At 72.3% G+C, this 57,671-nt stretch carries 40 protein-coding genes and 1 pseudogene (2 of these 41 cut by a window edge); 10 read left to right on the top strand and 31 right to left on the bottom strand.

Annotated elements, in window-relative coordinates:
- Nucleotides 1-142 carry the final stretch of an FAD-dependent oxidoreductase gene (locus KUM03_RS22595; protein ID WP_217251101.1) on the top strand. Its footprint begins 1,382 nt before the window's first position, so only the last 142 of its 1,524 coding nucleotides appear in the window; its start codon lies off the left edge, out of view; the stop codon is at nt 140-142.
- A 7-nt stretch (nt 143-149) separates the two neighbouring features.
- On the opposite strand, the gene KUM03_RS22600 is transcribed toward KUM03_RS22595, so the two are convergent.
- The 5 genes from KUM03_RS22600 to KUM03_RS22620 all read right to left on the bottom strand — a co-directional run bounded on the left by KUM03_RS22600 (nt 150) and on the right by KUM03_RS22620 (nt 6,704).
- Complete coding sequence (locus tag KUM03_RS22600; RefSeq protein WP_217251102.1) at nt 150-971, bottom strand: siderophore-interacting protein; 822 nt, start codon at nt 969-971, stop codon at nt 150-152.
- 23 nt (nt 972-994) lie between these two features.
- Nucleotides 995-2,554 (bottom strand): APC family permease, encoded by a 1,560-nt coding sequence (locus KUM03_RS22605; protein ID WP_217251103.1) that lies wholly within the window; start codon nt 2,552-2,554, stop codon nt 995-997.
- Nucleotides 2,555-2,784: 230 nt separating this feature from the next.
- Nucleotides 2,785-3,786: an MASE1 domain-containing protein gene (locus KUM03_RS22610; RefSeq protein ID WP_217251104.1), complete on the bottom strand. Its 1,002-nt coding sequence runs from the start codon at nt 3,784-3,786 to the stop codon at nt 2,785-2,787.
- A gap of 52 nt (nt 3,787-3,838) precedes the next feature.
- Entirely contained in the window at nt 3,839-4,669 is an 831-nt protein-coding gene (locus tag KUM03_RS22615) for a PP2C family protein-serine/threonine phosphatase (RefSeq protein ID WP_217251105.1), read from the bottom strand.
- 202 nt (nt 4,670-4,871) lie between these two features.
- Entirely contained in the window at nt 4,872-6,704 is a 1,833-nt protein-coding gene (locus KUM03_RS22620; protein WP_217251106.1) for a glycoside hydrolase family 35 protein, read from the bottom strand.
- A 204-nt stretch (nt 6,705-6,908) separates the two neighbouring features.
- Between KUM03_RS22620 and KUM03_RS22625 the strand changes: the two genes are divergently transcribed.
- Nucleotides 6,909-7,949 carry a LacI family DNA-binding transcriptional regulator gene (locus KUM03_RS22625; RefSeq protein ID WP_217251107.1) on the top strand — a complete coding sequence of 347 codons (1,041 nt, stop codon included), beginning with the start codon at nt 6,909-6,911 and terminating at the stop codon, nt 7,947-7,949.
- Between the two features lie 25 nt (nt 7,950-7,974).
- Here the strand turns inward: KUM03_RS22625 and KUM03_RS22630 are convergent, their stop codons facing one another.
- Complete coding sequence (locus KUM03_RS22630) at nt 7,975-11,970, bottom strand: endo-alpha-N-acetylgalactosaminidase family protein (RefSeq protein ID WP_254399717.1); 3,996 nt, start codon at nt 11,968-11,970, stop codon at nt 7,975-7,977.
- Between the two features lie 248 nt (nt 11,971-12,218).
- Between KUM03_RS22630 and KUM03_RS22635 the strand changes: the two genes are divergently transcribed.
- A complete protein-coding gene (locus KUM03_RS22635; RefSeq protein WP_217251108.1) occupies nt 12,219-12,833 on the top strand; it encodes a dihydrofolate reductase family protein in 615 nt (204 codons plus the stop codon).
- Nucleotides 12,834-12,854: 21 nt separating this feature from the next.
- Here KUM03_RS22635 and mgrA read toward each other — a convergent pair whose 3' ends face one another.
- Complete coding sequence (gene mgrA, locus KUM03_RS22640; protein WP_217251109.1) at nt 12,855-13,901, bottom strand: L-glyceraldehyde 3-phosphate reductase; 1,047 nt, start codon at nt 13,899-13,901, stop codon at nt 12,855-12,857.
- Between the two features lie 223 nt (nt 13,902-14,124).
- On the opposite strand from mgrA, the gene KUM03_RS22645 reads away from it, so the two are divergent.
- On the top strand, nt 14,125-15,006 hold the full coding sequence (locus KUM03_RS22645) for an SDR family oxidoreductase (protein WP_217251110.1): 882 nt from the start codon (nt 14,125-14,127) through the stop codon (nt 15,004-15,006).
- 37 nt (nt 15,007-15,043) lie between these two features.
- On the opposite strand, the gene KUM03_RS22650 is transcribed toward KUM03_RS22645, so the two are convergent.
- The 3 genes from KUM03_RS22650 to KUM03_RS22660 form a co-directional block, all read right to left on the bottom strand.
- Nucleotides 15,044-15,706 carry a phosphoribosyltransferase gene (locus tag KUM03_RS22650; protein WP_217251111.1) on the bottom strand — a complete coding sequence of 221 codons (663 nt, stop codon included), beginning with the start codon at nt 15,704-15,706 and terminating at the stop codon, nt 15,044-15,046.
- Between the two features lie 37 nt (nt 15,707-15,743).
- Entirely contained in the window at nt 15,744-16,442 is a 699-nt protein-coding gene (locus KUM03_RS22655) for a dienelactone hydrolase family protein (protein ID WP_217251112.1), read from the bottom strand.
- Nucleotides 16,443-16,592: 150 nt separating this feature from the next.
- The gene (locus KUM03_RS22660) at nt 16,593-17,306 is read right to left on the bottom strand and encodes a lytic polysaccharide monooxygenase (protein WP_217251113.1); all 714 of its coding nucleotides are present in this window, start codon (nt 17,304-17,306) and stop codon (nt 16,593-16,595) included.
- Nucleotides 17,307-17,564: 258 nt separating this feature from the next.
- On the opposite strand from KUM03_RS22660, the gene KUM03_RS22665 reads away from it, so the two are divergent.
- Nucleotides 17,565-19,202, top strand: a complete 1,638-nt coding sequence (locus KUM03_RS22665; RefSeq protein WP_217251114.1) for an amidase — start codon at nt 17,565-17,567, stop codon at nt 19,200-19,202.
- Here KUM03_RS22665 and pcaD read toward each other — a convergent pair.
- Nucleotides 19,186-19,992: a 3-oxoadipate enol-lactonase gene (pcaD, locus tag KUM03_RS22670; protein ID WP_217251115.1), complete on the bottom strand. Its 807-nt coding sequence runs from the start codon at nt 19,990-19,992 to the stop codon at nt 19,186-19,188. The genes KUM03_RS22665 and pcaD overlap by 17 nt on opposite strands.
- A 99-nt stretch (nt 19,993-20,091) precedes the next feature.
- Between pcaD and KUM03_RS22675 the strand changes: the two genes are divergently transcribed.
- Nucleotides 20,092-21,027: a LysR family transcriptional regulator gene (locus KUM03_RS22675; protein WP_217251116.1), complete on the top strand. Its 936-nt coding sequence runs from the start codon at nt 20,092-20,094 to the stop codon at nt 21,025-21,027.
- A 73-nt stretch (nt 21,028-21,100) separates the two neighbouring features.
- Here the strand turns inward: KUM03_RS22675 and KUM03_RS22680 are convergent, their stop codons facing one another.
- Together KUM03_RS22680 and KUM03_RS22685 are read right to left on the bottom strand one after the other, a co-directional pair.
- On the bottom strand, nt 21,101-22,039 hold the full coding sequence (locus tag KUM03_RS22680) for a pirin family protein (RefSeq protein ID WP_254399758.1): 939 nt from the start codon (nt 22,037-22,039) through the stop codon (nt 21,101-21,103).
- 45 nt (nt 22,040-22,084) lie between these two features.
- The gene (locus tag KUM03_RS22685) at nt 22,085-22,915 is read right to left on the bottom strand and encodes an alpha/beta fold hydrolase (protein WP_217251118.1); all 831 of its coding nucleotides are present in this window, start codon (nt 22,913-22,915) and stop codon (nt 22,085-22,087) included.
- A 103-nt stretch (nt 22,916-23,018) separates the two neighbouring features.
- Here KUM03_RS22685 and KUM03_RS22690 point away from each other — a divergent pair, with 103 nt between their 5' ends.
- Entirely contained in the window at nt 23,019-24,011 is a 993-nt protein-coding gene (locus KUM03_RS22690; protein WP_217251119.1) for a GlxA family transcriptional regulator, read from the top strand.
- 123 nt (nt 24,012-24,134) lie between these two features.
- Nucleotides 24,135-24,773: an HD domain-containing protein gene (locus KUM03_RS22695; RefSeq protein ID WP_217251120.1), complete on the top strand. Its 639-nt coding sequence runs from the start codon at nt 24,135-24,137 to the stop codon at nt 24,771-24,773.
- A 38-nt stretch (nt 24,774-24,811) separates the two neighbouring features.
- Here the strand turns inward: KUM03_RS22695 and KUM03_RS22700 are convergent, their stop codons facing one another.
- From KUM03_RS22700 to KUM03_RS22725, 6 genes are all read right to left on the bottom strand, one after another.
- Nucleotides 24,812-27,403 (bottom strand): MXAN_6230/SCO0854 family RING domain-containing protein, encoded by a 2,592-nt coding sequence (locus KUM03_RS22700; RefSeq protein ID WP_217251121.1) that lies wholly within the window; start codon nt 27,401-27,403, stop codon nt 24,812-24,814.
- A gap of 185 nt (nt 27,404-27,588) precedes the next feature.
- Nucleotides 27,589-28,281, bottom strand: a complete 693-nt coding sequence (locus KUM03_RS22705; RefSeq protein ID WP_217251122.1) for a DUF4328 domain-containing protein — start codon at nt 28,279-28,281, stop codon at nt 27,589-27,591.
- Nucleotides 28,282-28,771: 490 nt separating this feature from the next.
- A complete protein-coding gene (locus KUM03_RS39305; protein WP_374225368.1) occupies nt 28,772-29,122 on the bottom strand; it encodes a hypothetical protein in 351 nt (116 codons plus the stop codon).
- A gap of 283 nt (nt 29,123-29,405) precedes the next feature.
- A complete protein-coding gene (locus KUM03_RS22715; RefSeq protein ID WP_217251123.1) occupies nt 29,406-30,302 on the bottom strand; it encodes an aminoglycoside phosphotransferase family protein in 897 nt (298 codons plus the stop codon).
- A 119-nt stretch (nt 30,303-30,421) separates the two neighbouring features.
- Entirely contained in the window at nt 30,422-31,999 is a 1,578-nt protein-coding gene (locus tag KUM03_RS22720) for an amidohydrolase (protein WP_217251124.1), read from the bottom strand.
- A gap of 6 nt (nt 32,000-32,005) precedes the next feature.
- Nucleotides 32,006-32,218 carry an MbtH family protein gene (locus KUM03_RS22725; protein ID WP_217251125.1) on the bottom strand — a complete coding sequence of 71 codons (213 nt, stop codon included), beginning with the start codon at nt 32,216-32,218 and terminating at the stop codon, nt 32,006-32,008.
- An 88-nt stretch (nt 32,219-32,306) separates the two neighbouring features.
- On the opposite strand from KUM03_RS22725, the gene KUM03_RS22730 reads away from it, so the two are divergent.
- A complete protein-coding gene (locus KUM03_RS22730; RefSeq protein ID WP_217251126.1) occupies nt 32,307-33,413 on the top strand; it encodes an alpha/beta fold hydrolase in 1,107 nt (368 codons plus the stop codon).
- A gap of 83 nt (nt 33,414-33,496) precedes the next feature.
- Here the strand turns inward: KUM03_RS22730 and KUM03_RS39310 are convergent, their stop codons facing one another.
- The 9 genes from KUM03_RS39310 to KUM03_RS22770 all read right to left on the bottom strand — a co-directional run bounded on the left by KUM03_RS39310 (nt 33,497) and on the right by KUM03_RS22770 (nt 53,762).
- Entirely contained in the window at nt 33,497-33,574 is a 78-nt protein-coding gene (locus tag KUM03_RS39310; RefSeq protein WP_370443954.1) for a 50S ribosomal protein bL37, read from the bottom strand.
- A 142-nt stretch (nt 33,575-33,716) separates the two neighbouring features.
- On the bottom strand, nt 33,717-35,417 hold the full coding sequence (locus KUM03_RS22735; RefSeq protein WP_217251127.1) for an ABC transporter ATP-binding protein: 1,701 nt from the start codon (nt 35,415-35,417) through the stop codon (nt 33,717-33,719).
- Nucleotides 35,404-46,347, bottom strand: coding sequence for a non-ribosomal peptide synthetase (locus tag KUM03_RS22740; protein ID WP_217251128.1), 10,944 nt, complete (start codon nt 46,345-46,347; stop codon nt 35,404-35,406). Before KUM03_RS22740 ends, KUM03_RS22735 begins: the two co-directional genes overlap by 14 nt.
- A 61-nt stretch (nt 46,348-46,408) precedes the next feature.
- On the bottom strand, nt 46,409-48,202 hold the full coding sequence (locus KUM03_RS22745; RefSeq protein ID WP_217251129.1) for an ABC transporter ATP-binding protein: 1,794 nt from the start codon (nt 48,200-48,202) through the stop codon (nt 46,409-46,411).
- Nucleotides 48,199-49,260, bottom strand: coding sequence for an iron-siderophore ABC transporter substrate-binding protein (locus tag KUM03_RS22750; protein WP_217251130.1), 1,062 nt, complete (start codon nt 49,258-49,260; stop codon nt 48,199-48,201). The genes KUM03_RS22745 and KUM03_RS22750 overlap by 4 nt, the downstream gene beginning before the upstream one ends.
- A 109-nt stretch (nt 49,261-49,369) precedes the next feature.
- The gene (locus KUM03_RS22755) at nt 49,370-50,218 is read right to left on the bottom strand and encodes an ABC transporter ATP-binding protein (RefSeq protein WP_217251131.1); all 849 of its coding nucleotides are present in this window, start codon (nt 50,216-50,218) and stop codon (nt 49,370-49,372) included.
- Between the two features lie 39 nt (nt 50,219-50,257).
- Entirely contained in the window at nt 50,258-51,325 is a 1,068-nt protein-coding gene (locus tag KUM03_RS22760) for an iron chelate uptake ABC transporter family permease subunit (protein WP_217251132.1), read from the bottom strand.
- Nucleotides 51,326-51,336: 11 nt separating this feature from the next.
- Nucleotides 51,337-52,395, bottom strand: coding sequence for an iron ABC transporter permease (locus KUM03_RS22765; protein ID WP_217251133.1), 1,059 nt, complete (start codon nt 52,393-52,395; stop codon nt 51,337-51,339).
- A gap of 11 nt (nt 52,396-52,406) precedes the next feature.
- Nucleotides 52,407-53,762, bottom strand: a complete 1,356-nt coding sequence (locus tag KUM03_RS22770; RefSeq protein WP_217251134.1) for a lysine N(6)-hydroxylase/L-ornithine N(5)-oxygenase family protein — start codon at nt 53,760-53,762, stop codon at nt 52,407-52,409.
- Nucleotides 53,763-53,940: 178 nt separating this feature from the next.
- Here KUM03_RS22770 and KUM03_RS22775 point away from each other — a divergent pair, with 178 nt between their 5' ends.
- Nucleotides 53,941-54,888, top strand: a complete 948-nt coding sequence (locus tag KUM03_RS22775) for a methionyl-tRNA formyltransferase (protein WP_217251135.1) — start codon at nt 53,941-53,943, stop codon at nt 54,886-54,888.
- 30 nt (nt 54,889-54,918) lie between these two features.
- Here the strand turns inward: KUM03_RS22775 and KUM03_RS22780 are convergent, their stop codons facing one another.
- From KUM03_RS22780 to KUM03_RS22790, 3 genes and pseudogenes are all read right to left on the bottom strand, one after another.
- Nucleotides 54,919-56,784, bottom strand: a complete 1,866-nt coding sequence (locus KUM03_RS22780; RefSeq protein ID WP_217251136.1) for a CocE/NonD family hydrolase — start codon at nt 56,782-56,784, stop codon at nt 54,919-54,921.
- Nucleotides 56,785-56,918: 134 nt separating this feature from the next.
- Entirely contained in the window at nt 56,919-57,617 is a 699-nt protein-coding gene (locus KUM03_RS22785) for a VOC family protein (protein ID WP_217251137.1), read from the bottom strand.
- A gap of 33 nt (nt 57,618-57,650) precedes the next feature.
- A pseudogene (locus KUM03_RS22790) lies at nt 57,651-57,671 on the bottom strand (hypothetical protein); it runs 311 nt beyond the window's last position.

The raw sequence follows: 57,671 nt of genomic DNA on the forward strand, positions 1-57,671 counted from the left end.
GCCGTCGGGTGGCATCGGCGCGAACCGCCGGTGCGCGGCCGAGACGGTCGGCACGCTGCTCGCCGACGCGGTCGCGGGCCGCTTGCCTGCACCCACCGGCGGGGCGCGGGCGTTCCACCGTCTCGCGCGCCGCCGCCGCTGAGTCCGTCTCAGGCGGCCTGCGCCGACGTCTCGTGCCGCCAGAAGCCCGAGAAGGTGATGCGGTCCTTGGGGAGGCCGAGGCGGTGCAGGTGCCTGCGCCCCTCGGTGGCCAGGGTCGACTCGCCGACGACGAAGGCGTATCCCGCCCGGCTGACGGAGCCGATCCTCCGTACCTCGTCGAGGGCCGCGGCGCCGGGCACGGAGGCGCCGTCGCGGCGTACGACCCAGGAGACGGTGACTCCGGACGGGGCATCGAGGGGACGCCTGTCGTCGTCGGTGGGCACTTCCTGGATGAGCCGTCCCACGGTGTCCCGCGGCAGTGAGCGCAGGATCGACGCGGTGGCGGGCAGGCCGGTCTCGTCGGCCACGACGACGACCTCCGAGGCGTCGCGCGGGCGGTCGAACAGGACGCCCTGGTCGAGGACGGCGAGGGCGTCGCCGGGGCGGGCGGCGCAGGCCCAGACGGCCGCCCTGCCCTCGACGGCGCCGGTGGCGTCGCGGTGCACCACAAAATCGATGTCCATCTCCGCCGTCTCCCGGCGGAAGTCGGCCACGGAGTAGTTGGCGCAGTGCGGCCGCTCCTCCTCGGGGATCTCCAGGTACGGCTGCCACCACCGGGTGCCCGTGAACTCCGGCAGCCGCAGGCGGCGCTGGTGGGGCAGTTGGAGGAACAGGCGGAACCAGTGGTCGTAGCCCAACCACGGGAACTCGCCGAGGTCCGCTCCGGTGACGGTCACCCGGTGCATCGACGGGGAGACACGCTCGGTGCGCACGACGCGGGCACGGAACATCCTGGGATTCTGCGGCACCAGCCGACGGACCTTCGCCATGAGAGAAGGCTAGCCTAAGCTAACTAGTCCTCGGCGATCAGTGCGGGTGTCGACCTCGTGAGCACCTCGCCGCGGAAGAAGGCGGGGCTGCGGCGGCTCATCACCGCCATGATGACCACGCCGAGCAGGAGCAGGCCCACGCCGATGACGAACACCGAGCCGACGCCGAGGACGGACGAACCACTGCCGTAGGCGGGGTCCCACATGTCGGCGAGCGTCTTGGTGAAGACGGCCGCGAGCAGCACCCCGCCGAGCACCGGGCAGATCCCCTTGAACAGCAGGTCACGGCCGGACCGCAGGAGGTCGGCGCGGAAGTACCAGGCGCAGGCGAAGGCCGTCAGGGCGTAGTAGAAGCAGATCATCAGGCCGAGCGCGTAGATGGTGTCGACCAGGACGTGCTCGCTGACCAGGGTCATCACCGTGTAGAAGACGCCGGTGGCGACACCGGCGGTCACCGTGGCCCGGCCCGGCGTGCGGAAGCGGGGGTGCACCTTGGCGTAGGAGGCGGGCAGCGCCTCGTACGCGGACATGGCGAGCACCGTACGGGCGACCGGGATGAAGGTCGTCTGCAGGCTGGCCGCGGCCGACGCCAGCACCGCGACGAACAGCAGGACGCCCAGGGCCGGTCCCATGACCGGGCCGGCGAGCGCGGCGAAGACGTTGTCCGAGGTCTCGGGGTTGGCGAGCCCGAGGCCCTGGTCGCCGGAGCCCACGACCATCTGCGCGGCGACTCCGGTGGCCAGGTAGGAGCCGACGAGCACGACCATGGCGACCAGCGCCGCGCGGCCCGGCGTACGGCTGCTGCCGCTGGTCTCCTCGTTGGCCGTCAGGCAGGCGTCCCAGCCCCAGTACATGAAGATCGACAGCGAGAGCCCGGCCGTGAAGGCGGCGAAGGACTGGACGGCGAAGGGGTTCAGCCAGGACCAGGAGAACTCGGCGGAGGTGGCGAACTGGGCGTCGCCCGCCTTGCTGAAGGCCATGGCGACGAACACGGCCAGCACCAGCAGCTGCAGGACGACCAGTGTGTACTGCAGGCCCTTGGTCGCCGTCATGCCGCGGTAGCTGATCACGGTGGCGATCGCGATGAGCGCCAGGCAGGTCACGATGTGCACGGCCTTGTTGCCGTCGAGCGCCGCCACCGACTCGCTACCGGTCACCTCCCCGGCGAGCAGCCAGAAGTACGAGGTGGCGACGCCGGCCAGGTTCGACAGCACGATGATCGTGGCGATGACCAGGCCCCAGCCGCACATCCAGCCCACCCGCGGGCCGAAGGCCTTCACCGTCCAGGTGAAGGAGGTGCCGCAGTCGGGCATGGCCCGGTTCAGCTCGCGGTAGGCGAAGGCGACGAGCAGCATCGGCAGGAACCCGGCGAGGAACACGGCCGGCATCTGCACGCCGACCTCGCCGGCGGTGGAGCCGAGGGTGGAGGTGAGGCAGTAGACGGGGGCCACGGTGGAGACACCGATGACGGCGCTGCCCAGCAGTCCCACGGAGTTGCCGCTGAGGCCCTTGGCCCGCATGCCGTCGGCGGTGGCTCCGTCGCCCGTGTCGTCGGCCCCGGGCCTTACGTCCAGCTGAGTCATGAACGAGACGTTAAATCCTGCGGTTTCCGTGGTTCCGGTTCTTGGCGCCACTCCCCCGCCGGTACGTTTCACCATGCTTTCCCGGGCCATGTTCGGCATTCAACCTTCAGTTCAAAGATTGATGAGCGGCTGCGGCCACTGATCTCGGCAGTCGGGCGGGGGCTGTCCGATATCCGGTTATCGCAGCACTGGCCGATTCCCGGCGTTCTGACTTTTCCATGCGATCTGCGTCACATGTCGGAACGCCCCGCGTCGGGTGCCCCCGGGGGCGGGCCCGGAGGCGTTCCGGCGCTCAGGTGCTGCAGCGCCTCGACCAGTTCCTGGCAGGCACGCTCCACCGAGCGCCGGGTGTGGAGCTGCTCGCTGATGACGGCGGAGAGCAGCAGCGCGGTGAGGGCCATGGTGCCGTTGAACGCCTGCAGCTTCACCATCACCTCCACGTCGGTCAGCCGCCCGAAGGAGCCCGCGTCGTCACCGGCCGCGACGGTCGTCACGACGGAGGCGAAGAGGGCGCACGGCATGCTGCCGGCCAGCTGGAAGCGGAGCGCGGCCCAGATCAGCAACGGATACACCAGGAACAGCATGCTGACCCGGCTGTAGGCGGCCAGCGGCACCACTGCGCCCGCGGCCACCACGAGGACCGCCGCCTCCGCCCACCGGGCACGCGGAGGCGCCCGGAGGCCGCGGTACAGCAGGAGCAGCAGCGGGGTCACGAGGACGACGCCCATCGCGTCGCCCACCCACCACGCCAGCCACACGAACCAGACGTCGCCCGCGGGCAGCTTGCCCCCGACGGCGAGCATGCCGACGCCCGCTCCCGAGCTGATCAGCATGGCGGCCAGCGCCCCGAGGAAGACGAGTGCCACCCCGTCGCGGATGCGGGCCAGGTCCGTGCGGAAGCCCACGGCCCGCAGCATCAGGTACGCGCAGAGCGGGGCCGCCGTGTTCCCGGCCACCACACCGATGGCGGCCGGCCCCGGAGGGGTGATGGAGGCGACGACCAGCAGGGCGCCGATGGCGATGCCCGGTACGCACGCCGGGCCGAACAGCAGCAGACAGGTCACCGCCAGTCCGGTGGGCGGCCAGATGGGAGTGACCACGGAACCCTCCGCGACCAGCTGCTGCGTGAGCCCGAGCCGTCCCGCCGCGTAGTAGCAGGCGGCGACGAGCAGCGTCCCGAGAGCGAGGACGACCGGCCGGGGCCACGCGCGAATACCCACCACAGCAGCCATCAGACACCGCCCGCGCCGCGTCGGCGAGGCGGGAGGCTCCCCGTACGCCGCCCTATGGAGTAACGGCGCGCGCGTCGTGGCCCACGACCAGGACGGCCGCGTCGTCGTCGTGGCCGACCAGCTCGGCGTTCTTCAGCACGGCCGCCGCGAGCGCGGGGGCGTCCATGCCGGCGACGGCCGCGATGCCCGCCAGTCGGACGACCCTCTCGAGACCCTCGTCGACGCTCAGCGCGGGTCCCTCGACCACCCCGTCGGTGAGGAGGACGAACACTCCGCCCAGGGCCAGCCGGTACCGGGTCACCGGGTACTCGACACCACTCACCACACCCAGCGGCGGTCCCCCTTCGTCGTCGGACACCCCCGCCCTTCCGTCCGCCGTGGCCCAGACGCAGGGGATGTGGCCCGCCCGGGCACTCTCCATCACCCCGGTGGCCGGGTCGAACCGCATGAAGGTGCAGGTGGCGAAGAGGTCCTTGCCCAGGGAGAGGACGAGGTCGTTGGTGCGGGCGAGGAGGTCGCCGGGTTCGCCCGTGACCGAGGCCAGGGCGCGCAGGCCCGCGCGGACCTGACCCATGAACGCCGCCGCGTCGATGGCGTGGCCCTGCACGTCGCCGACGGAGAGGCCGACCCTGCCGTCGGGGAGCATGAAGGCGTCGTACCAGTCGCCGCCCACGTTGAGTCCGGCGTAGGCGGGCGCGTACCGGGCGGCGAGGTGGAAGCCGGGGACCACGGGCAGGTCCGCGGGAAGCATGTCGCGTTGCAGGGCGATGGCGAGTTCCACCTGGGAGCGCCGCAGCTCGGCGAGCTCCCGCGCCCGTGTGGTCAGCGTCGCGAGTCGGTCCAGGAGCTCTTCGCCGTCAGGTGCCGGACGCTTGCGGAACATCGGCCGCTCCGGGATCGCGCACGGACCGGCCGGCTCCGACGGGTTGCTCTCCCCGCATGATCCGTCCGCCCGTCCTTCGCCGGAGGGCACCTCCCTGTGCCCCGAACACGGCAAGTCTCCCACCTGCCGGCGACGCGGGCACACCGAGCGGACCCGGCGGAGGGAGCGCACCTCGGGACCGGCGCGCACCGGGTCCGGGGGTTCAGTCGAAGGTCTCGACGTACTCCTGCGGCGGGCCGAGCTCGGGGCGTTCGCGCAGTTCCACGCGGTCGCCCGCCCGCTCCAGTTCGAGGACGGTGAGGGTGTTGTCGCCGGCGGTGGTGAGCGGTGCGGGCAGGTAGAGCGTGACCTGCGGTCCCGCGTTCCAGTAGCGGCCGAGGAGGAAGCCGTTGATCCAGACGAAGCCCTTGCGGAAGCCGGGGAGGGCGAGGAAAGTGTCGGCCGCTCCGTCGGCGGTGAAGGTGGCCGTGGCGAACCCCGCCCGGCGGCCCGGCACCCGCGGGTCCGTCGCCGGCACGGTCGCGGAGAGCTCCGGCGCGGCGGTGGCCCGGTCGAGGTCGTCAGCGGTCCACGTGTCGAGGGGCAGCGGCCGCATGGTCCAGCGGTGCACCAGCCGGCGGTCGATCCGGACCCCGCCGAGGATGCCCTTGCCCTGCCCGAGGAGCGGGCCGTAGTTGATGCGCCCCTGGTTCTCGACCAGGAGTTCGAGGCGGACGGCCCGGCCCGCTCCGTCGACTGTGAGGATGCCCGTCTCGCGGTCGAGGATTCCGGCGGGCTCTCCGTCGACGAAGACCTGCGCCCGGTCGTGCAGCCCGGACACGCCCAGTTCGACCCGGCCGTGCGGCAGTACGGGGTGCGCCCGGTAGAGGACGAGCCCGCCGGACAAGCCCAGTTCCCCGAAGCTCAGCGGGTCGGGCGAGTGCACGGCCTCGCCGACGGCTTCGAGCGCCGGGAGCAGGGGCGGGCCCGGGGTGACGGGCAGGGTGCGGGCGGGCAGGAGCGCGGGTGGTTCGGGCAGTGGTCGCGGCGGGCGATCGGTGGCGGTCAGCAGCAGCTCGCGCATCCGGTGGAACTTGTCGGTCAGGGCACCGTGCTCGGCGATCGGCGCGTCGGAGTCGTAGCTGGTGACCGTGGGCTGGATGGCGCCGTCCGCGTGGTTGGCGCCCGCCCAGAGGCCGAAGTTGGTGCCGCCATGCGCGGGATAGAGGCTGACGGAGCCGTCCTCGGCGAGGATCTCGGACAGGGTGGCCACCGCGCTCTCGGGCGACCGGGTGTGGTGCTCCTCGCCCCAGTGGTCGAACCAGCCGTTCCAGAACTCCGCGCACACGAACGGTTCCCCGCTCCGGCGCGAGCGCAGCAGCCGGGCGGCCTCGACGGCGCGCGAGCCGAAGGTGGCCGCCGCCAGCACGCCGGGGAGGGAGCCACCGTCCTGCATCAGCTCGGTCGGACCGTCGGCGGTGTAGCACAGCTCGGTGATGCCCCGTGCGGTCAGGGCGTCGTGCACCCACCGGACGTAGGTGTGGTCGTCGCCGTAGCTGCCGTACTCGTTCTCGACCTGGACGGCGACGACGGGTCCGCCGCGGGCGGCCTGGAGGCCGGCGATCCGGGGCACGAGGACGTCGAACCAGCGGGCGACCTCGTCGAGGTAGGGGGTGTACGAGGAACGCAGGCGCATGCCGGGCCGGTCGGTGAGCCAGGCGGGCAGGCCGCCGTTGTCCCACTCGGCGCAGATGTAGGGCCCGGGGCGCAGGACCACGTCGAGCCCGGCGTCCGCGGCGAGGGACGCGAAGCGCTCGACGTCCCGCCAGCCGTCGAAGCGGTGCTCGCCCGGCCGCCGCTCGTGGAAGTTCCAGGCGACGTAGGTGTCCACCGTGTTCAGGCCCATCGCCGCGAGACGCGCCAGACGGTCCGCCCACTGGCGCGGGTGCACCCGGAAGTAGTGCAGCGAACCGGCCAGGACGCGGTGCGGCCGTCCGGCGCGCAGCAGACGGCCGTCCGGATGGGTCAGCAGGGCGGTCGGCGCCGGGCGGTTCATCCGGCGGCTCCCGCCGTTCGCGTACGCCTCTCGGGCACGGCCCCTCCTCGTGGCTGCGTGGGCTGGTGAGTGCACAGGTGGGGCCGCGCGGCTCCCCTCCGTGGCCGGAACTATGGCACAGAATGTTATCGATGCCAACGCCGCATCGCTCACGGTCCGGACCCGCCCGGTATCATCCGGAGCGCTTACGCGAGAGAGGACCCCATGGAGACGGCGAAGGGTGCGGGGGCGGTCGGTCGGGCGCCCGGTATGACGGACGTGGCCCGGGTGGCGGGGGTCTCCGCGCAGACCGTGTCGCGCGCGCTGTCCGGTCACCCCAATGTCCGCGCGGAGACCCGCGCCAAGGTGCTCGCCGCCGTCGAACAGCTCGGCTACCGCAAGAACAGCGCGGCGGGGACGCTCTCCTCCGGACGCAGCCGGACCATCGGCGTGGTGACGCTGCAGACGACGTTCTACTCGCGGGTCACCCTGACCTTCGGCATCGAGCAGGCGGCCCGCGCGGCCGGCTGGTCGGTGGTCACGGCCTCCACCGAGTCGCTCGACACCTCCGTCGTCGAGGCGGCGCTGGCCCGGCTCGCGGACCAGGGCGTCGAGGGCGTCGTCCTCGCCATCCCGCTGATCCACGTCAGCCCGCGCATCGAGCAGCTGACCCGGTCGCTGCCGACCGTGACGGTGGACGGTTCCCGCACCGCCGCCTCGGAGGTGGTGGCCGTCGACCAGGTGGAGGCGGCCCGGCTGGCCACGCGTCACCTGCTCGACCTCGGCCACGAGACGGTCTGGCACGTGGCGGGGCCCGACGCGTGGCTGGACGCGCAGAGCCGGCTCAAGGGCTGGCAGGAGACGCTGGAGGCCGAGGGCCGCGGTGTCCCGCCCGTCCTCACCGGCGACTGGACGCCGTCGTCGGGCTACCGCAACGGCCTGGTCCTGGCCCGGATTCCCGAGGTGACCGCCGTCTTCGCCGCGAGCGACGAGATGGCCTTCGGCGTCATCCGGGCCCTGCACGAGTCGGGCCGCGAGGTCCCCCGGGACGTCTCGGTCGTCGGGGTCGACGACATCGACCTGGCCGCCTACTGCTCCCCGTCTCTGACGACCGTCTCGCAGTCCTTCACGGACATGGGCGCGCTGGCGTTCCGCCATCTGCTGCGGCACATCGAGGACCCGGCGGCCGGACCCGAACCGGCCTCGGTCGAGCCGAGACTGGTCGTGCGTGCCAGCACCGCCCCGGCCGCCGGCGGTACCGGCTGAGGCGGGGCGGTGCGCGCGGTGACGGCTACGGCCGCGTGCCCGGCGGGAAGCCGGCGGGCGGGTCGGCCGGGGTGCCGTAGACGCGCAGTTCGGCGGCCGCCGCGAACGGCTGCCCGTTGAGCGCGTTCAGCGCGGTGAACCGGACGTAGGAGGCGCGTACCGGATCGAACGAGACGCGCTGCGTCTCCCGCGCGTCCACCAGCGACCCCTCGGCCACCGTCGTCCACTCCCGGCCGTCGTCGGACACGGCGACTTCGTAGTCCTCGACCCGGCCGTTCGGCCCTCCGCTCTGCCGCCCGAGGTAGCCGAGGCCGTTCACCTCGGCCTCCCCGGCCAGCTTCAGGGTCACCCAGTGCGGGTAGGGCGCGGGCGTGTCCGTGTAGTCGGTGTGCCAGATGGTGCCGGGGTCGCCGTCGAGCACGTTGCCGACCGGGCCCTCCGCGCTGCCGGAGGAGCGGTTCTCCGAGTCGGCGGTCGCCGTCATCGAGGCCGGGGAGAGCACGGGTACGTCGGAGACGGCGGCCCCGGCGCGCGCCGTGACGGTCTTGGTGACGCCGGACTCGTCGTAGACGCCCGTCGCCGTCCAGTCGGCCGTGGTGCCCGCGGCGCTCTCGGGCGGGGTGAGCAGCCAGCTCGTGGTGACGGTCTCGCCGGGGGCGACCGAGTCGAAGAGGTTGCCGTCCTTCTCCTTCACCTCGACGGTCCAGCCGGTGGGGACGTCGTCCAGGCGCACGGCGACGTTTCGCGCGTCGGTCGCCTCGTGGTTGGTGAAGGTCGTCCGGTACTCGCCGGGTGAGCCCGGGCTGAGGTCGGCGTTGGCCGGAGCGGTCAGGCGGGCGCAGGCCGGGCCGCCGTCCACCGGTCCGAGGTCCTCGACCCGGAAGTCGTCGAGGACGAAGTCCGTGCCCGCGGCCCCGCCGAGCTTGCGCAGGCCGACCCAGGTGTCGCCGCAGCCGGCGACGATCTCCCCGGTGTACGTGGCGGTGTCCAGAGCGGGTTCGAAGGTCTCCCGGGTGATCTCCCTGGCCTCGGTCTTCCCGTCGCCGACGGTGTCCGCGCCGGTCACCCAGGCCCACTGCCCCGGGACGTTGGTCTGGTAGCGGAAGGACACGACGTACTTGTGCCCGGCCTCGAAGGGCACGGTCGCGGGGACCGTGCGGTACACCAGACCGGTGTTCTCCGCGTGCGACTTGAGCGAGTGTCCGCCGCCGATGACGTCGTCGACCGCCTTGCCGTCGAGAGTGCCTTCGTCGTACGGCGCGTGGCTGTTCTTCCACTCCTTCTGGCTGTAGGGGGCGTGCAGTTCGCTGATGCTGGTGCGGGGGTCGGTGACGCCTCCGGCGTCGCCCTTGACGAACGGGCCCCAGCCGGGCTGGTTGCCCTCGAAGTCGTTCCGCGCGATCACTGAGCTGTCGCGCGACGGCAGCGGCGCGGTGGTGTCGGGCATGACCCTCAGGTCGTCGAGGACGATGGCGGCCGCTCCGGGTTCGGCGGCGACGGCGATGGTGACCTCGCCGTTCGCCGGAGCGGTGAAGGCCACGGAAGCGCGCTGGGAGTAGGTGTCCCGCTTCTCGTCGGCGGCCATCCAATTGCGCGCCGGGGTGATGTCGAAGGTGTTCTCGGCCTCCTCGCCGGCTCCGGTCACACGCAGGGTGGTGGCGCGCCGGTGTCCCGCGGCGATCTCCACATCGGCGCTCAGCGTGTACCGCTTGCCGGGGCTCAGGCCTTTCACCCGCTGGGACACGCGGGAGTCTTCCGTGCCCAGCCGGGCGACGTTGTCGCCGTTGTCGGCCCGCTCGATCGTCGCGCCGCCGCGAGGGTGCCAGTCGGCCAGGTCGCCCGCGTTGAAGCCGGGGTCGTCGATGCCGGTGCCGGCGCCGTAGCGCGGGTCGGTGTGCGGTGCCTTGCCGCCACGGGGCACCAGCACGTACGGCCGGTCCGCCTCGGCGGTCAGGGTCACCCGGCCGTCACGGGCGCGGACCCGGGTGGCGTCGGTGCGTCCCTGGTCGGTGAGCTCGTACAGCGTGAAGTCCTGCGTCCCGGCGAACTGGCGGGTGAGGTCGAAGGTGTGCGTGCCGCCGGAGGCGCTGTAGTGGTACATCTTGTCGGCGTCGCTCGGTGACGAGGTGCCGTCCTTCTTGTCGGCGCGGCCCCAGGGCAGCAGGTAGGTGTCGCCGTCGAGGACCACCGCGTCGCCCATGGTGATCCGGCGCTCGTCCCCGTCGGCCTTGGTGACGGCGACGTCGCCGGTCAGGCGGGCGCTCCTGCCGAAGTCCCAGTCCATGACCTGGTAGTGCTGGAGGAACTTGGTGGGCAGGTTGTCGGTCCAGATATTGCGGTAGAAGGTGTTCCAGTCGTCCTGCCCGGTCCAGCCCTCGAACTCCTTGATGCTGGTGCCGCCCAGCAGCGGGTCGACGTTCCACACGTCGCGGTCGGAGTTGGCGATGAAGCGCACGATGTTGGAGTTGATGCCCTTGTTGGTGGCGCCGCCGTAGTTCTTGTCGCTCGCCCAGTGGGACCAGATGGAGGTGCCCTCGAACTTGTACGCCCACTCGGTGGTGACCTCGAAGCCCATCTCGCGCAGCTCGGAGGCGAGTTCGTCGGCCAGCCAGCCGCTGGAGTAGTACACGTCGATGTAGACGCTCTTGAGCTGGGGATAGTCCTTGCGCAGTTGCCGGAAGCGGTCCAGGACGGCGCCGCTGCCCAGGTCGGTGCGCTGGTCGATGTGGTAGGCCTGGTTGAGCCAGTTCCAGCCCAGCCCCTGGCCCTTGATCAGCACGTCGCTGAAGTTCTTCGCCTGGGGGTAGGCCTCGGTCGCGTTGACGTGCACGGCGAAGTCGGCGTTGTAGCGGGCGCCTTCACGGATCAGCTCGCCCAGTCCGGCGCGTCCCCCCGCCCGGACGTTCTCGTTGCCGCCGTAGTCCGGGTGCCCGGAGTCGTGGCCCTCGCCGGCGTAGCCCTTCTCCAGGACCCACTGGCCGAGGTCGTCCGTCGCCATCGAGATCCGCTTGACGTTGTCGAGCGTCTTCAGGAACGGGTTGGTGGCCTGGCTCGCGAAGTTGAACGGGATGTGCTGGACGACCCGTTCGGGCACCCGGTCGGCGCCCAGCGGGCGGGTCATGGCGTTGCGGTGGGCGATGGCGGCGTCCTGCCAGTCGACCCGGGCGTCGCCGTTGGCGTCCGCGGCGAGGACGACGGTGGTCCTCGGCAGCTCGTAGCGGGCGACCCGCGGGTCCGTGGCGCCCTTGGGCGCGTACGTGTAGGCGCCGACGGACAGTTCGGCGCGGCGTGCGCCGTCGCCGGCGTCCACGATCCTTGACTGGAGCCGGGTGTTCCAGTTGTCGTTGTTCCCCTGCGCGGAGTCGTCGGTGGCGTTGGTGATCAGCCCCGCCGCGAGTCCGTCGTGGGACACGAAGCCGTAGGGCGTGCCGACCGGCGCCTCGTCGGGCTCGGTGGCGCCGGTGATGTCGACGAACCGGTCCGCCGTCGTCGTGGAGTCGGTCGAGATCTTCGTACGGGCCAGGCTCGCCCCGCGGTCGGCGGAGTCGACGGAGACGAGTGACTGGCCGGGTACCGACAGCTCGTTGACGCCCGCCGCGGCGCCGCCGGAGATCTTCTCGACGGCGAAGACCACGGTGCGCCGGTCGGTGACCGTGATGCTGGAGGTCAGGGTGAGGTCCGGCAGATCGGCGAAGGTGGAGGTGTAGGTGGCCTTGTGCCGGTTCGCCTTCATCGTCGTGCGGGCCTTGTGGGGCTTGCCGTTGACGGTGAAGGTGTCCAGGACCTCCGCCTTGCCGTCCAGCCGGCGGCCGTCGAGGTCGTACGAGACGACCTGCGGGAACTCCTCGGCGACCCGCACGGTCAGTCCGGCGCGCGACAGCGCGACGGAAGTGGCCGGGTCGTCGGGCTCGGGTGGCGGGACCGGCGTCCACGCCGCGGACGCGTCCGCGGGCGGGGCGGGGGCCCGGTCGTCCGCGTGGGCCGGCATGGCAGCGGTCGACAAGGCGCTCACGACCAGCATCGCGCCGACGGCGGCCGCCGTACCCGGTCTCCACCGGGCTGTATGCCGGGGAGTCGGGGGCGGGGGTGTTCGGGGAGTTCGGGCTGTTCGGGGTTCTCGCAGGTTCATCGCTACCATCCAGCGGCTCCTCGGGACGGCCGGCTCTGCCGACCGGAGAACACGGGGACCATAGTGGAAATGGCATCGATAACACCAGAGTGCGTCACAGGACGCGATGAGTTTCGGTGACGCCTCGGGTCCGCACTGGTATGACACGCATCATCGCGGACATCTCCGTCTCTCTCGACGGCTTCGTCACCGGTCCGGACCCCGGCCCGGACAGCGGTCTGGGCACCGGCGGCGAGGCCCTGCACACCTGGGCGTTCTCCGACGACCCCGACGACCGGCGGGTCCTGCGGGAGGCCACCGCCCGCTCGGGGGCCGTCGTCCTCGGCCGCCGGCTCTTCGACGTGGTCGACGGGCCGCAGGGCTGGGACGACACGTCCGGATACGGCGCCCACGAGGTCGGCAGACCCGCCTTCGTGGTCGTGACGAGTTCGCCGCCCGAGGCGGTGCGGCTCGCCGACCTCGACTGGACGTTCGTCACCACCGGCCTGCCGGACGCCGTCGCCGCCGCCCGCGAGCGCGCCGAGGCGGCGTCGGCGCGCGGCGGCGAGGACCTCGACGTCGTGCTCATGGGCGGCGGGGCCACCGTCGGCTCGGCGCTCGACGCGGGGCTGGTCGACACGCTGACGCTGCACCTCGCGCCCGTCGTGCTGGGCTCCGGGACGCCCCTGTTCACCGGCGGTACGCGGCGGACGCTGGTGCGGCGCGACGTGACTGCGACGACGACGGCCACGCACGTGACCTACGACGTCACGTGACCCCCTGTGACGCCCGGTGCCTCAGCCGAGGGCGCCCGTGCGGGCCTGCCGCCACAGGTCGACGCCGGCGACGGCCACCGCGTGCTTGTCGATCTCGGCGAGTTCCTCCTCGCTGAAGGAGAGGTTGTCCAGCGCGGCCACGTTCTGCTCCAGCTGCTCGGTGCGGGAGGCGCCGATGACCAGTGAGGTCACGCGCGGGTCGCGCAGGGCCCAGGCGAGCGCCATCTGGGCCAGGCTCTGGCCCCGGCGGGCGGCGATGTCGTTCAGGGCGCGCAGCCTCCCGAGCGTGTCCTCGGTGAGCCAGTCGGCGGTGAAGGACTTGCCCTGGGTGGCGCGGGACCCCTCGGGGACCCCGTCGAGGTAGCGGCCGGTGAGCAGGCCCTGGGCGAGGGCGGTGAACCCGATGACGCCGAAGCCCTCGTCGGCCGCGGCGTCGAGCAGGCCCTCGGTCTCGATCCACCGGTTGAGCATGTTGTACGACGGCTGGTGGATCAGCAGCGGGGTGCCCAGGTCGCGCAGGATCGCCGCGGCCTGCCGGGAGCGCTCGGCGTCGTAGGAGGAGATGCCGACGTAGAGGGCCTTGCCCTGGCGCACCGCGGTGTCCAGCGCCGTCATGGTCTCCTCCAGCGGCGTGGAGGCGTCCAGGCGGTGGGAGTAGAAGATGTCGACGTACTCCAGGCCCGTGCGCTCGAGGGACTGGTCGAGGGAGGCGAGGAGGTACTTGCGGGAGCCGCCGCCCTGGCCGTAGGGGCCGGGCCACATGTCCCAGCCGGCCTTGGTGGAGATCACCAGTTCGTCCCGGTACGGCGCCAGGTCCTGGCGGAGGATCCTGCCGAAGTTGGTCTCCGCGGCGCCGTAGGGCGGGCCGTAGTTGTTGGCCAGGTCGTGGTGGGTGATGCCCAGGTCGAAGGCGCGCAGGGCGATCTCCCGCTGCGTCTCGAACGGCTTGTCGTCACCGAAGTTGTGCCAGTAGCCGAGCGACAGCACGGGCAGGTCGAGACCGGAACGTCCGGTGCGCCGGTACTGCATGGTGCCGTCGTACCGGCCGGGGTCGGCGACGTGGTTCATGAAGGTTCTCCGTGTTGCTGAGGAAGGTGGGTGGTCCGTGACGACGGACGTCGCGTCATCATCGCGCGCGGTTCGTGCGGCCGTCCAACAAGAACGGCTCATGGCATTGAGCACTGTCGTTTCTCGACGCCGGCCAGGTCCCGGGCCAGCAGTCCCACCTTTCGGCCGGCCCGCCCGGGGAACACGGTCGCTGACTTCGCCGTACGACACTCAGGAGGCCGACGTGGCGGACGACCAGCGCGACCCGACCGACCAGTACCCCCGCCCCGACTTCGCCGCCCAGGACCAGCCGCACCCCGGCTGGACCGGGCCGATGGACCCGCCGCCCGACCACGGTGAGGACTCGTACCGCGGGTCGGGGCGGCTGAGGGGCCGCAGGACCGTCATCACGGGCGGTGACTCCGGCATCGGCCGCGCGGTGGCCCTGGCCTTCGCCCGGGAGGGGGCCGACGTGCTGTTCACCCACCTCGCGCAGGAGGAGGGCGAGGCACGGGAGACGTCGCGGCTCGTGGAGGAGGCCGGGCGGAAGGCCGTGGCCGTCTCCTGCGACATCCGTGAGGAGGATTCCTGCCGGTCGCTGATCGACCGGGCGGTGTCGGAGTTCGGCGGCATCGACGTACTGGTGAACAACGCGGCGTACCAGATGGCGCAGCCCGACGGCATCGAGGCGATCCCGACGGAGCAGTTCGACCGGGTGATGCGGACCAACCTCTACGGCATGTTCTGGCTGACCAAGTTCGCGCTGCCGCACATCCCCGCCGGCGGCAGTGTCATCAACACCACCTCGGTCCAGGCGTACAAGCCCAGCCCGCACCTGCTGGACTACGCGATGACCAAGGGCGCGATCGTGACCTTCACCCAGGGTCTCGCCCAGATGGTCGCCGAGCGCGGCATCCGGGTGAACGCGGTGGCGCCGGGCCCCGTGTGGACTCCGCTGATCCCGGCGACGCTGCCGGACACGGTGGAGTTCGGCAAGCAGAGTCCGCTGGGCCGCCCCGCCCAGCCGGCCGAGCTGGCACCGGCGTACGTCTACCTCGCCTCCCAGGAGGCCGGCTACGTCACCGCGGAGATCCTCAACGCGACGGGAGGGACACCGCTGCCCTGAGCCGCGGTTGCGGGGCGCCTGCCCGAACGCCGCCGTCTCAGGTGCCGCGCGTCGAGGCGCGCAGGGCGTCCAGCACCTCGACGACCTCGTCGTCGTCCACCTGGTCGAAGTCGTCGTACCAGAGGCCGACCGCCCGGAAGTCCGGCGGCTGCTGGAGGCAGACCACGTCGTCGGCCTCGGAACGCATCTCGGCGACGGTCTCGGGTGCGCCGACGGGGACGGCCAGGATCAGCCGGCCGGGCCGCAGCGGGCGCAGATGACGGAGCGCGGCGCGTGCGGTGGCGCCGGTGGCCAGGCCGTCGTCGACGACGATCACGGTGCGGTCCCCGACGTCGGGCGCGGAGCGGTCCCCCCGGTAGAGCAGGGTGCGACGTCTCAGTTCGTCACGTTCGCGGGCCACGTCGGGAGCGAGCCGGTCCTCGGTCAGACCGAGCATTTCCAGGGCGCGCTGGTCGAACAGCGGGGGGTCGTCGCCCACGACGGCTCCGATGCCGGTCTCCGGCCTGCCGGGAAGGCCGATCTTGCGCGCGACCAGTACGTCCAGTGGTGCGCCGAGCGCCTGGGCGACCTCGGCGGCCACCGGTACGCCGCCGCGGGGCAGCGCGAGCACGACGGGCCGGAGGAAGTCGCGCTCCCGGGCCCGCTCCATGAGCCGAAGACCGAGTTGCCGGCCGGCTTCCCTGCGGTTGTGGAATCGCATGACCTGTCCGCCTGTCTCCTCGCGGGTAGGGAGGCTGTCACTCCGTCGGCCGTCCGGGACGGGTCCGGCCGGAACACTGATCGCCTGCTCCCTGGGCCAGGTGCGCACGGAACCAGTCGGCGGCGGCCTCGGTGACCTGCTCCAGGGCGCCCGGTTCCGGGAAGAGGTGCGTGGCGCCCGGCACGACGTGCGTGCGGTGGGGCGCCGACAGCTTCCTCGCGGCCTCACGGTTGAGACCGAGGACGGCGGCATCGTCGCCACCGACGACGAGCAGGACCGGTGCGGCGACCAGGGGCAGCGTGTCGCCGGCCAGGTCCGGTCTGCCTCCCCTCGACACCACCGCGCAGACCCGTCGAGGTCGCTCCGCGGCCGCCCCGAGGGCTGCGGCCGCTCCCGTGCTCGCGCCGAACAGGCCCACGGCCAGGCCGGCCGTGTCGGGGCGCCGCTCAAGCCAGTCGACGGCGTCCGCCAGGCGCCGGGCCAGCAGGGTGACGTCGAAACGGTGCCTGCCCGTGGCGGTGTCCTCGCGCTCCTCGTCCTCGGTCAGCAGGTCCAGCAGGAACGTGCCCAGCCCGGCCCGCCGCAGACCGGCGGCGACCGCCCGGTTGCGGGGGCTGAGACGCGAGCTGCCGCTGCCGTGCGCGAACAGGACCAGGCCCCGCGCCCCGGCGGGGACCGTGAGGTCGCCGGTCAGGGTCACGTCTGCCGAAGGCACCCGTGCGGTTTCGGAGACCATCGTGCTCACATCCCGGAGGCCGGCCGTTCGCTGCGAACGGGTACCCGGTCGGAGGAGCGGACACACCCGGGCCCGGGTGCGGGCGTGCGGAGGCCGGCGTGCGCCCCTCGCGGGGCGTACGCCGGCCGGTCGCGACCGGGTGCGGGAGCCCTAGCAGACTCCGAGGTCTTCCCAGACGCCCCACTCGCCGGTGGTACCGGGCTCCTCGCCGGTCACCCACCACTTGGCACGCCAGGTGTGGCCGCCGTGGGAGACGGTGTCGCCGCCGTTGTAGACGTTCCCGGCGTTCCAGGCCGCCGTGGCGCAGTCGCCCGGCTCACCGTCGCCGCCACCGTCACCGCCACCGGTTCCGCCGATGTTGACATCGATGCAGGAGTAGAAGGCGTTGCCGGTGTCCGCGACGTTCCAGACGGCCAGCACCTTCTGCTTGCCGGTGAAGCCGCCGAAGTTCACCTGGTGGCTCACGTCGGGGGCGGGCTGGGCGCCGTGGCCGGCGAACTCGGCGATCTTCTGGTTGCCGATGAAGTACTGCCAGTTGGCGGTGGCGTGCCGTGCCGTGTGGTGCCAGGTGAAGGTGTGCGTGGAGCCGACCGGCGTGACCCGCCAGCCCTTGCTGTCGTCGTCCAGTTCGGCGAACTGGGCGTTGCCGCCGCTGCAGCTGTTGAGTCCCTTGGGGCCCTCCACGCTCTGCGGCTCGTACTTGATCTGTCCGCAGTCCACCACGCCCGCGGCGCACTGGTCCTGACGGCTCCCCGGCGAGACCACCCAGCCGTGGGCGCTCGCCGAGGGCGCCGGAAGGCTCACGGCGATCACCGGAGCGACCAGTGCTCCCACGGCGACGGCGACTCTTCTTTTCATGCGCATGACATCCCTTTCGTCGATCCACTCGGTCCACTCGATCCACACCGAACCAGCCCGCCCCGGCTTGCGATGTCACCGATCAACATCTGGATTCAGGTCTAGACCTTCACCTCGCAGGTCTAGACCTTAGCGGCAGACGAGGGGGCGTCAAGGGGTTGGACACGGGCAACAGCCGGGCACGCCCGGACGGCCGGCTCACCTGAACCCCCCTGGAAAGACGGCCTCTTGTGTCCGACGGGACCGTGTAGTGAGCTGTGGCCCATGAGGATGACAAGCGTGGCGGCGTTCACCGCCGCCCTGGCCGTGGCACCGCTCCTGGCAGCGGGGGTCCCGGGCCATCGTGCGGTGGCCGCCGAGCCCACCGCGTCCGGTACCGGCGTCTCGTCAGCCGCCGCGGAGGCCGCGCTCGTGCGCGGGGTGGATCTGAACACGGTGACGATTCCCGAGTTGCAGGAGCACATGCGGCGCGGATCACTGACGTCGTACCGGCTGACCCTCGCCTACCTGCGGCGGATCAAGGCCGTCGACCCGACGATCAACGCGGTGCTGCGCACCGACCCGACCGCGCTGCGCCAGGCGGCCGCCAGCGACGTACGGCACCGACTCGGCCGGACCCGCGGCCCGCTCGACGGCATCCCGGTCCTCCTCAAGGACAACGTCGACACGCGAGGCATGCCGACGACCGCGGGATCGCTGGCCCTGGCCGGGAGTCCACCGGCCACCGACGCCGTACTGGTGAAGAGACTGCGGGCGGCCGGCGCGGTGATCCTCGGCAAGACCAACCTGTCCGAATGGGCCAACTTCCGCGCGGCGAAGCCGACCTCCGGCTGGTCGGCGGTGGGCGGCCAGACGCACAACCCGTACGTACTGGACCGCAACCCCTGCGGGTCCTCCTCCGGCTCGGCCGCCGCGCTCGCCGCGTCGCTGGCCCAGGTGGCGATCGGCACCGAGACCGACGGCTCGATCGTCTGCCCGGCCGGGATGAACGGCGTGGTCGGTCTCAAACCCAGCCTCGGCCTGGTCAGCGGGACGGGCATCGTCCCGATCTCCGCCGAGCAGGACACGGCCGGCCCGATGGCACGCAACGTGATCGACACCGCGCTCACTCTCTGGGCGATCACTGAGGACGTCACCGGCACGACGACCGGCGGTGATCGCGCGCAGGACCTCACGGACGCGGTCACCCGGCCCGGTGGACTGCGCGGCAAGCGGATCGGGCTGTGGCGACTCCCGCTCGGCGCGGAGGTGGACGCCCTGATGACCCGCACCGCGGCGGACCTGCGTGCCGCGGGCGCGCACGTCGTCGAGGTGACCCCGCCCTATCAGGAGCGGCTCGCCGAACTCGAGTTCCCGGCCCTGCTGAGCGAGTTCCACCGGGACATCGACGCCTACCTCACCACCCGCGACGGGCCTCAGGACCTCGCCGAGCTGATCGAGTTCAACCGCACCCACCCGGCCGAGCGGACCTGCTTCGCCGGCCAGGAGCTGTTCGAGCAGGCCCTGGCCGCGCCGCCGACCACCGACCCGCGGTACCGGGCGATGCGCGCCGAGCTGCGAGACCTCTCCCGGCGGTCCATCGACGAGACCATGGCCGAGCACGACCTGGACGCCATCGCCGCCCCGACGAACCCGCCCGCGTGGACCACCGACTGCGCGCGCGGCGACGACGACGTGATCCCGTCCTCCACGCCCGCCGCCGTCGCCGGATACCCGTCCCTGTCCGTGCCCGCCGGGTTCGTCGGCGAACTGCCGGTCGGACTGCTCCTGATGGCCGGCGACCACCAGGACGCCGGACTCCTGTCCCTCGGGGCGGCGGTGGAGCACCGGCTGGCCGCCTGGCGAGCACCGGCATACCTGCCCACCCTGCCGCCCGAGGACGCCGTCAGGACTGCTCCTTGAGGAAGGTCACCACGGCGTCCAGGAACCGCTCCTGCCCTTCGACGTTCGCCATGTGCACCGTGGGCAGGACGGTGAACCGCGCACCGGGGACGGTCGCGGCCAGTTCCTTCCCGTGGTCGGCGGACGTGACGGTGTCGTGCTCACCCGCGATGACCAGTGTCGGGCTGTGGATGAGGGTGGCCGTGCGGCGCAGGTCGTAATCGCGCACCGCGGCCCAGCTGCCGGCCACGCCCTCGCGCTCCGTGGCGAGCAGGGTGCGGCGGAAGCCCTCGACAACCTCGTCGTCGCCGCGCAGCATGCGGGTCGGGAACCAGTTGCTCAGGAACATCTCCGCGGTGACCCGCATGTCGGGGGCTTCCAGCAGTTCGGCGATGGGCCGGTCCCACTGATTCGCCGGGCCGAGGTACGCGGCGGTGTTGGAGAGCACCAGGCGGTCGACACGCTCCGGGACGTGGATCCCCAGCCACTGCGCGACGATCCCACCCAGGGACAGGCCCAGCACATGCACCCGCCGCAGGCCCAGGGCGTCCAGCAGCTCCACCACGTCACGCCCCAGCCGGTCCAGGGAGTACGGGCCGCTCGGGACATCGGAGGCGCCGTGGCCGCGCGCGTCGTACCGGAGCAGCCGGAAGTGCTCGGTCAGAGCCGGCACCTGGCCGTCCCACATGTGGAGGTCGGTACCGATGGAGTTCGAGAGCAGCAGCACCGGCTTGCTCTCGTCACCGTCGAAGCGGTAGGCGATGCGGACGCCATCGCCGGTGGTGATGGCAGTACGGGTCTGAGAAGTCATGTCAGCTCCAGTGATCCGGCGGCTATGTGCTGAGCCTATGAACGCCGACTGCAGACTTCTATTACAAAGACCGGAAGTACTCTGTAGGTTGTCGGGACAATGTCGAACTTCACGCTCCACGAGCTGCAGTGCTTCAACGCCGTTGTGCTCCACGGCGGATTCCAGGCCGCCGCCGAGCGGCTGCACCGCTCGCACCCTTCTGTGTTCGCGGCGGTCGCCAAGCTGGAGCGCCAGCTGGGCCTGGAGCTGCTGGATCGCTCGGGCTACCGGGTTCAGCTCACCGAGGCGGGGCACGCCTTCCACCGCAAGGTGCGCTTCCTGCTGCACGAGGCCGAGGAGCTACGGACTTACGCCGCTCAGTTGGCGATGGGCGAAGAGGCCGAGCTGCGCGTGGTGCTCGGGGACCTGTGCCCGCTTCCACCGGTGCTGGAGATGCTCAGCCGCTTCTTCGCGTCGCGCCCGCAGACACGACTGCACCTCCAGTTCGAGACGGTCACCGGCCCCTGGGAGCGGCTGCTGGAGGACGAGGCCGACCTCATCGTGCACCGCGTCCCCAAGAGTAACGTGCGGATGGAGTGGATCGATCTCGGCCGCGTCGCGCTGGTGCCCGTCGTGGCGCCCGGTTTCCTGCCCTTTCCTCCTGACACCGACATCACGCCGCAGCGGATGCAGGCCTTCACCCAATGCGTGGTCCGGGACTCGGCGCGGCATCCGTCCGAACCAGGCCATTTCCTGGTCCAAGGCGCGCCCCAAAGCTCCGTTCCGGACCATCTCATGAAGAAGGAGCTGATCCTGCACGGCATGGCGTGGGGACACGTGCCGCGATTCCTGATCGAGGACGAGTTGCGTGACGGAAGCCTGCTTTCCATCGCCGGACAACACTTTCCCGGTGTGGTCGAGGAACTCTCGGCAGCTCGCCGGCGCGACCGGCCTCACGGGCCGGTCGCCGACCAGCTGTGGGACTTCTTGACCCGCCGTGCCCCGGTCCTGGGGCCGACGCTGGGCCGTGTGCCCACGGTGGACGGAGCCTCGTAACACCACGGCTGACGCCGGTGAGGGCGGCGAAGGCACGGCTGCAGCCGAACGCGGTCGCCGTCGCCGCAGGATGTCAGCGTGCCCTTCGCCGCGGCTTCAAAGGCGCGTTCGGCAGTTCGGGCGCGGGCAGCGGAGCGCCGTCGTAACCGTGCACCTCGCCGAAACGGGCGCCCATCATCCAGTCCTCACGCGCCTGCACGATCTCGTCGTGCGACCGTCCGACGAAGTTCCACCACATGATGATCTCCTCGGGGAACGGCGGTCCGCCGAGCAGCACCAGCCGGGCGGTCGCGGCCGACTCGTTGGTCAGGGTCAGCGTCCGGCGGCCCGGCGCGAGGTAGCCCAGTTCGGTCGGCCGTACGGTGTCGCCGTCGACGCGTACGTCGCCGCTGTCGACGAGAACGCCGTGCTCGAAGCCCGCGTCGACGTCCAGGGTCATGGTGCCGCCCGGGTCCAGCGACACCTCGGCGCCCAGCAGCGGCGTGAAGGTGCTGACGGGTGAGGTGTCCCCGGCGAGCGAGCCGAGGAAGACGCGCACCGTACCGTTGTCGAGGGCCACCGGTACGGGCACGTGGTGCTGGAAGTCCCGGTCGGTGCCGCGGTGTTCGTCCGGCAGCGCCACCCAGAGCTGGACTCCGTGCAGAATCGTGGTGTCCGGGGTGGACACCTCGGAGTGGGCGATGCCGAAGCCGCCGGTCATGAGGTTGAGTTCGCCGGGCCTGACCGACGCGTGGGTGCCCAGGCTGTCATGGTGCTCGATCTCGCCGCTGAAGAGCCAGCTGACCGTCTGCAGACCGGTGTGCGGGTGCGGTGGGACGTTCATGCCGCCCGACCCGGCCACGTCGTCGGGACCGTAGTGGTCGGCGAAGCACCAGGCTCCGATCAGCGTCCGGGCCCGTTGGGGCAGCGTGCGCCGCACCTTCATGGCGCGCGGACCGCCGAGGGGGACGTCACGGGCGGTGAGGACCTCGACGCCGGCGGCGGCGGGCACGTCGTCCTCCGACGCCGACATGAAAGTTTCACTTTCAACATCCATGGGGGTGATGATAGAGCCGGACTAGGACTTCACGAAGTCCAGCAGGTCGGGGTTCAGTACTTCGGGGTGCGTGGCGAGCATGCCGTGCGGGAGTCCCTCGTACGACTTCAGCGTGCCGTTCCTGAGGAGTTCCACCGACAGCGGCGCCGCGTCCTCGTACGGCACGACCTGGTCGTCCGTACCGTGTGCGACCAGCACCGGGACGTCGATCCGCTTGAGGTCCTCGGTGAAGTCCGTCTCGGAGAACGCCTTGACGCACTCGTAGTGGGCGTTGGCCGCGCCCGTCATTCCCTGCCGCCACCAGTTGTCGATCAGCCCCTGGGAGACCTTCGCGCCCTCCCGGTTGAAGCCGTAGAACGGGCCGGAGGGCACATCGATGTAGAACTGCGCGCGGTTGGCGGCCAGGGCCGTCCGGAATCCGTCGAAGACCTCGATCGGGGTGCCGCCGGGGTTTGTCTCGGACTTGACCATCACCGGTGGCACGGCGCCGACGAGCACCGCCTTGGCCACCCGGCCCGGCTCGGCACGTGCCACGTAGCGCGCGACCTCGCCGCCGCCGGTCGAATGCCCGATGTGCACGGCGCCCTGAAGATCCAGCGCGTCGGTCAGCGCCGCGACGTCGGCGGCGTAGGTGTCCATCTCGTGGCCCGTCGAGGGCTGGCTCGAACGCCCGTGGCCGCGCCGGTCGTGGGCGATGACGCGGAAACCGTGGGAGAGGAAGAACAGCATCTGGTTGTCCCAGTCGTCCGCGGTGAGCGGCCAGCCGTGGTGGAAGACGACCGGCCGGCCGTCGCGCGGCCCCCAGTCCTTGTAGAAGATGCTCGTGCCGTCGGAGGTGGTGACCCTGCCCATCACTGTTCCTTCCGCGTCTCTGTCACGCCACCCTACGCGCATGTCCGGTATGTCTCACCGGGAGAATGCGTTCGGGGCCCGCAGGCCCACGGAAGAGGGAGACATGGCAGCGAGACCGCACGACGTGGGCGTCCTTGTGTTCGAGGGCATGAAGATGCTCGACCTGTCCGGCCCGGCGGAGGTCTTCGCGGAGGCCAACCGGTACGGCGCCCGGTACCGGCTGAGCATCGTCTCGCCGGACGGGGCGTCGGTGCGTTCGTCCATCGGCATGCTGGTCCCGGCCGACGCGGGCGCGCGGTCCCCCGCCGCCTACGACACGCTGGTCGTCGTGGGCGGTGACGTGCTGCCCGGCTCGTCCGTCGATCCGGCGCTCAGCGAGGCCGCGCGGTCGCTGGCGGACCGGGCGGGACGCGTCGCCTCGGTGTGCACCGGCGCCTTCGTCCTGGGCGCGGCCGGGCTGCTGGAGGGCAGGCGGGCGACGACGCACTGGCAGCACGCCACCACGCTGGCCCGCCGCTGCCCGTCGACGCGGGTGGAGCCCGACGCGATCTTCGTCAAGGACGGTGCCACCTGGACGTCCGCGGGTGTGACGGCGGGCATCGACCTGGCCCTCGCCCTGCTGGAGGAGGACCACGGGCCCGACCTGGCCCGGAAGGTCGCCCGCTCGCTGGTGGTCTACATGCAGCGGGCCGGCGGCCAGTCACAGTTCTCGGCCTCGCTGCGGGGTCCGGCGCCGCGGACGCCCGTGCTGCGCCAGGTCCAGGACGCGGTGCAGGCCGAGCCGGCCGCCGACCACAGCCTGGAGGCCCTGGCTGCGCGCGTGCGGGTCAGTCCGCGGCATCTGACCCGGTTGTTCCGGGCGGAGCTGGACGTCACGCCGGTGAAGTACGTGGAGCTGATCCGGTTCGACATGGCCAAGGCTCTGCTCGACGCCGGGCACAACGCCACGGAGGCCGCCGCGCTGTCGGGCTTTCCCAGTTACGAGAGCCTGCGCCGCGCCTTCGCACGGCACCTGGGCCTGTCCCCCACCCGCTACCGGCACCGCTTCGCCACCACGGCGCCGAGCGCCCGCGCGCGGCCGGACGGCGGCGGGTGAGGCGGTGGCGGGGCGCCACGGCCGTTTTCGAGGGGTTGTCGGCCATCGGGCAGCGGACACCGGGGTGGTGCCCGACGGAAAGTGGGGACACGAACGACGGCACCGATCCCCGGGAGGGCAGCCATGGCCGAGACCATCGCCGGTATCGAGATTCCCGACAGCAAGCTCGCGCGGGAGGCGACCGACCTCATCCGTGACACCACACCGCCGCTGATCTTCCACCACTCGCGCCGGGTGTACCTCTTCGGCAGCCTCCAGGCCGCCGCCCTCGACATCCGCCCCGACCCGGAGCTGCTGTACGTCGCCGCGCTCTTCCACGACACGGGCCTGGTGCCGCCCTACCGCGGCGACGACCAGCGCTTCGAGATGGACGGCGCCGACCAGGCCCGCGCCTTCCTGCTCGCCCACGGCGTCCGCGAGGCCGACGCCGACACCGTGTGGACGGCCGTCGCCCTCCACACCACCCCGGAAGTGCCGTACCGGATGGCCCCCGAGATCGCGGCGACCACCGCGGGCGTCGAGACCGACGTACTCGGCCTGCGCCTGGACCGGCTCACGCGGGCGCAGATCGACGCGGTCACCGCCGCGCACCCGCGCCCGGACTTCAAGAAGCAGATCCTGCGGGCGTTCACCGACGGCTTCGCGCACCGGCCGGGGACCACGTTCGGCACGGTGAACGCGGATGTGCTGGAGCACTTCGTGCCCGGCTTCCGGCGTACGGACTTCGTCGACGTCATCGAGAACTCCGCCTGGCCGGAGTAGCCGGCCCTTCCCGGTACCGGCCCTCCCCCGCTACGGGCTCACCCCAGCTCGGCGACCAGGTCACCGGCGGTCACGCGGATCAGGGCCGGCGCCGCGTCACCGGGGCCGGGGAAGAGCCGGTAGGACGTGCCCGACGCCCGCGGGGGCCGGACGTCCCCGTGGACCGTCGCGACGAAGACCCGCTTGTCGGCGGCGAGCGCGGCCGCGGCCGAGTCGGGTTCGGCGTGTGCGAGATGTTCCTCGGCGTCCTTCAGGGACGACACCCTGACGGCGAACCCGGCCACGGTCTCGTCCGGTCGCCGCCGGTAACGCAGGAGCGCGGACTCCGGTTCCCGGGACACGACGGCCACCTCCTCACAGAGTGCGGCCGCCCGCAGGACCGCGAGGTCCCACAGGGTGGCCCGGCCGCCCGAGGTGAACTGCTGCCAGAGGTCCCCGGCCACCGCGGCCAGACCGGCCCCGCCGTGCGAACCGACGCTCTGGAAGCCGTCCGCGGACGGCAGGTGGGTGTCGGTCCACAGCGCCCGCCGCCGGCCCAGGTCGACGATCATCGGCAGGCACACCTTCGAGTCGCCCGCGAGGTCGAAACGCTGCCGGACGGTGCGCGGGTCGTAGGACGCGTCGCGCGGGCCGTTCGCGGGCAGCGCCATGAAACCCGCGAACGCGTCCGGCAGTTCTTCGAACGGGATGTTGTTGAAGCTGAAGACCAGCGGGACGGCGTAGGCGTCGCCCCGCCGCGCCAGCCGCTCCAGGTCCAGGTCCACGTACTCGGTGGCGCCGCGCGGGGCCGGGGCCGACGTGAGGTCGCCGGAGTGGACCGCCGCGTCCCGGCCGTGCACCAGGTTCGTGTAGTCGCACAGGCCGGTGAAGGTCCAGTCGGCGTCGAAGAACGCGACGGACAGGTCCAGGTCGGTGCGGTTGCCCTGCGGTTCCGTCCAGTGGAGGAACAGCCGGAGCACGGCGCCCCCGGGGAGCGCCTGCGTGCTGCCGCGGCCCACGGTCACCAGGGCCTTCGCGGTGGTCCGCTCGGTGAACGGCACGGTGAGGTCGGTCAGACCGGCGTCCAGCACCGACAGCTCGTACGGCTTCCCGGCGGCGAATCTGCGCAGCAGCTCTCCCTCCAGCAGCGCGACCGTCTCCGCCACCAGCCCGGCGGGCAGCGCGGGGCGCCGCTCGGCGACGGACAGGGCCCGGGTGACGTCTCCTCGCGGGAAGAACACGCGCCGGTCACCGGTGCGGTCCTCGTTGCGCACCCGCAGCGCCCCGAGTGCCGACAGCAGCGGTCCCGGACCCACCTTCGGCAGCCCGCGCCGCAGCGCCTTCTCGAGCTCCGGCACCAGCGCGTCGCCCGTGTGCAGGCGCAGCAACACGTCCAGGCGGCGCACCAGTTCACCCGGGCGCTCCCCGGCGAGGGCCGACGCCCGTCCGGCGTCGCCCTCGGCCACCGCCTGTTCCAGCCGTCCCGCCCAGGTGGCCGGACGGATCCGGGTGCCCTCCACGCGCACGGCGTCCGGGTGCGCGGCGGCCGTGCCCAGCAGGGCGGCGCCGAACGCGGTGTCCGGGTCCGACGGGGTGCCGCGCAGCACCGCCACCGCGAGGGCGGCCCGCGGGTGCCGGGTGTGCCGCTCGAAGGGATGCAGGACCTCCGCGGCCCGCTTCCACGCCGTGGGGTGCCGCAGTACGTCCTCCACCAGGTAGGGCGTCGGCAGGCCGTCGAGGACGGAGAGCAGGTCGCGGCGCAGGGGGCGCGGGACGTTCGTGAAGCGCGACGGTGTCACCAGCCCGGCGTCGCCGCCGGAGAGGACGGCGAGCAGCCGCAGTACGTCGGTGGCGGTGGTGAGCCGCTCGGTCAGCAGCTTGCCCAGGGGCAGCTCCGGCGGCGCCTCGCGCACCAGCGCGCCCAGCACCATCGCCTTGGTCTCGCGGACCGGGATGTCCTCGGGCAGCAGGCCCCGTCCGGCCGGTGTGAGCGGCAGCAGGGTCAGCAGGTCGTCCCGGTCCTGCGGGGAGAGCGGGGTGCGCCGGGCCAGCAGGGCGTCCACGGCCGAGGTGGCGTCGGCGGCCAGGCCGGCGCCCAGGCGCAGCAGCCGCAGGGGGCCCGGTACGGCCGCCTTTGCGGCGCCGACGGCACGGACGGGGCGCAGGAAGGGGTCGTCGGCGTCGATCCGGCGGTGGCACAGCGGGCATCCCGCGTAGTCGGACCCGTCCCAGCACAGCCGGCACACCAGGTGCGCGCAGGGCGACACGGGCAGGACGGTGCGCGCCTCGCCGCACAGCACGCAGGGCTGTTCCGGCTGCTGGAGCAGGAAGGCGAAGACCCGGTCCACGTACAGCGCCTCGGTGTCGCGGGGCACGGTGCGGGGGAAGCGACGGAAGAGCGGGGTGTGGGTGCGGTCGGAGCCGAGCAGGTCGTCGGCCAGTGAGACGAGGCGCACGTGCGCGGCCGCCAGCTCCTCGGAGCTCAACGAGACCAGAACCGCGTGCAGTTGCGCGGAGACGACATGGCCGCAGCCGAGCAGCTCGGCCTCGAGCCGGCGCAGTGCCGGTCCCGTTCCGCCACCCGGCTCGGATCCTTCGTCCACGTACACGGTCTGGTCGCGGCGCAGCAGTACGGACTCGGCAGCGAGCAACAGAAGGCCCTCCACGACGGCTCAGGACGGAAGAACGAGGGCGGAGAGTGGGCGCGCCGGTTCTTTTCAGGAAGGTGAGAAGGATGCGCGCCGGGGAGCCGCCCCCGTTGCCGTTCATCTCACCACAGGCTCGCCGCACCGCCAACGCATTTTCCGGGCCGGGGGTCGCGGGCCCCGCGGAGGGTTCAGTGCGCCGGCACGGACGGCCCCGCGAGGGCCTTGTCGTGCTGTGCGGCGGTCAGCCGGCGTACGAAGAGGATCGCGAGCACCGCGGCCAGGGCGTCGAAGCCGGCACTGGCCATCACCAGCCCCGCCGCGTCACGGATCGCGTCGACGTCCTGGGCCTTGTCGTACGTCCTCGACGCGTAGCGGTCGAAGACCGTGGCCCAGACCCAGGCGCCCCACCAGGCGTTGAGGAGTACCCGGTGCCGCAGCACCCCGCTGTAGGGGTCGGGCTGGGCGGCCCGCAGTACGTCGGCGGCGATGCCGCGCGGGATCCAGAGGTTGGCGATCGGGATGAACCAGCAGGCGATCGCCCAGCCGGGAGTCCTGCGCTGGGTGTCGGGCGCGAAGACCTCCGCGTTGTGGCGGACCCGGTGGAACCAGATGATGAAGACCACGGCCGTCGCCAGCACGGCGACGACGTACAGCACGGTCGACCCGGCCATCGCGTAGTCGGCGCGGCTCGCCTCACCCTCGTCGAAGTCGACCACGCCGCCCGAGGCGACCTTGTCCATCAGCGACCGCATGTTGAGCGATGCCGCGACGATCAGCAGATCGGCGACGATGACGACACCGAGCAGCACGCTGACGGCCTTCGACAGGCCGACGGGCGAGCGCAGCACGGGGCCGGGCGCGGGCGGGTGCGAACTGGGCATGGGTGTGGACGCATACGTCATGACGGGCCCCCCGGAATGGTGTTGAGCGCGGCGCCCTGTCCCAGGACGGCGCGGCAGACGACCGCGGGTGCGCGGTCGGCCCCGGGACTTTATCCCACGCCGGAGAGGATTCAATCGGGGCGTCCGGTGACGGCCACCCCGGCGCCGAGCCCGATCATGGCCAGGCCGCCGGTGCCACCGATCAGCGCGGTCCTGCGAGGAGAACGGCCCAACCAGTCGCGCGCCCTCGACGCGGTCAGCCCCCCAGATCCCGTCGGAGAGCAACTGCAACAGGGCGCCGGCCAGGCCGAGAAGGAGTATCTGTGCTGCGACGTGACCGGCCTCGCGATCGGTGCTGCCGGCAGGTGGCCCCGCGGTGACACCCGTGCCCACCGCCCGGCTCCTCCAACTCGCCCGCAACGCCTTCGCGCCCAGGGAAGACGGGACTCACCGGACCGGCTTTCGACCTAGGCCATGCGTCCGGCAGTCCTCAGACCGTCAGTTCGCTCTGGGCCGGGGCCACACATGCGGGCGGGTGCCGGATGAACCACTCCGTCGCCAGCAGCCGCTCCCGGGCGTGGGGCGCGAGCCCGGCGATCACGCCCGGCAGCGCGCCCCGCTGCACTTCGGAGCGGTGGGCCAGTACCGCGGCGATCTTCCGGTCCAGCCAGGCGCGGACGTCGACGGTCGCGGTGACGTGCTCGTCCGAGACACTGAACCACGCCTTGCGCGCCCCGACCACCTCGCTCAACGCCGGCCGGGCGAGCACCCCGCCCGCCGACAACGACTCGTCGTCCGGGTGGGCGAAGACGGCGAGCAGACTCGGCGGGGGCACGGGCATGGGCGGGGACCTTTCGGCTCGGACGGGAATCGATCGTACGCGCCGGCCGGGAGGGGAACGGACGCCGCCGGTCCGGCCTCACGAGGCCTTCGCGCCGACCGGCTCGGGGGCGTCGGTCTGACCGCGGACGGCCAGCCGGGGGCCCAGGACGGCGATGTACAAGAAGAGCACGGCCATGACCGCGGCCCCCGCCCACATGGCGTTCTGCCGACCGTTCGACGAAGGATTCGCGTGCCGCCCGGATCAGTTCCCGCGCGTACGGGCCGCGTGGATCGTCGGCCGTTCAGCCCGCGAGGGCCTGGGTGATCTGCCGGGTGGTCTGTGCCGCGACCCTCGGGCTGTCGGCGGCGTAGGCCGTGTAGGCGTTGAGGCCCGTCGCGAGGGCCCAGCCGCGCCCCCGGGTCCAGGTGGCGTCGTCCACACCGAGCGCCGTGCGGAAGGCGGCTCGCGGCGCGGCCGACATCAGAGTGAAGGCGATGGTCAGGTCACGGGCCGGGTCACCGATGCCGAGTTCGCCGAAGTCGATGACCGCGCTGAGGCGGCCGTCGGCGGTCAGCAGGTTGCCCGTGTGGAAGTCGCCGTGGAACCAGACCGGAGGGCGGTCCCAGTCGGGGGCGCTCAGCGCCGCGTCCCACAGTCCGGTCATGGCGGCGGCGTCGAACACGCCGTCGACCTCCGCGATGGCGGCGCGCGTCGCCCGGTCCCGGACGGCCAGCGGCGAGCCGGTGAGGTCCGGGCGGGCGACCGGTGACGCGGTCTCCCCGGGCGCGAACCGTTGCAGTGCGCTCAGGAACCCGGCCAGTTCGACGGCGGCCTCGCACGAGTCGCCCAGGGTCCGGACGGTGGCCGCCTCACCCTTCAGCCAGCGGGTGACCGCCCAGGTCCACGGATAGCCGAAGCCGGGTTCTCCCACCGCCACGGGGACCGGGACCGCCAGAGGCAGGTGCGGGGCGAGCCGGGGCAGCCACTCGGAGTCCTTCCTGGCCTGCCCCAGGGCACCGGCATGGCAGGGCAGCCGGACGGCGAGGTCTTCGCCGAGCCGGTGGATCACGTGGTCCGAGCCCGCCGGTTCGAACCGTTCCAGCGGCAGTTCCGCCCACTGCGGGAACTGGCTGTCCACCAGGCGTCTCACCAGCGCGGTGTCGATCGAGGGGCGGTCCGGAGTGCTTCCGGTCGGCAAGGACGTCTCCTTACGTCGGCCCGCTGCGCGCCGCGGGCGGTCAGGGCCATGGAACGGCGTCGCCCGTTGCCCTGTCGACCGGATTTCTCCGTCGCGCCTCTCGTCCGGAGGCGGCGGCCTCACGCGGCCGGGCGTCCCGTCGGGTGGCCGTCCACGTACGTCTCCACGACCTCGATGTCTCCGATGCGCGAGGTGTCGACGCGCCGGGGGTCGTCGCCGAGCACGACCAGGTCGGCCCGCTTGCCCGGGGTGAGGCTGCCCAGGTCCTCCTCCCAGTGGCAGGCGTGGGCGGCGGCGACGGTGTAGGCGTGCAGGGCCTCGTCGAGGGTGATCCCCTCGTCGGGGCCGATGGTCAGGCCGGACTCGGAGGCGCGCTCGACCATGAACTGGACGGCGCGCAGCGGCGATCCGTCCGTGACGGGGCGGTCCGAGCTGCCCACCAGGCGGACGCCGTGGTCCAGGAAGGCCCTGCCGCGGTAGAGCCAGGGGGCGCGCTCCTCGCCCATGACGGCGGCGTAGTCGTCGCCGAAGTACCGGAGGAAGTTGGGCTGCACGACCGCGCTGACCCCGAGTCGTGCGAAGCGCGGGAGCTGGTCGGGGCGGATGAGGCCGGCGTGCTCGACGCGGTGCCGGGCGTCGGGGCGCGGGCGCAGCCGCTGGGCGCGTTCGAGGGCGTCGAGGGCCACGTCGGCGGCACGGTCACCGATCGCGTGCACGGCGAGCTGCCAGCCGGCGAGGTGGCCGTCCACGATCGTGTCGGCGATGACGTCCGGGTCGTCCTGCAACTGCCCCGCGTGGCCGAGCCCTTGGTAGGGGACGGTGAGTGCGGCGGTGCGGGCCATCATGCCGCCGTCGGTGAAGACCTTCAGCGCGCCGACGGACAGCCGGTCGTCGCCGAAGCCGGTGCGCAGGCCCAGGCCGAGCGCCCGGGGGATGCCGTCGCTCTTGTGGGCGGCGACCGGGTGCAGGGTGTCGGCGGCCACCATGAGCTGCACCCTCAACGGCAGCAGGCCCTTGTCGCGGGCGAGTTGGTAGGCGCCCAGCTCGACCGGGCTGTGGCCCAGGAGGGCGCCGCCGATCCCCGCTTCGGCGCAGGCGGTGACTCCCTCGGCCAGGCAGGTGCGGGCGGCCCGCCCGATCGCCTCGGCCAGCTCCTCCTGGGCGTACGGCAGTCGCAGGGCGCGGGCGGCTCCCATGGCGCCCTCGGCGAGGAAACCGTTCTCGTGCGGGGTGCCGGCGGGGAGCAGGTCCAGGACGGCGGAGTTGACGACGCAGCCGTGCCCGGAGTCGTGCATCACGTACAGCTTGTGGCCGTGGCTGACCTTGTCGAGTTCGGCGGCGGTCAGGTGGCGGCCCAGCACCCGCTGGTCGTATCCGGCGATGCTCACCCAGGTGCCGGGCGTGCCCTTGCGGGTGACGGCCTCCTCGACGCGGGCGAGCACGTCGTCGATCCGTGTGCACCCGGCGATGCTCGGGGTGCTCTGCTTGAACCCGGTCCAGGCCAGGTGGACGTGGGCGTCGATGAAGCCCGGCAGTACGGTGGCGCCCTGGAGGTCGACGACCTCGCGGGCGGGCACGGACGTCACCGCGTCGTCGAGCCCCACGATCCGGCCCCGCCAGATGCCCAGGTCGTGTGCGACGGGGTGGCCGGGGTCCATGGTGAGAAAGCGCGCGTTGGTCAGCCGGGTGCGGAGCATCGGGCGTCAGGCGTCCGTCGCCCGAGTGAGGGAACGGGGGCGCAGGTCCGTCCAGTTGGCTTCGACGTAGGCGAGACAGGCGTCGCGGCTGTCTTCCCCGAAGACGGTCGTCCACCCGCCGGGCACCTGGGCGAAGGACGGCCAGAGCGAGTGCTGGCCCTCGTCGTTGACGAGGACGAGGAAACGGCCGTCGGCGTCGTCGAAGGGGTTGGTGCTCATGCGCGGGGCCTCCCGATGCATTAGGTTAGGCTCGCCTAATCGAGATCGAGCTTAGCTTTCCCGCTTTCCGCTCCACAAGGAGACGTCGATGAGGCTCGTGGGGGAAGAGGCGTTCGCCGCGTACGGGTTGCGCGGCACGCCGGGCAGCGACGGTTTCTGGGCGGCCGCGAGGACGCCCGTGGCGGCACCGGCAGGCGACGGCTGGACGACGCTGTTCCTGCGGCGCGGGTCCGAGGCAGCGAGCGTCGTCTTCGAGAGCTGGTCGGAGCCGGTGCCGCTGCGCCGGTGGGGTGACACGGACTGCTGGTACGCCGAGGTGCGGATGCCCGCACGGCTGCGGGTGACGTACTGGTTCCTCGCGGGCGGCGCGGCGTACGCAGACCCCCTGAACCCGGTGGGCGCGGGCGGCGACCGGTCCATCGCCGCGACCCCCGACGCACCGGCCCAGCCGCACTGGCCGGCCGTCGGCGCCGACGACGTACTGCCGCTGCCGCGCACCCGGTTGCGCTGGACCGGTGGGCTGCTCGGCGGGCGGCGTACCGTGCGGGTCCATCCGGTGGGCGGCGGCGGGCCGGTGGTCCTGCTGCTCGACGGGGACGACTGGCTGCACCTGCACCCCGCGATGACCGCGTTCGCATCGGCGGTCGCCGGCGGTGACATGCCGCCGGTCACCCTCGTGTTCCTGCCGGCCAGGGACCGGACGGCGGAGTTCGGGTGCCGTCCGGAGCTGTGGGAGGCGGTCCGGGACGAGCTGCTGCCGCTGGTGCTGGATTCCGGGGTGCCCGCGGACCCGGGGCGGCTGGTGGTGGCGGGGCAGAGCCTCGGCGGGCTGAGCGCCCTGTACGCGGCGCTGCGGTTTCCGGACCTGGTGGCGCGGGTCGCCTGCCAGTCGGCGTCGTGCTGGTGGACGCCCGGTGCGGCGGAGCTCGCGGATCCGCTGGGCGGTCCGGTCGGCGGGTTTCTCGCCGAGCTTCTGCGTCAGGGACCCGATCTGTCCGGCCTGCGGGTCGCCTTCGACGTGGGGGAGCACGAGCCGCGGATGCTTCCGCACTGCGAGCTGGTGGAGAGCCTGGCCGAAAGGGCCGGTGCGACGGTGCGGGTCGCGCGGTCGCCGTCGGGCCACGACCGGGCGGGCTGGCGGCACGCGCTGCTGCGGGACGTCGCCTGGGCTCTCGCCGGATCCGACCGCCGGTAGCCGCGGTGGCCCCGCGGCCCCGTTGCGGGCGCGGTGCCCGGGGTGGGTGGCGTCGGCCACCCACCCGGTACTTCGTGCCGTCCTCAGCTCTGCGGACGGCTGCCGTGGTTGGCGCCGTTCTTGCGGCGGGCCTTCTTCTTGCGACGTCGCTTCGAGGACATCGAAACCTCCTGTTTCTCATATTTCCGGACAGCGTGCACCGGTTTGTCACCACCGGTGATCACTGAGCCCCTTTCCCAGCCACGCTGTCGCAAACACGCGAAACGGAGGCAAACAGGTGGCGCGCGTCACCGCTGCCGGAGGTCACCGGGCCACCGCCAGGCAGTAGCCCTCGTCGGTGGCGAGGAGGTTGCGGTGCGTGTCCTCGGCGGTGATCACGCCGTCGTCCAGGACGAGGACCCGGTCGGCGACGTCCAGCAGTGCGGGACTGCTGGTGATCACGACGGTGGTGCGGCCCCGGCGCAGCTCGGCCACATTGCGCGCGATGAGCTGCTCGGTCACGGCGTCGACGGCCGTCGTCGGGTCGCGCAGCACGAGGACGTCGGCGTCGGCGGCGAGGGCGCGGGCCAGGGAGAGACGCTGGCGCTGCCCGCCGGAGAGGTTCGCGCCCCGGTCTCGGACGGGGTGGTCGAGGCCGTCGCGGTGCAGGGCGACCACGTCGGTCAGCATGGACGCCTCGACGGCCTCCGGGACCGTCCGGCTGGTGCCGGAGGGGTCGATGTTGGTGCGCAGGGTGCCCGCGAAGATCTCCCCGTCGTACGGGTTGACCAGCAGCTGCGCGCGGACCGCCTCCACCGACAGGTCCGCGAGGTCCCGGCCCGAGACGCGCACCACTCCCTCGTAGGCGTCGGGCGGCACGCGCAGGGCGAGCACCGCCGCGAGGTCGGCCGCGGCGTGCGGCTGGTAGGCGGCGATCGCCACGAACTCCCCGGCCGCGACGTGGAACTTCAGCTCGCGCAGGGCGCCGTGGCGCACGCAGTCGGCCTCGAGCCCGCCGCCGGCGGCCGGCCGCTCGGCCCCCGGGGTCGTCACCGGCGGCGCGTTAAGTACCAGCGCCATCCGTTCGGCGGAGGCGCGCGCGATCATCACGTACTTCGGCATCTCGGAGAAGAGTTTGAGCGGCTCCATGATGAACTGCGCGAGCCCCACCGCCATGACGAGTTCACCGATGTTGATCCGGCCCTCGAACGCCAGCCAGCCGGCCGTGAGGGTCACCGCGGCGGCGAGGACCGCGTTGAGGGCCAGCGCGGTGCCCGCGTAGACGCCGTTCACCTTCGCGACGGTGACGGCTTGGCGCTTCGCCTCCGTGCTGACCCTCCGGTAGGACCGGAACGCGGAGTGGTTGCCGCCGAAGCCGTGCAGCGGACGCAGGCCGATGATCAGATCGGCGACTTTGGCGCCCGCCCGCGCCACCCGGGCCTGCTGTTCCCGGGTACTGGAGCCGATCCGTCCGGACATCACGCTCAGGACCGTCAGGATCGCGACCGTCCCCGCAATCACGAGCACCCCGAGCCGCAGGTCGGCGAGGGCCAGGGCGACGGCCGCGATCAGCACCGCGACCAGCGAGCTGATCAGCAGCGGCACCACCTCGATGATGTCGGCGGTCTGGTCGGCGTCCTCGGTGGCGATGGTCAGCACCTCGCCGGACTTCAGGTCGACGTCCCTGGCCACCGGCTGGAGTCCACAGCCCGCCACCCGCACGCGCCAGCGGTGGGCCTCGGTGGTGTTGGCCTTCTGCAGGACCCGCATCCCGAACCGCCACGACAGCGACACGGTCGTGATGATCACCGCGAGGGCGGCGATCGACACGCCGAGCGAGCCGGGGCTCCGGTCGCGCATGGTGTGTTCGACGATCAGGCCGAGGGCGATGGGGAAGGCCGTCTCACCGGCCTGATACAGGCCCATGAGGAGCGTGCCCCCGGCCATGGCGCCCACATTGCGGCGCAACGCGGTCCGCAGGATGTCGGACCCCGGTCGGGGCCGCTTCGTGTCAGCAGTTGTCATCGAGGTGGCGGGCAATCGCTTCCGGGGTTCGCAGGATGAACAGATCGCGGATGGTGATCACCGGACCGTACTCCCGGCGGAGCAGCCCCGTCAGCCGCACCGCCAGCATGGAGTGTCCGCCTAGGGACACGAAGTCGCTCACCGCGCTCACCTCGTCGTCGTCCAGGTCCAGTGCCTCGGCGAAGAACGCGCACACCGCGGTCTCGGTCTCCGTCACCGGACCGCGCTCCCCCGCCGTCGTCAGCGCACCCAGCGGTCTGGCCTCGGGCAGCGCCTTGGTGTCGGCCTTCCCGTTCACGGTCAGGGGGATGCCGTCGACCTGCGCGTAGTGCGTCGGGCGCAGGAAGTCCGGCAGCCCGGCGCCCACTTCGGCGGCGACCTGCGCCAGGTCGGCGCCGTCCAGCACGAGGTAGGCGGCCAGCCGGTACGCGCCGTCGACCTGTGGGTCGGGCTGGGCGACCGCGGCGACGAAGCGCACCGCCGGGTGGGCCGCGAACACGGCCTCGACCTCGCCGAGTTCGACCCGGTGGCCCCGTATCTTGACCTGCTGGTCGGTGCGGCCCAGGTACGTCAGGTTGCCGTCGGGCCGCCGCACCACCAGGTCCCCGGTGCGGTACATGCGCTCGCCGGGTGCGCCGAAGGGGCAGGCGACGAAGCGGTGCGCGGTCTGCGCGGGCTGCCCGAGGTAGCCGCGCGCGATGCCGATGCCGGAGACGTACAGCTCGCCGGGCACACCGTCCGGCAGCGGTCGCAGCCATGGGTCCAGGACGTACACGTCGGTGTTGTCGATCGCCACCCCGACCACCGGGTCGGGGCACTCGAAGGTGCCGACGCCGAGGGTGTTGATGGTGTACTCCGTGGGCCCGTACAGGTTGTAGCCGGCCGTCCCCTGCGTGTCCGCGAGCCGCTGCCACAGGGCCGGGGTGACGGCCTCGCCGCCGAGCAGCACCAGCGCGGGCCTGCGCGCCGGATCGTCGAGCAGTCCCTCGGCGGCCAGTTGCTGCGCGTAGGTCGGGGTCACGTTGACGACGTCGATGCCGTGCTCCAGGCAGTACGCGACCAGCCGGGGCGCGTCGCGGCGCAGTTCCTCGTCGCAGATGTGCACCTCGTGGCCGTCGGCGAGCCACAGCAGTTCCTCCCACGACATGTCGAACGCGAAGGACACCGTGTGGGCGATCCGGAAGACCCGGTGCCCGTGCTCGGCCAGCACCGGTCCGAAGATCCGCCGTTGGTGGTTGACCAGCATGTTGGTGAGTCCGGCGTACTCGGTCACCACGCCCTTGGGCTTCCCGGTCGAGCCGGAGGTGTAGATCGTGTACGCGGGGTGCCGCAGCCGGTCGGGGTCGTCGGGGTCGAACGTCGTGAACGGGTCGGCCTCGGGCAGTGGGCGGTCCAGTTCGATCAGGTCGCCGGTCAGGCGGGGCGACACGGCGCTCACCGTGAGGATCACCTCCGGGCGGGCGTCGGCGACGATCGCGGCGATCCGTTCGTCGGGGTGGTCCAGTTCCAGGGGCACGTACGCGGCGCCGACGCGCAGTACGGCGAAGAGCGCCACGATCGAGTCGAGGGAGCGCGGGACCGCGACGCCCACGGTCTTCTCCGGTCCGATGCCGCGCCGGGCGAGCACACCGGCCACTTCGCGGCTGCGGTCCCGCAGCTCGGCGAAGGTCATGGCCGCGCCGTGGGCGACGAGCGCCACCCGTTCCGGGTCGCGGTCCGCGGCCAGGTCGAAGCGGTCGACGACGGTGTCCGTGCCGACGTCCGTGCGGCGGGTGGGAGCCGGCTCGGGTCCCACCCCCGGCAGTGCGCCGACGGGTCCGGCCGACCGTGTCAGGTCGTCGAGTACGCGCAGGTAGTCGTCGAGGAGGCGGCGGGCGTGCGCGGTGTCGTGGTCGCGGTACTCCAGTTTGACGGTGAGCCGGTCGCCGGGGGTGACGACCCAGGTGAACGGGTAGTGCGTGGAGTCGTCGGCGCGTACCGAGGTGATGCCGTGCTCGGCGTTCATCTCGGCGAGGGCGTCCAGGTCGAGGAAGTTCTGGAGCACGAACAGGTTGTCGAAGAGGGTGTCGTGCCCGCTGGCCCGCTGGATCTCGCCGAGCCCGAGGTGCTCGTGCTCCATCGCCTCGACGCGGGCCGTCTGCACGGCCGTCAGGTACTCGCGCACCGTGTCGCCCGGCCGTGGCCGCGTCCACGTCGGCACGGTGTTGAGCAGCACGCCGACGATGCCGGACAGTCCCTCGCCCTCCCGGCCGGAGACGGTCACGCCGAACACGGCGTCCTCCCGGCCCGTGCGGGCGCCCAGCAGCAGGCCGAAGGCGCCGGTCAGCACCGAGTTGAGGGTGACGCCGTAGGCCCTGGCGGCCGCCCGCAGCCTCTCGGACCGCTCGGCGGAGAGCGTGTGCACGAGGGCGCGCGGCAGCTCGTCGGGGAGGTCGGGGGCCGGTCCGGCCAGCAGCGTCGGCCCGGACAGGCCGGACAGGTGCCCGGCCCAGAAGCGTTCCGCGACGGCGGGGTCCTTGGCGGCGAGCGACCGGGCGTGGTCCTCGAAGCTCGGCGTGGCCGGGACCGGGACCGGAGGCTTCCCCGCCAGGACGGCCCGGTAGGCGTCGAACAGGTCCCGCAGCACGATCTCGCGGGACCAGCCGTCCCACAGCAGCAGGTGGTAGCTGAGCAGCAGTCCGTCGCGGTCGTCGGGCAGGCGCACCACGGTGAGCCGGATCAGCGGTGGCTCCGCCGGGTCGAAGCCGGTACTCCGGTCCCCGGCCCGCAGGGCCTCCACCTCCGCGTCGGTCGCCGCCTCGACCGTACGGACGGCGACCCGCCGGCCCGCCGAGAGGACCTGTATCGGGTTTCCGTCCGCGTCGGTGGTGAAGCCGGCGCCCGCTACGGGGTGCCGCGCGATCACGTATGCCATCGCGTCGGCCAGCGCGCCCGCATCGAGGCGCCGGTCGAAGGTGAACCAGCTCTGCGCGACGTAGTGTCCGGCCGGGCCCGTCAGCTGGGCCTGGAAGAACAGGCCGCGCTGGAGCGGGGTGACCGGTGCCGTGCGCTCGGCCGTCGCGGCGGCGTCCGCGATGCGGGTCAGTGCGTCGTGCCAGTGCCCGGTGATCTCGTCGGGGACGCCCTCGGCGAGCGTGAAGGCCGCGTACAGGCTGCCGGTGGCCTCGTCGGTCCAGGCGTTGACCTCGACGGCGTACGGGCTGCCCTGGGCGCCGGGGGTGAGGTGCGGTGTGCGGGACTCGCTGCCCCGGCCCAGGTAGTTGAGGAGCACCTGCGGGCGTGCGGTCAGCAGGGGTGCCGTCTGCGGGCCGAGGTACCTGAGCCGGCCGTAGGCGACGTGCGCGTCGTCGTCCGGGCGGCGGGCGTCGGCCTCCTTCGCGGCCGCCACGGGATCGGTGTGCGCCGTCAGCCGTACGGGCGCGACGGCGGTGAACCAGCCGACGGTGCGGGTGTAGTCGTGGTGCGGGAGGGCGGGCACCCGGCCGTGCCGCTCCAGGTCGATCGCGAGGTCGGCGGGCTCGGGCTGGACGCGGGTGAGTGCGGCGCGCAGGGCGCCGCAGAGCAACTCGGTGACGCCGATGCCGAGCGCGGCCGGTGCGGTGCGCGTCAGGCGTTCGCTCACGTCGGGCGCGAGCACGACCGTGGTCTCGCGCCGTGCGCCGCCGGCGGGGAGCGGCGCGGGCGCCTGGAGCGTGGTGATCCAGCGGTCCAGGTCGTCGGCCTCACGGACGGGCCGGGAGGCGAGTGCCTCGGCGTACTCGGCGTAGGGGGTGGTCGGCGGGGGCAGGGGCGCTCCGCGCATGGCGGTGGTCAGGTCGTCCAGCAGGATGAGCCAGGACACCGAGTCGACGGCGAGGTGGTGGACGGTGACCACCAGGGTCCGGCTCGCCTCCAGCCAGGAGAACGCGACGACGTGTCCGGACTCGGGGTCGAGCCGTCCCGCGGCCGCGTTCGCCGCGGTGGTCGCGTCCGCGTCCGCCCGCTCGACGGTGACCTCGCGGGCGGGTTCGGTCCGCAGGGACCACACCCCGTGGTCGACGCGCAGCCGCAGCCGCAGGACCGGATGGGCGACGACGACGGCGCGGGCGGCGCGTTCGGCGTCGGCGAACCCGGTGCCCTCGGGCGCCGGCACCGCCCTGGCCTGGGCGAACCGGGCGAGTGAGCCGCCCAGTTCCCGCTGGCGCAGGATGATGGGCGTGGGCGGCAGCGGCCCGTCCTCGTGGCGGACGGGTCCGGCCTTCGCGACCGGTTGTGGGGCGGCTCCTTCCGCCGCCAGGTGCGCGGCGAGCGCGCGGGGGGTCTTGCGGAGGAACACGTCCTTTGGGGCGACCGGCAGGCCCAGGGCGCGGGCTCGGTTGATGACGGTGATGGCGACGATGCTGTCGCCTCCGGCGCGGAAGAAGTCGGTGTCGGCGTCGACGGGTACGCCGGGCAGGGTGTCGGTGAAGATCTCCACCAGGGCGGCGAGTGCGGCACCGTCCGGGCCGCCGTCCGCGCTTCGCGGCACGCTCTCCGGGTGTTCCCGCGCCGCGCGCTCGGTCAGTGCCTTGCGGTCCAGTTTGCCGTTGACCGTCAGCGGCAGGGCGTCCAGGGGCAGTATCCGGCCCGGCACCATGTACGCGGGCAGCTTCGCCGACAGGACCCCGGTGAGGTTGGCGGGCGCCCGGCCCACGACGTGGGCGACCAGGTGGTCGCCGCTGTCCGCTACGGTGACGGCCGCGTCGGCCACGCCGTCGATCTCCCTGATCGCGGACTCCACCTCGCCGAGTTCGATGCGGAACCCCTTCAACTGAACCTGGTCGTCGGCGCGGCCCGTGAACTCCAGCTCGCCGTCGAGCGTACGGCGGGCGAGGTCGCCGGTGTGGTACATGCGGGAGCCGTCGCCGGTGAACGGGTTCGCCACGAATCGGCCCGCGGTGAGTCCGGGCCGCCCCAGGTAGCCGAGCGTCAGCTGGTCACCGGCGACGTAGATGGCGCCCTCCTCCCCCGGCGGTACCGGGCGGAGCCGGTCGTCGAGCAGGTGGGTGACCAGGCCGGGCAGCGCGCCGCCGATCGGGCTGGCGTCGTCGCCGGTGGTGAAGTCGGCGTCGGTGAGCACTCGATGGGTGACGTGGACGGTGGTCTCGGTGATGCCGTACATGTTGACCAGTTCGGGCGAGGCGGTGCCGTGCCGGGCGACCCAGTCGCGCAGCCGCCCGATGTCCAGTGCCTCGCCGCCGAAGACGACGCGGCGCAGTGCGGGCAGCGCTTCGCCGGCCTCCCGGTCGGCCTCCATGAACTGGTGGAACGCCGACGGCGTCTGGTTGAGCACGGTCACCCCCCGCTCGCGGACCAGGCGGTGGAAGTCGGCCGGGGAACGGGTCAGGCCGTACTCCGGCACGAGCAGTTCCCCGCCGTGCGCGAGCGCGCCCCAGAGCTCCCAGACCGCGAAGTCGAAGGAGAAGGAGTGGAACTGGACCCAGACGTCGTCCGGGCCGAAGGCCATGTCGCGCCGGGTGTTCGCGAGCAGCGTCACAACGCTGGAGTGCGGGACGACGACGCCCTTGGGCCGGCCGGTCGATCCGGAGGTGTAGATCACGTACGCCGGGTCGTGCCACCCGGGTCCGGTGTCCGGGCCGGTGGCGTCCGCCGACGGCTCGTTCCGTCGCGGTTCGACTCCCCGCACCTCGTCCCCCTGGACGAGTACGCGCGCCCGCACGCCCGCCCGGGACAGCAGCCGGGTGAGCCGGTCGTGCTGCTCGGCGTCGACCAGGACGACCTGCGGGGAGGCGTCGGCGAGGACGTACTCCAGTCGGTCGTCGGGATAGGACAGGTCGAGCGGCACGTACGCGGCGCCCGCGCTGACGGTCGCGACCAGGGCGACGACCTGTTCGACGGAGCGCGGGAGGGCGACGGCGACCAGTCGGCCCGGCCCGGCACCGGCGGTGCGCAGTGCCGAGGCCAACGAGTCTTTCGCCGTGGCCAGTTCGCCGTACGTCAGGGACCGCCTGGCGCCGTCGAGAGCGCACTGGGTGACGGCGACGGCGGCGGGATCGCGGCGCGCGGCGGCGTCGAAGAGCCCGGCCAGGGTGGTCCGGGTGACCGGTTCGGGCCGCCGGGTCCCCTCGGAGGCCACGGCGTCGACCAGGGCGTCCGGCCGGGTGAGCAGGCCGGTGAGGGTCCGGACGAACGTGCGCAGGAGCCCCCTGGCGCTCGTCTCCCGCAGCAGTTCACCGTCGTAGATCAGGTTGAAGCGCGGACGGCCGCCGGCCGTGCGTTCCGCCACCAGCGTCAACGGGTAGTGGGGTGCGCCCTCGTTCTCGATGCCGGTGATGACCAGCGTGTCGTCCGGCCGCCGCAGAGCCTCGACGTCGGGCGCGACGTCGAAGACCACCAGAGTGTCGAACAGGGTGCCGGTGCCGGCCGCGCGGGCGAGTGCGGACAGGGAGACGTGCTGGTGGGGCAGTACCGCGCTCTGGTGCTCACGGACCGAGGCGAGCAGTTCACGGGCGGTGGTGGCGGCTGACCACCGGGCGCGCAGGGGGATGGTGTTGATGAACAGACCCACCATGTCCTCGACGCCGGGCACGTCGGCGTCCCGTCCGGACACCGTGGAGCCGAACACCACGTCGGTGCGGCGCAGGATGCCGCCCAGCGTCACCGCCCAGGCGCTGTGCACGGCCACGCTCAGCGGTACGCCGGCCGACCGGGCGGCCGCGTCGATGTCCTCCGCCGGTTCCACGGCAGTGTCGGCGAACCGGTCGGACGGGGTGTGTCCCTCGGCGACCAGTGAGGGGCCGGCGAGTCCGGCGAGCTGTTCGCTCCACACCCGGTCACCGAGCCCGTCGTCGTCTCGCGCGAGCCGGCGTACGTGGTCGGGGAAGCCGCCGAGCGGGTACGCCGTCCCCGGCGTGTGGTACTCGGCCAGCAGGGTGCGGAGCATCGGCATCACCGACCAGCCGTCGGCGACGATGTGGTGGACGGTCTGCACGAGGACGCTCCGGCCGGTGCCCCGGCGGACGAGCGTGCAGCGCATCAGCGGGCCGGTGGCCAGGTCGAAGCCGGCGCGGCGGTCCCGCTCGGCCAGGTCGCGGATCTCGTCGGCGGTGATGCCGGGGCGGTCCAAGGTGGTGAAGGGTGCCTCGGCACCGCCCTCCAGTACGGAGACCACCCGGCCGTCGGCGAGGGGCACGAACCTGGCGGCCAGGTTCGGGTGGAGGGTGAGCAGGCGGGTGGCCGCCGCGGCCAGCCGGTCGGCGTCCACCTCGCCTTCGAGGGTGAGCAGTTGCTGCTCGACGTAGCTGCCGGTGGAGTCGTCGTCGTAGACGGAGTGGAAGTACAGGCCCTCCTGGAGCGGGGTCAGCGGCAGGACGTCCCGCAACGCCGGGCCGTCCAGGGCGTCGACGTCGGACTGGGTGAGCGTCAGCGGGGCGAAGTCGCTGGGCGAGTGGCCGCCGTGTTCGAGGGCGGCCAGCCCGGTCAGGGCCTGGAGGTAGTAGGCGCCCAGGGTGTCGATGTCCTCCTCGGTGAACGTTCCCTCGGGCCAGGAGAGGGTGGTGGCGAGTCGGTATCCGCCGGCCGGGTCGGGTTCGGCGATCGCGTTGAACTCCAGGAGCCGCGGCAGCCGCATCCTCGGGTCCCGGCGTTCGCCCAGCTGCCCTGTCGTGTCGGAGAGTTGCCAGTCACCGGGCGCGCCCGCCTCGAAGCGGCCCAGGTAGTTGAAGAGCACCTGGGGTGCGGGGGCGTCGAACTCGCTGTCGGCGAGGTGGCGCAGGGCGCCGTAGGAGACGCCGTTGTCCGGGACCCTGGAGAGGTCTTCCTTGACCGCCTTGAGCGCGGCGGCCAGGTACTCGGGGGTGGTGGGGTCGGCGGCCGGTCCGGGGTCCACGGTCACCGGGAAGAGGGTGGTGAACCAGCCGACGGTCCTGGACAGTTCGGGCTCGAAGCCGGCGGTGGGCGCCACGAACCGCGGCTCGCGGCCGTGGCCTTCGAGTTCGACGTACGCGAAGGTCTGGTCCTGTCCGAGGTCGCGGCGTCGGCGGACGAGGGCGACGGCGAGCGCGGTCAGCAGGACGTCGTTGACGCCGGCGTGGAACTTCGCGGGTGTCTCGCCCAGCAGTGCGGCCGTGACCTCGGGGTCCACCGAGACGGTGCGGAGTCGTTCCCGGGCGACGGTGTCCGACTCCTTCAGGGCCCGCCTGCCCAGCGGCCGGTCAGGGCCCGGCAGGGGCCAGCGGTAGTAGCTGCTGTCCGCGTCGAACGCCGCGCGTTCCAGCAGTTGGGTCCAGCGGCGGAACGACGTGCCGGACGAGGGCAGTTCGACCGGCGCTCCGGAGGCGTACTGGCGCCACGCGGTGGCCAGGTCCTCCATCAGGATCCGCCAGGAGACGCCGTCGATCACGACGTGGTGGGCGACCAGAACGAGCCGGCGGGCGTCCCGGTTCCACACGGCGCTCAGCATGGCGCCGTGGTCCGGGTCCAGCCCGGCGGTGGCGAGGGCCAGGCACGCGTCGAGCGGCCGGTCGCTCTCCCGCCACCGGGGCGTGGAGCCGTCCACCTCCGGGATGTCGAAGCTCCAGCGTTCGCCGCGTACCAGCCGGGCGCGCAGCATGGCGTGCCGCGCGACGAGGGCGGCGAGCATGTCGTCGAGGGCGTCGGCGGTCAGGTTCGCCGGGGTGTTGAGGACCACCGACTGCACGAAGCCGTCGATCGCGTCCGTGGTCTCGCCGAGCCACTGCACGATGGGGGGCCCGACCACGGGGCCGGTCGCCACGTCGCGGTGGTCCACGACGGCGGTGTCCTCGCCGCTCGCCACCGCCGCGAGCGCCCCCAGGGTGCTGTGGGTGAGGATCTGCCGTGCCGTGACGTGGAGCCCCGCCTCGCGCAGGGCGCCGAGCAGCGAGATCGCGAGGATGCTGTCTCCGCCGAGCTGGAAGAAGTCCTGGTCGACGCCGACGCGTTCCAGCCGCAGCAGCGCCTCGACCGCCGCGCACACCGCGTGTTCCTTCTCCGTCGTAGGCGGCACGGTCGAGGCCGGCGTGAGCTCGGGTTCGGGCAGCGCGTGCCGGTCGAGCTTGCCGTTCGCGGTGAGCGGGAACTCCGCGAGGACGACGACGTGGGCGGGCACCATGTACTCGACCATGTGCTCGCCGGCCCACGCCTTGACGTCGGCGGCCCGCAGCGTCTCGTTCCCGGCGGCCGGGATCACGTAGCCCACCAGGTAGGTGCCGCCCGCCGCGTTCTTCTTGGCGACGACGCTGGTGCGCCGGACGCCGGGGTGCTCGGCGAGGCCGGTCTCCACGTCCTCGATCTCCAGCCGCATTCCGCGGATCTTGATCTGGTTGTCGGCCCGGCCGAGGAAGTCCAGTGAGCCGTCGGGGTCGAAGCGGGCGAGGTCGCCGGTCCGGTAGAGCCGGGAACCGTCGTCGGCGAAGGGGTTGGCCACGAACCGGGACGCTGTGAGGCCCGGCGCGTTCACGTATCCGCGGCCCAGGAGGAAGCCGCCGACGTACAGTTCGCCGCCGACCCCGACCGGGACCGGGCGCAGTTCGTCGTCGAGGACGTACAGCTGGGTGTTCGGGTTGGCCTTGCCGATCGACGTCGACAGGCGTTCGGCCGCGCCCCGGTAGACGACGTGGGAGACGCCGATCGTCGTCTCGGCGGGACCGTAGCCGTGGTACATGGGGATGTCGAGCCGGGTGCGGAACCTTTCGTACAGCTCCGGGGTCAGCACCTCGCCGCCGCACCAGACGTGCCGCAGACTGTCCAGGCGCCCGGATTCGCCCGCGATCTCCAGCAGCACGTCGAGCATGGACGACACGAGGTAGGTGAAGGTGACGCGCTGCTCGGCGATGACGCCCAGCAGGTGGTGCGGGTCGCGCTCGCCACCGGGGCGCAGGACGACCAGTCGGCCGCCGCAGACCAGCGGCAGGAAGATCTCGTTGACGGAGATGTCGAAGGACAGCGGCGCCTTGAACAGCGAGGCGTCGTCGGGGCCGAAGCCCAGGATCTCGTGGACCTGCCACAGCAGGCGCTCGCTGATGGCCTCGTGCCGGATCATGGCGCCCTTGGGGCGTCCGGTCGAGCCGGAGGTGAAGATCACGTAGGCCAGGGCGTCGCCGGGGACGGTGATCTCGGGGGTCTGGGCGGGCAGTGCGCCGTGGCGCCAGTCCGCGAGGTCCACGGCGACCGCGGCCGGTTCGCCGGGCGGGTGCTCTCCCGAGGCGTTGAGCTGTACGACGACCCCGGCGTCCTCGATGACGACGGCCCGGCGCTCGGCCGGCCAGTGCGGATCGAGCGGCACGAAGGCGCATCCGGCCTGGAGCACGCCGAGCAGTGCGACGACCATGTCGGCGGAGCGCTCCAGGGAGATGCCGACCAGTTGTTCGGCGGTGAGTCCCAGCTCCACGAGGTGGTGGGCCAACTGGGCGGAGAGCTCGGCCGCCTGACGGTAAGTCAGCGTCCCTCGTTCGTCGACGACGGCGACGGCGTCGGGCCTGGTCCGGGCCTGCTCGCGGAACATCTCCACCAGGGTGGGGCGGACGCGGTCGGCGCCGGTGTCGTTCCACCGGGCCAGTTGCTCCCGCCGCGTCGCCGCGTCGGCCGCTGCGATGGTGCCGACGGGCCGGTCCGGGAAGTCGGCGAGGTCGTCCAGGGCGAGCCGCGCTTCGTCGGGTGCGACGCCCGCCGGCAGGAGGACACTCCGGCCGTCCGCGCCGACGGGCCCGCCACCGCTTGCGGAGCCGCCGTTGTCGACCCAGCCGAGCACGTCGGGAAAGAGGGTGCCCGGTGCGAGGTCGATGCCGTCGGGACTGCGGCCGGTCGCCCAGTACGACAGTCCGACGGCGCAGGCCTCGGCGATGGTGCGGTCGGAGAAGTCGCCGGTACGGCGGCGGATGCCGGCCAACTGCTCGGGGGAAAGCGGTATGTGACGAGCGCTCGGTTCCATCATCGAAGACTCAACGCCCCTTCCAAGGAATGAAGGCAGGCTAGCCTGACTTAGGGTCACCTAACTAGGCCGCCTGGCTGCCTTCCCGCCAGGCTCGCCACAGCCGCGCGTACCGGCCGCCCAGGGCGACCAACTCCTCGTGCGTGCCTTCCTCCACGACCCGCCCCGCGTCCAGCACGACGATCCGGTCGGCCGCCATGGCCTGGGTCAGCCGGTGTGCGACGAAGAGGGTGGTCCGGCCCGCGCAGGCGGCCAGCACGGCGCGTTCCAGCTCGGCGGCGCCCTCGCTGCCCGCCTCCGCCGTCGATTCGTCCAGCACCACCACCGGCGACTGGCTCAGCACCAGCCGGGCCAGGGCGATCTGGGCGACCTTGGTGACGTCGAGGCGTTCGCCGCCCTCGCCGACCACGGTGTGCAGCCCGTCGGGCAGCGCGTCGACCCAGGAGCCGGCTCCCACCGTGCGCAGGGCGTCCGCGAGTTCGGCGTCGGTCGCCTCCGGTGCGGCCAGCCGCAGGTCGTCGGCGAGCGGGCCGGAGAACACGTGCGTCTCCTGGGTCAGGATGCTTACCAGGGCCCGCGCCCCTGCCTCGTCGAGGGACGCCAGGTCGGTCGTCCCGACCCGCACCGACCCCGACTCGGGGGTCCCGATGCCCGCGATGAGCGCGGCCAGCGTGGTCTTGCCCGCGCCCGTCGCCCCGACCAGGGCCAGCGAACCGCCGGCCGGGATGGTCAGGGAGACGTCCCGCAGGACCGGCTCCTCGGCGTCGGGGTAGCGGAACGTCAGCCCCTTCACCGTCACCGGGTACGGCCCGGCGTCCGCCGTCGCGGACGCGTCGCCCACCAGCCGCTCCTCCGCCTCCTCCCCCAGCACGCCGACCAGCCGGGTGAGGCTGGCGCCCGACTTCTGCGCCTCGTCGAAGGTGAACATGATGGCGCCCAGCGGGGTGAAGAGCCGGTGGAAGAGCAGCGGGGCCGCCGAGACCTCGCCCAGGGTGGCGGCACCGGCCTCCAGCAGGGCGTACCCGACCACGATGATCAGGGACAGGCCGATGAACTCGGCGCGGTTCTCCCGGCCGACGAACCGGCCGAAGAAGCGGAACACCTCGATGCCGAGGTCGCGCACCCGCCAGGACTCGCGGGTGACCTGCTCCCGGAAGGCCTCCTCCAGCCGGTACGCGCGGACCGTGTCGATGCCGTTGAGTCCGCTGATCAGGGCCTGTGCACGGTCGGCCTGCGCCCTGCGCTGCTTCTGGTAGAGCGGCGCGGACCTGGGCAGGTACCAGCGCAGGGCCAGCGCGTACGCGGGCAGCGCGCCGGCGCCCGCGAGACCGAGCCGCCAGTCCAGCCCGAACATCCCGGCGGTGGCGATGGCGACGAGGACACCCGCCGAGAACACCGTGGGGACGGCGGTGCGGATGCCCTTGGAGATCACGGCCACGTCGTCGCCGACCCGGGACAGCACGTCTCCCCGGCCGACCTGCTCGATGCGGGCGCTGGGCATCCCCAGCACCGCCCGCACGGCCCCTTCCCGCAGCCGGGCGAGCAGGTCGGCGCCGAGCCGCCCGATGAGGTACGTCGACGCCGCGCCGGCCGCCGCGCCGAGCAGCGCGGCGGCCACCATCAGGGCCCCGATCGTGACCAGGACGGACTGCGGTCCGCCCTCGACCACGGCGTCGACCACTCGGCCCAGCAACAGCACCGGGAGTACCTGGAGCGCGGCTCCCGCCACCGTGGTGAGCACGGTGGCGGTCGTCAGCCACGGCACCTCGCGGCAGTGCGTCCCGACCCAGCGGGCGGCCTCGCGTCCGGTCGCCGTGCGCAGGATCGCCGGGGCGACGGCTGTGTCGGTGCGGTTCACCCCTGCCCGGCCGCCTTGACGAGTTCGTCGATGGCGTACGGCATGGACAGCAGGGTGCCCTGGGAGATGGCGGCGCCGACCGCCGGGCCCTCGCTGTCGAGCAGATACGACACCTTGCCGCTCTTCACCGCGTTCAGGTTGTTGAACAGCTCGAACTTCTTCAGCGCGTCCTGGTCCGCCTGGTCGTTGATGACGAAGATGCGGTCGACGTCGACCAGGTCCAGCCGCTCCGGGGAGAGCGTGGTGTAGAAGTCGCCGCCCGCCACCTTGTCGATCTCCGTCTGGTACTTGAACCCGATGCCGGTCACGAGGCGTCCGCGTACGTCGGTGGAGGTGAAGGGCGCCACGGACTTCTCGTACCAGGACAGCACCACCGCGGTCTGGTCGGCGAACTCGGGGTGCTCCTTCTTGGCCGTGTCGAGCTTGGCCTGGATGTCGGCCACCATCTTCTCGCCCTCCTCGGCCTTGCCGAGCGCCTTGGCGATGTGGAGCGCGTTGTCCTGCCAGGGCGCGCTGAAGGGCTCCTTCTCGGTCTTGGTGCGGGCCACCGTCGGGGCGATCTTGGACAGCTTGTCGTAGGCGGCCTGGTCGATCTCGGAGTAGACCGCGACGATCAGGTCGGGGCGCAGGGCGGCGATCTTCTCGTAGTTGGGGCCGTCGTCGCCGTTCTTCATGACGACCTCGGGCTTGGTGTCACCCCACTTGTCCTTCACCCACGGCCACTGGGTGTTGATGTCGGGGCTCTGGCCCGCGGGGTTCGGGTACTGGTCGACCATGCCGACCGGCTTGATGCCGAAGGCGAGGATGGTCTGGTCGTCGGTGTAGCCGACGGAGACGACCCTCTTGGGGGCCTCGGTGACCTTCGTGGTGCCGAACGCGTGCTCCACGGTGACCGGGAAGTCGCCGCCGGCGGCCGGGGCGTCGCCGCCCGCCTTGTCCGCCGGGTCGTCGGAGTCGGAACCGCATCCCGCGAGGAGGCCGACACCGAGGGCGGCGGCGGACAGTGCCGCCGCCAGTCGTCGCCAGGGCCTGATACGCGTCGTTCTGAGGAAGAGCATCCGGGGATCCCTTGCTGTCGCGCTGTCCGTGCGCCCCGTCTGAGGGCAGCAAACCTTATCGCGATCGAGTGAGGTTAGCCTACCCTCACCACCACAACCCGACTGTCAGTCAGTGGAGTTCGACGTGGGTCCGGCCTATCGGCACGATGAGCGGCCGGTCGCCCACCGGGTCCTCGATCACCTTGGCCCGCAACCCGAAGGCCTCGTGCAGCAGTTCGGCGGTGATCACGTCGCGGGGGTGTCCCTGCGCCAGGATCGCGCCTTCCCGCATCACGACCAGGTTGTCGCTGTAGCGCGTGGCCAGGTTGAGGTCGTGCAGCACCATGACCACCGTGCACCCGGACTCGTGCAGGTCGTCCACCAGGTCCAGGACGTCGATCGCGTGCGCCAGGTCCAGGTAGGTGGTCGGTTCGTCCAGCAGCAGCAGATCGGTGCCCTGGGCCAGGGTCATCGAGATCCACACGCGCTGGCGCTGGCCGCCGGAGAGGGAGTCGACCGGGCGGTCGGCGAGGTCGGACACGCCGGTCATGGCCAGCGCGCGTGCGACCACGTCCGCATCGTCCGACGACCACTGGCGCAGCCAGCTCTGGTGCGGATGGCGGCCCCTGGCGACCAGGTCGGACACCGTCAGCCCCTCCGGCGCGACCGGCGCCTGCGGCAGCAGGCCGAGCTTCTTCGCCACGTCCCGGGTCCGGAGCTTCGCGATGTCGTCGCCGTCCAGCACCACCTTTCCGCCGGCCGGCTTCAGCAGCCGCGACAGGGTGCGCAACAGGGTGGACTTCCCGCACCCGTTGGGGCCGATGATGGTGGTGACGACACCGGGCGGGACGTTCACGTCCAGGTCGTCGATGACGGTCCGGGTGCCGTACCCGACCGTGACGCCCCTGGCCGCCAGCCGTGAGGCGCCGTCGGTACGGTCGGTGCCGGGCTTCACTCCGGTGATGGACTGAACGACCACAGGGCCCCCCTTGTTTAGGCTCGCCTTACTTTGTACCAGCTATCGGCGGTTCGCCCGTACCAGCAGATAGACCAGGAAGGGCCCGCCGATCGCGGCGGTGACGACACCGACGGGCAGGGAGACCGGCAGCACCGCGCGGGCGACCAGGTCCGAGCCGGTCAGCAGCAGCGCCCCCACCATGCCGGAGGCCACCATGGGCGGCGTGGGATGTCTGCCCAGCCGCATCGCCACCTGCGGCGCCACCAGCGCGACGAACGGGACGGGTCCCGCCGCGCTCACGGCCGCGCCGGCCAGCAGCACCGCGCACAGCAGCAGCACGGCCCGCACTCTCGCGTACCGGACGCCGAGGCCCGCGGCGATCTCGTCGCCGAAGTGCAGGGGCTTGAACTGGAAGGCGACGCACGCCACGACGGCCAGCAGGGCGAGCGTGCACCACAGGGCGAGCGACACCTCGTCCCAGGACCGGTTGTCCAGCGAGCCGACCAGCCATGCCTGGGCCCTGGCCACGTCCCTGATGTCGGCGGTGACCAGCAGCCAGGTCGTGATCGCCTGCGTCATGGCGGTCACCGAGATGCCGATGAGGATCAGCCGGAAGCCGTCGATGCCCCGCCGCCAGGCCAGGAAGTACACCAGCAGACCGGTGCCGAGTCCGCCCGCGAGCGCCGCCGCCGACAGGCCCACGGAGTCGGTGATCGCCGCGGCGGTGCCGCCCGACACGGTCACCAGGAAGACCGCGACCGCGCTCGCGCCGCTGGTGATGCCGAGTACGTCGGGGCTGGCCAGCGGGTTGCGCGCGATGGACTGGGTGATCGCCCCCGACACCCCGAGCGCGACGCCGACGACGAGCCCGGCCAGCGCACGCGGCATCCGCAGGTCCATGATGACGAACTCGTCGACCTGATCGCCGCTGCCGAAGATCGTCGCGACCACCCGGGGCAGGGCGATGGGAAAGTCCCCGACGCCGATGGACAGGCAGAAGAGCAGGAAGGCCCCCGCCGCCAGCAGCAGGGTGACGCCGGCCAGCCAGGGCCGCCAGACGAACGACACACCGCCGAGCCGCACGCCCGGCGCCAGGGACGGCTTCGCGTCCGCCTGATCGGTCCTCACGTCCGCCCCGTTCACGCGCTCTTGAACTTTCCACGCCACACCAGCACCGCGAAGAACGGGGCGCCGAGGAGGGAGACGACGATCCCCGCGTCCAGTTCACCCGGCCGTACCACCAGGCGTCCCACGATGTCGCAGACCAGCAGGACGACGGCCCCGAGCAGCCCCGCGTACGGCACCAGCCAGCGGTAGTCCGGGCCGGTCAGGTACCGCGCCACGTGGGCCACCATCAGCCCGAGGAACGCGATGGGCCCGCAGGCGGCCGTCGCCGCGCCCGCCAGCAGGGTGACGGCGACGATGCCGACGGTCCGGCTCCGTACGATGTTCAGCCCCAGCCCCCGCGCCACGTCGTCACCCAGGTTCAGCAGGTTGATCGCGGGCAGCGTGGACAGGGCCAGCAGCAGGCCGAGCGCGATGAACGCCGCCACGGGCCAGATGACGTCGAACCGGACACCGGCCACCGAGCCCGCGTTCCAGAACCGCAGCGCGTTGAGCGACTCCTTGTCCGACAGGGCGACGGCGGTGGTCATCGCCGCGAGGAACACGGTGACCCCCTGCCCGGCCAGGGCGAGCGTCAGCGGGTTACCGGCGCCCCGGCCGATGCTCGCCAGCCCGAAGACCACGACACCGGCGGCCGCGGCGCCCAGGAAGCCGAACCAGACGTACTGGAACGGGCTGGTGAACCCGAACAGGGCGATCCCCGTCACCACGGCGAACGAGGCACCGGAGTTCACGCCCAGCAGACCGGTGTCGGCGATGGGGTTGCGCGTGTAGCCCTGGATCAGCGCGCCGCCGACGCCCAGGGCGACGCCCGCCACGACCGCGAGCACCGTGCGGGGGACCCGCACGGTCTGCACGATGAGCCTGATCTCGGTGAGCCGCTGGTCGGGCCCGGGTTCGGCGAGCAACCCGTGCCACACGTCGGCGGGGCTCAAGGCGCGCGCGCCGACCGCCAGGGAGGCCACCGAGGCCACCACCAGGAGCGCCACGAGCACACCGAGGCCCACAACGCGCTTTCGGCGTGCCGGTGTTGTGCCCGGGGGCGCCGCGCTCCGGGCCGCAGTCGTGGTCATGGCGACGTACACTAACGCGCCGCGCTGCCGGTCCCGTCGGTGACCGTGCGGGTCGCGCCGGAAGCGGACCCGACGCCCCGGCCGAGGAGCGACCGCAGGATCTCCCCGACCCTGATGGCGGTGTTGGACAGCAGGGACGACGTGATGCCGTGGGTGTGCTCCGTGCCGCCCTGGAGGTAGATGCCGCAGCGCAGGCCGGGGTCCGTGGCGACGCGGTAGTCGCGCTCGACCCGGACCAGGCCCTCGTCGTCGCGCAGGCAGCGGTCCGCGACCTCGCCGAGCAGGCCGAGGGGGTCGGCCGGGCGGTAGCCGGTGGCGAAGACCACGACGTCCGCGTCCAGCAGGGTCTCCTCTCCGGTGACCAGGGAGACAACGGTGGCCCGGGCCTTCTCCGGCGTCTCCTTGACCTCCGTGAGGCGGGAGACGTTGAGGAAGCGCAGCCGTTCGGTGCCGAGGACCTTCTCCCGGTACATCTGCCGGTACAGGTCGTCGATCAGGTCGATGTCCACCACGGAGTAGTTGGTGTTGCCGTGGTAGTCCATCAGCCGGCGTTTGACACCGGCGGGCGCGGCGAAGTACTCGTCCACCGCCGCGGGATCGAAGATCCGGTTGGCGAAGCCGCTGTCGTCGGCGGGGCTGTAGCCGTAGCGGGCGAAGACCGCGCAGACCTCGGCGCGCGGGAAGCGGCGGTGCAGGTAGGCGACGTTCTCGGCGGCGCTCTGTCCGGCGCCGACGACGACGAACCGGGACGGCGAGGTGCCCTCCAACGCATCCACTTTGGAGAGGAGTTCGGAGTTGTGCCAGACGCGGTCGCCGCGCTCGACGCCCTCGGGCAGGAGGGGACGCAGACCGGTGCCGATGACGAGGTTGCGGGTCCGGTGCACCTCCAGCCCCTCCCCCGAACGGACGGTCACCTCCAGGTGCCGCACGGACCCGTCCCGCTCGACGGGTGCGACGCCGACGACCTCGTGGCCGTAGGAGACCATGTCGTCGACCTTGGCGGCGGCCCACTCGAAGTAGTCGTGGAACTCGACCCGCAGCGGGAAGAGGTTCTTGTGGTTGATGAAGTCGATCAGCCGTCCCTTGCTCTGGAGGTAGCACAGGAAGCTGAACTCGCTCGCCGGGTTCCGGAGCGTCACCAGGTCCTTGAGGAAGGACACCTGCATGGTGGCGTCGTCGATCAGCATGCCCCGGTGCCAGCCGAAGCGCGGCTGCTGCTCGAAGAAACGGGCGGTGACCGGCTCCTGTCCGTCGGGGCGTGCGTTGTGCTCGCTCAGTGCGATCGCCATGGCGACATTGGACGGCCCGAAGCCGATGCCAATGAGGTCGTGGACCAGTGTTGCGTCATCAGGAAGAACCTGTGACATGTCACTCCCATCCCGCGGCCGCCGAAACTTAGGTGAGCCTAAGCTAATGCGGCGCGGGCTGTCGATAGGGCGAACCTGAAGCCTCCGCTTCCAACTGGGGTGCCACGCAAGGCCGTTCTCCACTAAGGTAAGCCTTGCTTTACTGCCCGGGCCGTCCCCTGCCTCGAGGAGGAACCCCATGCGGGTCGTCATGTTCGGCTACCAGACCTGGGGGCACCGCACCCTGCAAGCGCTCCTGGACTCCGAACACGACGTGGTGCTGGTCGTGACGCACCCCAGGAGCGAGCACGCGTACGAGAAGATCTGGAGCGACTCCGTCGCCGACCTCGCCGAGGAGCACGGCGTCCCGGTGCTGATCCGCAACCGCCCCGACGACGACGAGCTGTTCGAACGCCTCAAGGAGGCCGACCCGGACATCATCGTGGCGAACAACTGGCGGACATGGATCCCCCCGCACATCTTCGGTCTGCCGCGCCACGGGACGCTGAACGTGCACGACTCGCTGCTGCCCAAGTACGCCGGCTTCTCCCCGCTGATCTGGGCGCTGATCAACGGCGAGTCCGAAGTGGGCGTCACCGCGCACATGATGAACGACGAGCTCGACGCCGGGGACATCGTCCGGCAGGAGGCGGTGCCCGTCGGGCCGACGGACACCGCGACCGACCTCTTCCACAAGACCGTCGAGCTCATCGCCCCGGTCACCATCGGCGCACTGGGTCTCATCGCCGCCGGCCGCACCGAGTTCACCAAGCAGGACCGGTCCCGGGCCAGCTTCTTCCACAAACGGTCCGCCGAGGACATCCGGATCGACTGGGGCTGGCCGGCCCAGGATCTGGAGCGCCTGGTCCGCGCCCAGTCCGAGCCCTACCCCAGCGCCTTCACCTACCACCGGGGCAGGCGGCTGGAAGTGCTCGCCGCAGTGGTGTCCCAGGGACGCTACGGCGGCACTCCCGGCCGCGTCTTCTACCGCGAGGGCGACGGCGTGGTGATCGTCGCCGGAGCCGACGCGCGGACCGGCCGCAACCACGGCCTGGCCATCACCCGGGTACGGACCGAGGACGGCCGGGAGCTGCCCGCGACGGAGTACTTCACCTCCATGGGCGGATACCTCACCAGCCGTCCCTGACCCGGACGACGCCGGCGGGACGGCCCCGGGTCAGCGGCGACCGCCCCGGACCACCGTGAACGTGCCCGGGCCGGCGGGCAGTTCCACCGTGTACCGGCTCAGGTACGTGTCGAGGAACGGCGAGCGCTCACCGGGGGTGGCGACGTCGTCGGCGGGGTCGTCCAGGGCCAGCCGGAGCCTGGCACCCCGCACCTCGACGGTCTCGCCGGAGGGCGTGTCGCGCCAGGAGCCGGTCTGGATCGAACCGATCTCCACGGCCAGGACGTGCCCCGCCGCCAGCGTCCAGTCGGTGGCCTTCAGGTCGACGGTCAGCCGGCCCGGGTCCACGAGGGACACCTGCTCGTCGAACATGACGGCGGTGCCGTCCGGGGCGACGTCGTACAGCTTGAGCATGATGTTGCCCTCGCCCTTGGCGGTCAGGGACACCTGCGGGGTGCCGGTGACGCGCACCGCCTTCTTCAGCGGCTTCGACCACACGAAGAAGCTGGAGCCGACCTCACCGCCCCGCTGCCGCTTCGCCGCCTCCGCGGCGAGTCCCTCAGGGGCGGTGTGCTCGGTGGCCGGCGCGTTCTCCATGTCCCACCGGCCGGCCGGCGGCGCGGGCGGCCGCGGTGCCGGGGTGCCGGACGCGGTCAGCGCCGCGCGGGCGGACGCGCCGCCGTCGTCCACGTACGAGCCGCCGCCGAGCGGCAGGGTGACCGACCGCTCCGTGACCGGCCAGGTGCGCTGCGCGCGCCAGGCGCCCGTGGAGTCCTCGACGGCGTAGGCCGGGTAGCGGACTTCCGGCGTGACGCCCTTGAGGTACTGGTCGTAGAAGGACAGGGTCTCCTCGTACCAGCCCTCGCGGCCCATGGCGAGGCGCCCGTCGGGGGTGCGGTCGCCGCCGCGCACGTGGTCCCACTGGCCGAGCCAGCCGCGCTCGGGGCCCTTGTGGTTGTCGAGGTACTCCTGCATCTCCTCGGGTTTGGTGTTGGGCTCGATGAAGCCCTGCGTGACGAAGAGCGGTGTGTCGCTGCCCCTGGCCATCCGGGCCAGGTCGCGGGAGGTCCAGTGCTCGTCCCGCTGGTCGGCTATTCGGTACCCGGCGGAGTTCTCCGTCAGGCACTCAGGACGCGCCTGCTCGTAACGGGCGTTCGCCCGGTAACGCGGGTCGTCGTCCGCCATCGGGGGCATCGTGGCGATGGAGTTGTACGCGCCGGCGGTGCCGGTCACGTTCGGGCGGGGCACGCCGTTGGAGTAGATGTACTGGTACATGTCCCACAGGGGTTCCTGGGCGACGACGGCCTTGAGCGCGCGCTGGTCGAGGTTGTTGCCGATGAGGCCGGTGACGGCGTCGTAGGACTTGCCGTACATGCCCACCGCGCCGGTGGACCACGGCTGCTTCGCGGCCCAGTCGATCGCGGCCCCGACGTCGGCCTGTTCGCCGGGTCCGCCCCAGTCGAGGCAGCCGGTGGAGCCGCCGAAGCCGCGCAGGTCCACCATGACGAAGGCGTACCCCTCGTCGAACAGGTCGGTGCCCTCGACGAAGTCCTGGAAGCGGGACGAGGGCCCGGTGTGGCTCCAGCCCTCCGGGCCGGTCTGCCCGGCGTGGGCGAAGTACGGACCGACCGAGAGGATGACGGGCACCTTCTCGTGGCGGGACAGCCCCTCGGGCAGCAGGACGTCGGCGTGCAACTCGGTGCCGGAGTCGTCGGAGGACGGGAAGTAGTGCTGCGTCCAGACCGAGCCCTCGGGGACGCGGTCGTTCTCCTCGTGCGTGACGGGGTCGGTCGCGGTGGCGACCGGCGGGGCCTGCGCCTCCCCCGCCGCTACGGCGGGGCCGGCCAGGCCGGCGGTCAGGGCGAGGGTGGCGATGAGCGCGGAGGTGCTTCGGACGGCCGCGCGACGTGCTCTCACATGCTCCTCCTTGGACGGTGGGTGCAGGTGGTGCATGTGACGCAGGTGTAGCAGTGATGCGGTCGTACGTCGATGGGGCGTACAAGCTCTCTGCCTCGCTCCGCTTTTGTGGAGTGCAGCGTGGTGACGAGGCGTCAGTCACGCAGCTCGGCAAGACGTTCGAGGTCCTCGCGGACCGACTCCCGTTCCCCGGCGGTGAGTCGGACGGCGGCCGCCCGGGCGAGCGCCGACGCCTTGGCTCCCTCGTCGCCGAGCCGCCCGGCGACGTCGGCCCGCAGCACGAGGAGCCGGACCAGTTGCACCGGCGTGGGCCGCTCGTCATCGAGGCGCAGCACCCGGTCGACGACCTTCGCGGCGCCCGCCGGGTCCTCCTTCGAGTCCGCGAGGAGCAGGGCGTGGTGCAGGGCACGGGCGAAGGTCTCCTCGGGGGCACGCCGGTGGCGCGGATCGGCGGCGGGCTGTCCGACGCGGACGCAGTTGCCGCCCGGGTCGGTCATGAGGAACTGCCGCACCCCGTACGACATGTCCCTGAGCGGCCCGATGCGGGGCAGCCCGCGCGTGGGGATCCTGCCGTACGCCGCCTTGAGCCCCGCCCGAAAGGAGGCGTGCAGCCCGTCCACGTCGTCGGTGAGGACGTAGCAGGTACCGAGTGACGCGGCGGGCTCGTGCGCCCTGAGCGCGAAGAACTGCAGTTCGATGCCGCCGCGCTCGACGACCGCGTACGGGTTGGGGCTGTTCTGCCGGTACGTCACCTCGAATCCGAGGGCGGTGTAGAAGTCGAGAACGGGCTGGAGGGTCCGGCACGGCAGAATCGGGATCGTCTTCTCGGCCATGCGCCCACTTTAGTCAAATTTGAACAGTGGGCGTCATCCACTCACCGTCCACCC

The sequence above is a fragment of the Streptomyces sp. AC602_WCS936 genome (genome assembly GCF_019049125.1).
In the GTDB taxonomy this organism is placed as follows: Bacteria; Actinomycetota; Actinomycetes; order Streptomycetales; family Streptomycetaceae; genus Streptomyces.

What these genes read in the sequence shown, in the direction of transcription:
- KUM03_RS22600 (WP_217251102.1), bottom strand. Translation starts at nt 971, where the DNA reads ATGGCGAAGGTCCGTCGGCTGGTGCCGCAGAATCCCAGGATGTTCCGT.
- KUM03_RS22605 (WP_217251103.1), bottom strand. Translation starts at nt 2,554, where the DNA reads ATGACTCAGCTGGACGTAAGGCCCGGGGCCGACGACACGGGCGACGGA.
- KUM03_RS22610 (WP_217251104.1), bottom strand. Translation starts at nt 3,786, where the DNA reads ATGGCTGCTGTGGTGGGTATTCGCGCGTGGCCCCGGCCGGTCGTCCTC.
- KUM03_RS22615 (WP_217251105.1), bottom strand. Translation starts at nt 4,669, where the DNA reads ATGTTCCGCAAGCGTCCGGCACCTGACGGCGAAGAGCTCCTGGACCGA.
- KUM03_RS22620 (WP_217251106.1), bottom strand. Translation starts at nt 6,704, where the DNA reads ATGAACCGCCCGGCGCCGACCGCCCTGCTGACCCATCCGGACGGCCGT.
- KUM03_RS22625 (WP_217251107.1), top strand. Translation starts at nt 6,909, where the DNA reads ATGGAGACGGCGAAGGGTGCGGGGGCGGTCGGTCGGGCGCCCGGTATG.
- KUM03_RS22630 (WP_254399717.1), bottom strand. Translation starts at nt 11,970, where the DNA reads ATGCTGGTCGTGAGCGCCTTGTCGACCGCTGCCATGCCGGCCCACGCG.
- KUM03_RS22635 (WP_217251108.1), top strand. Translation starts at nt 12,219, where the DNA reads ATGACACGCATCATCGCGGACATCTCCGTCTCTCTCGACGGCTTCGTC.
- mgrA (WP_217251109.1), bottom strand. Translation starts at nt 13,901, where the DNA reads ATGAACCACGTCGCCGACCCCGGCCGGTACGACGGCACCATGCAGTAC.
- KUM03_RS22650 (WP_217251111.1), bottom strand. Translation starts at nt 15,706, where the DNA reads ATGCGATTCCACAACCGCAGGGAAGCCGGCCGGCAACTCGGTCTTCGG.
- KUM03_RS22655 (WP_217251112.1), bottom strand. Translation starts at nt 16,442, where the DNA reads ATGGTCTCCGAAACCGCACGGGTGCCTTCGGCAGACGTGACCCTGACC.
- KUM03_RS22660 (WP_217251113.1), bottom strand. Translation starts at nt 17,306, where the DNA reads ATGCGCATGAAAAGAAGAGTCGCCGTCGCCGTGGGAGCACTGGTCGCT.
- KUM03_RS22665 (WP_217251114.1), top strand. Translation starts at nt 17,565, where the DNA reads ATGAGGATGACAAGCGTGGCGGCGTTCACCGCCGCCCTGGCCGTGGCA.
- pcaD (WP_217251115.1), bottom strand. Translation starts at nt 19,992, where the DNA reads ATGACTTCTCAGACCCGTACTGCCATCACCACCGGCGATGGCGTCCGC.
- KUM03_RS22675 (WP_217251116.1), top strand. Translation starts at nt 20,092, where the DNA reads ATGTCGAACTTCACGCTCCACGAGCTGCAGTGCTTCAACGCCGTTGTG.
- KUM03_RS22680 (WP_254399758.1), bottom strand. Translation starts at nt 22,039, where the DNA reads ATGTCGGCGTCGGAGGACGACGTGCCCGCCGCCGCCGGCGTCGAGGTC.
- KUM03_RS22685 (WP_217251118.1), bottom strand. Translation starts at nt 22,915, where the DNA reads ATGGGCAGGGTCACCACCTCCGACGGCACGAGCATCTTCTACAAGGAC.
- KUM03_RS22690 (WP_217251119.1), top strand. Translation starts at nt 23,019, where the DNA reads ATGGCAGCGAGACCGCACGACGTGGGCGTCCTTGTGTTCGAGGGCATG.
- KUM03_RS22695 (WP_217251120.1), top strand. Translation starts at nt 24,135, where the DNA reads ATGGCCGAGACCATCGCCGGTATCGAGATTCCCGACAGCAAGCTCGCG.
- KUM03_RS22705 (WP_217251122.1), bottom strand. Translation starts at nt 28,281, where the DNA reads ATGCCCAGTTCGCACCCGCCCGCGCCCGGCCCCGTGCTGCGCTCGCCC.
- KUM03_RS39305 (WP_374225368.1), bottom strand. Translation starts at nt 29,122, where the DNA reads ATGCCCGTGCCCCCGCCGAGTCTGCTCGCCGTCTTCGCCCACCCGGAC.
- KUM03_RS22720 (WP_217251124.1), bottom strand. Translation starts at nt 31,999, where the DNA reads ATGCTCCGCACCCGGCTGACCAACGCGCGCTTTCTCACCATGGACCCC.
- KUM03_RS22725 (WP_217251125.1), bottom strand. Translation starts at nt 32,218, where the DNA reads ATGAGCACCAACCCCTTCGACGACGCCGACGGCCGTTTCCTCGTCCTC.
- KUM03_RS22730 (WP_217251126.1), top strand. Translation starts at nt 32,307, where the DNA reads ATGAGGCTCGTGGGGGAAGAGGCGTTCGCCGCGTACGGGTTGCGCGGC.
- KUM03_RS39310 (WP_370443954.1), bottom strand. Translation starts at nt 33,574, where the DNA reads ATGTCCTCGAAGCGACGTCGCAAGAAGAAGGCCCGCCGCAAGAACGGC.
- KUM03_RS22735 (WP_217251127.1), bottom strand. Translation starts at nt 35,417, where the DNA reads ATGACAACTGCTGACACGAAGCGGCCCCGACCGGGGTCCGACATCCTG.
- KUM03_RS22740 (WP_217251128.1), bottom strand. Translation starts at nt 46,347, where the DNA reads ATGATGGAACCGAGCGCTCGTCACATACCGCTTTCCCCCGAGCAGTTG.
- KUM03_RS22750 (WP_217251130.1), bottom strand. Translation starts at nt 49,260, where the DNA reads ATGCTCTTCCTCAGAACGACGCGTATCAGGCCCTGGCGACGACTGGCG.
- KUM03_RS22765 (WP_217251133.1), bottom strand. Translation starts at nt 52,395, where the DNA reads ATGACCACGACTGCGGCCCGGAGCGCGGCGCCCCCGGGCACAACACCG.
- KUM03_RS22770 (WP_217251134.1), bottom strand. Translation starts at nt 53,762, where the DNA reads ATGTCACAGGTTCTTCCTGATGACGCAACACTGGTCCACGACCTCATT.
- KUM03_RS22775 (WP_217251135.1), top strand. Translation starts at nt 53,941, where the DNA reads ATGCGGGTCGTCATGTTCGGCTACCAGACCTGGGGGCACCGCACCCTG.
- KUM03_RS22785 (WP_217251137.1), bottom strand. Translation starts at nt 57,617, where the DNA reads ATGGCCGAGAAGACGATCCCGATTCTGCCGTGCCGGACCCTCCAGCCC.